Below are 56,299 nucleotides of genomic sequence, written 5' to 3'. Positions count from 1 at the left end.
TGAAAGCGTTGCCCTGGCGCTCAAGAGCGCCGGGCTGACGGTGGACGTTCTGCACGACGGCGTCGCGGCCGACCTGGCCTTGAGCAGCGAGGAATATGCAGTGGCCATCCTGGATGTTGGCCTGCCCCGCCTGGACGGCTTCGAGGTGCTGGCCCGCCTGCGCGGACGTGGCAAGAATGTGCCGGTCTTGATGCTAACGGCGCGCAGTGATGTCCGGGATCGGGTCCACGGGCTCAATCTGGGCGCCGATGACTACCTGGCCAAACCCTTCGAGCTGAGCGAACTCGAGGCGCGGGTCAAGGCGCTGCTGCGGCGCAGCGTGCTGGGCGGTGAGCGCCAGCAGCGCTGCGGCGTGCTCAGCTACGACCTGGATACCCGCCGTTTTACCCTGGGCGATGAGCTGCTGGCCCTGACCTCTCGCGAGCAGGCCGTGCTCGAAGCATTGATCGCCCGGCCAGGGCGAGTGATGAGCAAAGAGCAATTGGCAGCACAGGTTTTTGGCCTGGATGAAGAGGCCAGCCCGGATGCGATCGAGATCTACATCCATCGGCTGCGCAAGAAACTCGACGGCCATTTAGTGGCCATTGTCACCTTTCGCGGCCTTGGCTATCTGCTGGAAAGCCGCGATGCATAAGCCCAGCAGCCTGCGCTGGCGGTTGCTGTGGAACCTGGCGTTGCTGCTGGTGGTGCTGATGCTGGCCAGCGGTTTGAGCGCTTACTGGAACGGTCGCGAAGCCGCCGACACCGCCTATGACCGTACCCTGCTGGCCTCGGCACGAACCATTGCCGCCGGGCTCTCGCAGCGCGATGGAGGGTTGAGTGCCGATGTGCCCTACGTGGCACTCGATACCTTCGCCTATGACAGCGCCGGGCGGATCTACTACCAGGTCAACGATATCCACCAGCGTTTGATCTCTGGCTATGAAAACCTCCCCGGCCCGCCCCCTGGTACGCCGCGCACCGACGATTACCCGGCCCTGGCGCGGTTCTACAACGCCCAGTACCTGGGGCAGAACGTGCGCGTGGTCAGCCTGCTCAAGGCGGTCAGTGAGCCGAATATGAACGGCATGGCGGAGATCCGCGTGGCCGAGACCGACGAAGCGCGGGTCAGCATGGCCCGCAGCCTGATGGCCGATACGTTGTTGCGTCTGGGGATGCTGGCGATTGGCGCGTTGTTGCTGGTGTGGTTTGCGGTCAGTGCCGCCTTGCGGCCGCTCGAGCGCTTGCGTACGGCGGTGGAGGAGCGTCAGCCCGATGACCTGCGGCCTTTGCCCCTGGTGGAGGTGCAGCACGAGCTGGGGCCGCTGGTCCGGGCGCTGAATCACTTTACCGAGCGGTTGCGCGTGCAGTTCGAGCGCCAGGCGCAATTTATTGCCGATGCCGCCCACGAGCTGCGTACCCCGTTGGCGGCCCTCAAGGCGCGGCTTGAACTGGGGCTGCGCGCCTCGGACGCACAGGTCTGGCACGACACCCTGAACAGCGCGACCCAGGAAACGGATCGCCTGACCCATCTGGCCAACCAACTGCTATCGCTGGCGCGGGTCGAGAACGGGGCGCGAGCGATTGCCGAAGGCGGTGCGCAGCGTCTCGATCTGAGCCAACTGGCCCGCGAGTTGGGGATGGCGATGGCGCCATTGGCCCATGCCCGCGGCGTCGCGCTGGCGCTGGAAGCCGAGCAGCCGGTGTGGCTGCGTGGCGAGCCGACCCTGCTCAACGAACTGCTGAGCAATCTGGTGGATAACGCCCTTGCTCATACGCCCGCAGGCGGTAATGTGATTTTGCGAGTCAGTGCGCCGGCGGTCCTGGAGGTCGAGGATGATGGCCCGGGAATTCCGCCCGAAGAGCGCGAGCGGGTGTTCGAGCGCTTCTATCGGCGCCATCAGCAAGGCGCAGGTTCAGGGCTGGGGTTGGCAATTGTCGGGGAGATCTGTCGTGCTCATCTGGCGCACATCAGCCTGCACGACGGCGAAAAGAGGGGGTTGAAGGTGCGGGTGAGTTTTATCGCCGGCTGAGGCGCCGACTCAGATAAACATCCCGCGAGCCTCTTCCATTTCGATCAGCCATCGCTCGTTGAGCGGGTCGATGCCCAGGCGCCTGACCGCCGACAAACTGCTCAGGGGGATTTGCCCAAGCGGGTGATCGGTGCCCTGATAGCAATGCAGGGTGGCAATCTGTACCAGGTCGACATAGTCGACCTTTTCGGACTGGCGGCTGAAGTCCAGGTACTGGCCAGGCAGTTTTGCCAACTGTTCGGGGAACTCCCAGACCGCGAGCAGCTTTTCGCCGATCAGCGGGTGGATGCTCTCGATCACATGGTCGAGGCACAGTGGATCGGACAGCAGCTCGTAGTGATCCTCGGCATAGGTGAGAATCGGCAGGACGCCAATTTGATGCACCAACCCACCCAGTGCGGCCTGGTCGGCTTTCAGGTAGTGGTGATGGCGGCACAGGGCGTAGCAGATTCCGGCTATTTCCTGGCTTTTACGCCAGACTTCGCGCATTTTTCGCTCGACCACCTCGGAGCGTGCGTGAAAAATCTGCTCCATCACCAGGCCGATTGCCAGGTTGCTGCTGTAGTTGATCCCCAGGCGCGTGATGGCCGTGTGCAGCTCGTTGACTTCCTGGGCGGCACGCAGCAACGGACTGTTGACCACTTTGATCAGGCGTGCCGAGAGCGCGGTGTCGCCACCGATCACTTTGCTTAGGGTGCCGACGCTTATCTCCGGGTTTTCAGCGGCCTGGCGAATCTTCAGGGCAACCTCGGGGAGCGTTGGCAGGACCAGGTCATCGTGCTCGATGGCCTTCAGCAAATCCTGTTGGACCTTTTCCGCCAGCTTGTTCATGTCATTTCTCTAGGGTGTTGCACTTAACGCTGGATTTCGCGATCACGGTCCAGTGGGTACGGCAGGTCCAGCAGCGTCAGCGCCGGGCCCGATAGCTCCCCAAGGTGGAGACGGCCATCTTCGGCGGCCTCGGCCTGGAGTACCGCCAGCAGCTCGACGCCTTGTTCGGCGTGCGCGGCGAGCACGACTTCACCGATGGCACTGGCATGCGTGGGGGAGAACAGCGGGGTGCCCGGTTCCGGCAACGTGAGGGTGTCCAGGGCCAGGCGATAGAGGCGGCGCTTGAGCTTGCCCAGGTACTGCATGCGCGCGACGATTTCCTGGCCGGTATAGCAGCCCTTCTTGAAGCTCACGCCACCTACGGCCTGGAGGTTGAGCATTTGCGGAATGAACAGCTCGCGGGTCTGGGCCATGACCTGGCCGATCCCGGCGCGGACCTGGCCGAGCAGCCACGCATTGAGATCACTCTCCCGGGCCAGGCTCGCCAGTTGGCTGCGCAGGCGCTCGGTTTCACTGGCCGGGGCCCAGAGTTCGGCCCGCTGGGCCGAGACGCGAATGGCGATTAGCGAGTCGGCACGGACCACACTGTCGACCGCTTCGGGCAGCTCGAGGCCAAGGCTGGTCAGTGCGGCGTCGGCATGGCCAAGGCCGAAGCGGACCCAGGCGGCGCTTTCGTCGGTGAGCTTGGATTTGGAGAACACGGCATATTTTTTCAGGTCGGCCAACTGCGGTTCCAGCAGTTCGCGGGCCATGGCCAAGAGGCAGCCGTCGCCTTCAAGCAGGATCCGGAAGCTCGACTGCATCCGGCCTTTTTGCGTGCAGCGGGCACCGAGGCTGGCCTGGGTGTCACTGAGGTAATTGAGGTTGCAGGTCAATTGGCCCTGAAGGAACTTGCTCGCGTCAGAGCCACGTACGGCCAGAATGCCCTCGTGGGACAAGATGCAAAAGAAAGCGGAATCGGCCATGGGTCATCGCAGGTAATAAGGACTGGGGCACATCATAGTGGGGCGCCCCGCAAATGGGTAGTTCGCCGAGGATCGGGAGGGCCCGACCAAAGCCGACTGTTCTGTGCCGAAACGGGCTGTATACTTGCACTCTATTTGAGGAGCGCTCCATGGTCGAAGATGTTGAACTGAACCGCCTCTACTGGCACAGCCGCCGTGGCATGCTTGAGCTAGACGTGTTGCTGGTGCCATTTGTCAAAGAGGTCTATCCGCATTTGAATGCCCAGGACCGTGAAGGCTACCGCAAGCTGCTCGAGTGCGAAGATCAGGACATGTTTGGCTGGTTTATGGAGCGCAGCGAGTCGCCGGATCCCGAGCTGCAACGCATGGTTCGCATGATCTTGGACCGTGTCCAGCCCAAGTAAGGTTTTCGAATGCCGCTGGCACGCCTCGCGGCTATTGCTGGCGGCTTACCTTGGTGCCCAGTCATGCGCGCTGATTGCCCTCTGCTTTATCGATGTATCCCCTTGGTTCAGCCTGGCGGGCATGTTGCTGTGCCTGGGGCATGGCGCCTGGGTATTGCCGCGCCAGATTTGCCTCAGCCATCCTACGGCCATCACCGGTCTGCGCCGCAATGACGAGGGCTGGCAATTGTGGAGCGCGGCCCGTGGCTGGCAGGTCGCGCAGTTGTATCGCGACAGCCTGGCCTTGCCACTGATCGTGGTCCTGCGGTTTCGCTTGAGCGGTGAGCGCCGCATACGGGGTATCTGCGTACCCCGTGATGCGATGGAGCAAGACCAGCACCGCTGCTTGCGCGTGCGCCTGAAATTCAGTCGGCGTAGGTGGGCGGTACCAGGATAGTGTCGCGGGCCTCGGGCAACTGCTCGGGGTAGTCGAGGGTGTAGTGCAGCCCGCGGCTTTCCTTGCGTTGCATGGCCGAGAGAATCATCAGTTCGGCGACCTGGGCCAGGTTGCGCAGCTCCAGCAGATCGCGGCTGACCTTGTAATTACTGTAGAACTCATCGATCTCGTCGAGCAGCAGGCGCACGCGGTGCTGGGCCCGTTGCAGGCGTTTGTTGGTGCGCACAATGCCGACGTAGTCCCACATGAAGCGCCGCAGTTCGTCCCAGTTGTGCGCGATGATCACATCTTCATCCGAGTCGGTGACCTGGCTGGCGTCCCAGCTTGGCAGGGCATCGGGAATGGCGATCTGGGGCAGTTGCTCAAGAATGTCGCTGGCCGCTGAGCGGGCGTAGACAAAACACTCCAGCAGCGAGTTGCTGGCCATGCGATTGGCGCCGTGCAGGCCGGTGAAGCTGGTCTCGCCAATGGCATACAGCCCCGGGACATCGGTGCGCCCATGTTGGTCGACCATCACGCCGCCGCAAGTGTAATGCGCGGCGGGCACCACCGGGATCGGCTGGCGGGTGATATCGATCGAAAACTCCAGGCAACGTTCGTAGACCGTTGGGAAATGGCTTTTGATAAACGCTTCGGGCTTGTGGCTGATATCCAGGTAGACGCAGTCAATCCCCAGGCGCTTCATCTCGTGGTCGATGGCGCGGGCCACGATATCGCGTGGCGCCAGCTCGCCCCGTGGATCGAAGCGCTGCATGAAGCGCTCGCCGTTGGGCAGCTTGAGATGGGCACCTTCACCGCGCAGGGCTTCGGTCACCAGGAAGCTCTTGGCTTGCGGGTGGTACAGGCAGGTGGGATGGAACTGGTTGAACTCCAGGTTCGCCACCCGACAGCCCGAGCGCCAGGCCATGGCGATACCGTCACCGCAAGCGCCGTCGGGATTGCTGGTATAGAGGTAGACCTTGGCTGCACCGCCCGAGGCGAGGATTGTGAAGCGGGCACCGAAGGTGTCGACTTCGCCACTGCCGCGATTGAGGACGTAGGCGCCCAGGCAGCGGTCGCCGTCCAGCCCGAGGCGGCGTTCGGTTATCAGGTCGACGGCAACGCGCTGTTCCAGCAACTCGATGTTGGGTCGCAGCTTGGCCTGGGCCAGCAGGGTCTTGAAGATCGCAGCCCCGGTAGCGTCGGCCGCGTGGATGATGCGCCGGTGGCTGTGGCCGCCTTCACGCGTCAGGTGGAACTCGAAACCGTTGTCTTCAGTGCCCGTGTGATCGTCGCGGGTGAAGGGGACGCCCTGGTCGATCAGCCACTGGATGGCTTCGCGGCTGTGCTCGACGGTGAAGCGCACGGCGTCTTCGTGGCACAGGCCGCCGCCGGCGTTGAGGGTGTCTTCGACATGGGACTGGACGGTGTCGGTGTCGTCGAGGACCGCGGCGACGCCGCCCTGGGCCCAGAATGTCGAGCCATTGGCGAGGTCGCCCTTGCTCAGGACTGCGATGCGCAGATGGCTGGGCAGGGTCAACGCAAGGCTCAAGCCTGCGGCACCACTGCCAATCACTAGCACATCGTGTTGAAAATGTTGGCTCATCTCAGAAGTCCGCATAAAAGCGCCCTCTAGTATATAGAGGGGGGGATCGGCACAATAGCCGGGCCTTCGTGGCATTGTGAAACTACAGCGGCCTGGGAGTTTGCCCCAGTCTTGAGTGGTGTGCATGTCGATTTTCAGCCGCAAGTGCTGATTTTTTCGATTGTATTGACGTCCTGGCTATCTTCTCTGGTGCAGGATGCGCAATGTCAGGCGCTCGAAGCTGGAGCTTGGGAACTTTTCATCAAGCCTCAGGTTCCATAGTGGGCTGCCTCTACGAAGGGGAACAGCGTTGGCTCTACAGGGGCTTTTTGCTTTGGCCCCGGTGGTGGACTCAACGACAAGATTATTCACGCAGCCGACGATGTTCGAGCTGCGTTTTTCGTGCGTGCTGGATCAGAGGCCGCAGGAAACTTGCTTGGAGGGGGAGAACTTTTGCACAAGGCCCGAGTCTATGTTTGCAAGCCTGATCGAGCAGTACCGCAAACCTCCTCCAGGTTCAACGAGGAGTGTTCATGCTAACCCAGGAAGAGGATCAGCAGCTGGTCGAGCGCGTACAGCGCGGTGACAAGCGAGCGTTTGATCTGCTGGTGCTGAAGTATCAGCACAAAATTCTCGGGTTGATCGTGCGTTTCGTGCACGACACCCATGAAGCCCAGGATGTTGCACAAGAGGCTTTTATCAAGGCCTACCGTGCACTTGGCAATTTTCGCGGCGACAGTGCGTTTTATACGTGGCTGTACCGTATCGCCATTAATACGGCGAAAAACTATCTGGTGTCTCGCGGACGGCGGCCACCGGATAGCGATGTAAGTTCTGAAGATGCTGAGTTCTACGATGGCGATCATGGCCTCAAGGATCTTGAGTCGCCGGAGCGTGCATTGCTCCGGGATGAGATCGAAGGCACTGTCCATCGAACTATCCAGCAATTGCCTGAAGATTTGCGTACCGCTTTAACTTTACGTGAGTTCGATGGTCTGAGTTACGAAGACATTGCGAGCGTCATGCAATGTCCGGTAGGCACCGTGCGCTCCCGGATTTTCCGCGCTCGGGAGGCCATTGATAAAGCCCTGCAACCGTTGTTGCAGGACACTTGAGACAGCGGCGACAGCCAAGAGAGGAACGCCATGAGTCGTGAAGCCCTGCAGGAATCGCTGTCCGCGGTGATGGATAACGAAGCGGACGAACTTGAATTGCGTCGAGTGCTCAATGCATTCGACGATGTTGAAACCCGAGACACCTGGGCGCGCTACCAGATCGCTCGTGCGGCCATGCACAAGGATTTGCTGCTCCCGCGTCTGGATATTGCTTCTGCGGTATCCGCAGCGCTGGCCGAAGAAGCCGTTCCGGCCAAGGTCAGCCGTGGTCCTTGGCGCAGCCTCGGCCGTCTGGCAGTGGCCGCTTCGGTGACCGTGGCCGTGCTGGCGGGTGTGCGTCTGTACAACCAGGATGAAATTGCGGGTGTCGAGTTGGCACAGCAAACGCCTCAGCCTGCCCTTGCAGCGCCACTGGCCAAAGGCCCAGCGGTGTTGGCCGGTTACAACGAGAGTTCCGATGCCGCAGCGCCCATGAGCAATGGCGTGCTGCAGGGTCAAGCCGGTTGGTCTGATCAGCGTCTGCCAGGCTACCTGCGCCAGCATGCGCAACAAGCTGCACTTAAAGGAGGCGAAAGCGCTCTGCCTTACGCTCGTGCGGCCAGCCTGGAAATCGCTAAGTAAGGAGGATCATGCGCGCTCTACCTCTTCTGTCGTTGCTGCTCGGTGGCTGGATCATGCTTCCAGCCCATGCCGACGAGGCTCAAGACTGGCTTGATCGTCTAGCCCAGGCAGAGCAGCAGCAAAGCTATCAAGGCACCTTCGTTTACGAGCGCAGTGGCAGCTTCTCTACTCACCGTATCTGGCATCGGGTTGATGGTCAGCGTGTGAGTGAGCGGCTGCTTCAACTTGATGGCTCCGCGCAGGAAGTGGTGCGTGTTGATGGGCAGACCCAGTGCGTCAGTGGCAAATTGGCTTCCGGGGTAGGCAGCGGGCAAGGGGCCAATGCGCGTCTTCTGGACGCCAAAAAACTCGGGGCCCTCTATGAGATCTCCGTCGTGGGCCAATCCCGGGTGGCGGACCGTCCGGCGGTGGTCCTGGCGCTGAGCCCGCGAGATCAATATCGCTACGGCTTTGAAATGCACCTCGACAAAGACACCGGGCTCCCGCTCAAGTCGCTTCTGCTCAATGAAAAAGGGCAATTGCTCGAGCGTTTTCAGTTCACTCAAATCGATACCCGTGATGTGCCGACGGACGCGCAGTTGCAGCCCAGTGCCCAATGCAATGCCGTTGCGCAGCAAGTCGTGCCCGACCAGCAGGCAACCCAGAATTGGCGTTCCGAGTGGTTGCCGCCCGGATTCGAGTTGATCAGCAGTACGGTTCATGAAGACGCTGAATCCAACACCCAGGTCCGCAGCTTGATGTATGGCGATGGCCTGGCGCGTTTCTCGGTTTTTCTTGAGCCGCTCAAGGCTCCTGCGGCTGCAGATACTCGCATCCAATTGGGGCCAACCGTGGCCGTCTCCAGGCGTTTGAGTACACCGGAAGGCGAAGTCATGGTCACGGTGGTCGGTGAAATCCCGATGGGGACGGCCGAGCGGATTGCCCTGTCTTTTCGGGCTAATACGACTCAGGCCAAGCAGTGACTCAAGCGGGCTATGCTGGCGGGGCTGGGCGATGTGCGCCGAGCATAATGGCTCTTATGCCTGGCCCAGAGATGCTGCAATGACGCCTGTGCATTTCACCCTGGATCACCCCCTTGTTTCTTCCTTAGGCTACAGTCGACCGACTGTGGCTTTATTTGTTGTTCCCGGACCAAAGATACTGGCCTGTAATCACACATGCCTGTTGGCCCTCATCGATTAACTTTGCTTGTTGTGACGGGAGTCGTAATCGTATGTCGATACCACGTTTAAAGTCTTATCTGTCCATTGTTGCCGCGGTGGTGATGCTGGGCCAGGTCGCGGCCCTTCAGGCTGCGGAACTGCCTGACTTCACTGGCCTGGTCGAGCAAGCCTCGCCTGCGGTGGTGAATATCAGTACGACCCAGAAACTACCGGATCGCAAAGTTTCCAGCCTTGGGCAAATGCCCGACCTGGACGGCTTGCCGCCAGGCCTGCGTGAATTCTTCGAGCGCAGCATTCCGCAGCCGACCCCGCGTGGTGGTCGCCAGCGCGAGGCCCAGTCCCTGGGGTCGGGCTTTATCATTTCGGCGGACGGCTATGTGCTGACCAACAACCATGTGATCGCCGATGCCGATGAGATCATGGTCCGTCTGGCCGACCGCAGTGAAATGAAAGCCACGCTGGTCGGTACCGATCCGCGTTCCGACGTGGCGTTGCTGAAAATCGATGGCAAGAACCTGCCGACCCTCAAGCTTGGCAAGTCCCAGGACCTGAAAGCCGGCCAATGGGTGGTCGCCATCGGTTCTCCCTTCGGTTTCGACCATACCGTGACCCAGGGTATTGTCAGCGCCATTGGCCGCAGCTTGCCTAACGAGAACTATGTGCCTTTTATCCAGACCGACGTGCCGATTAATCCGGGTAACTCCGGTGGCCCGCTGTTCAACCTGGCCGGTGAAGTGGTCGGGATCAACTCACAGATCTACACCCGTTCCGGCGGCTTTATGGGGGTGTCCTTCGCGATTCCGATCGACGTGGCCATGGACGTTTCCAACCAGTTGAAAGCCGGTGGCAAGGTTAGCCGTGGCTGGTTGGGCGTGGTTATCCAAGAGGTCAACAAGGACCTGGCCGAGTCTTTCGGTCTGGACAAACCGGCCGGCGCACTGGTCGCACAGGTTCTGGAAAACGGTCCAGCGGCCAAGGGTGGTTTGCAGGTCGGTGATGTAATCCTGAGCATGAACGGCCAACCGATCGTGATGTCGGCTGACTTGCCGCATTTGGTCGGGGCTCTTAAGGCTGGGGCCAAGGCTGAGCTGGAAGTGGTTCGTGAAGGCAAGCGCAAAACCCTGCAACTGACCGTTGGCGCCATTCCTGAAGAGGGTAAGGAACTTGAGATCGCCAATGGTGCAGGCGCCGAGCGCAGCAGCAACCGTTTGGGCGTTGCCGTAGCCGAGCTGACCGCTGAGCAGAAGAAGAGCCTGGAGCTCGACGGTGGCGTGGTTATCAAGGAAGTCCAGGACGGCCCTGCTGCCCTGATCGGCCTGCAACCTGGTGATGTGATTACGCATCTGAACAACCAGGCAATCACGACGGCCAAGAACTTTACCGAGATCGCCAAGGCACTGCCAAAAAATCGCTCGGTTTCGATGCGTGTTCTGCGCCAGGGGCGCGCCAGCTTCATCACCTTCAAGCTGGCTGAGTAACATTTCGGCGAGTACAGGTGAAAAAAATGCCCGTATTGAAAAATACGGGCTTTTTTTTGGGGCCGATTTACTTGCTCTTTTTCGGGATTCGGACCAATTGCGTGTTGGAGTAAAGGTCGTGCCAGCCGCGCTTTTGCTTATCAATCAGGCACCAGATAAAACCGAGTCCTAGGCAGAGCCAGGATGCGATGGACACCACAAAGCGCAATAGCGCCTGCCACAGGCTGATCGCGCTTCCGTCGGCATTCTGTACGCGCACTCCCCACACCTGCATGCCCAGGGTCTGGCCCGAGTAGGTCCAGAATTTGGCGAAGAAACCGAACAACACAAACAGCATCAGGGTCGAGAACAGTGGGTCGCCGTCCAGAGCGCCGGCATCGGTAAGGGTGCGCATTCGGGCTTCGCCGAGTATCCACAATTGCACCATTTTGTAGATCCCGCCCGTGACGATAAGCAGGGCTGTGCAGAGCAGGAAGTCATAAAACATCGCTGCGAGGCGACGGCCCAGGCCGGCGGGAGGAAACTCGCCTTGGGGGCTCAACAGGTGTTTTGACATGGGAGACTGGCTCTCGGATTAAAAAGAAAGCCATTTTACGGAATTGCGCGCACAAAAAAGCCCCTGATATCAGTATCAGGGGCTTTTTCGTTGCTGGAAGGCTTAGCCTTCAGCTTGTACTTCGTCAGCCTGCATGCCTTTTTGGCCCTGCACGGCGATGAAGGTCACTTTCTGGCCTTCTTTCAGGCTCTTGAAGCCATTGCCCTGAATCGCGCGGAAGTGCACGAACAGATCCGGACCGCTTTCTGGAGTGATAAAACCAAAACCTTTCTCGTCGTTAAACCACTTGACGGTACCGCTCTGACGATCAGCCATTTTCTTATTTCCTTGACGCTAAAAATTAATGACAGTTTCTTTCACATGAAAGAGTACTGGGCTGGGCTGCAGGAAAGTAAGAGACGTCGAACGGGTTGTAGCTAAACTTATGGCTACTGCCCAGGTCACGATTCCAGCGACCCATGCAAACACAGTGACCAAACTCTACGCCAACTACGAGAGAAAAAACAAGCCCCGCGAAACACCGATCTCCCCGGGCAAATGGCCGCAGCCCCGGAAAATGCTGCGCGCCTTATAACACGGGGCTGTTTCGTTGTTTTCGACTGTTATAAGCAAAGTTCGTTTGCGAAAAAATGCACTGTTTTATGGCGGTTGCGTTACAAATAAGTGCACGCTAACGCAACCGCGTTACTTATAGAAACATCCAATCAACCACGATAGTAGCGTTGTGGAACAAAAGGCATTTTGCTTACAAGCATATGCACCTTTTTCCCGCGCACTATTGCCCAGACAGAAGTACCCAATGCTATGTAAGCGTTATCCAGATAGCCCATCGCCAGAGGCCCACCGAGGGACGGTCCAAAGCCACCGCTGCAAACAGTACCGATGACCTGGCCTTGCTCATCGACAATTTCGGCGCCCTCGCGCACGGGGGTTCGTTCTTGCGGCAGCAGCCCCACGCGTTTGCGGCTGACCCCATCGCGTTGCTGGGTAAATATCCTGTCGGCGCCGGGGAAGCCACCTGCACGCGCGCCTTCGAGCCGGCGAGGTTTGGAGATGGCCCAGAGCAATCCGGCTTCGATGGGGGTGGTCTGCTCGTTCATGTCATGGCCATAAAGGCACAGGCCGGCCTCAAGGCGCAGCGAGTCCCTGGCACCCAGGCCAATGGCCTGGACCGAAGGATGGGCCAGCAGCCGACGGGCCAGGGCCTCGGCTTCGTGAGCGGGCACGGAAATTTCAAAGCCATCTTCGCCGGTGTAGCCCGAGCGGCTGACATAGCAGTCGACCCCCAACAGCGGCACGCGGGCGAATTGCATGAAGGTCATGTCCGCCACCTGTGGTGCCAGTTCGCTTAGCACCGTGACCGCCGCCGGCCCCTGCAGAGCGAGCAAGGCGCGCTCAGCGAACAGCGGCTGCACCTCGCACCGGCCGTCCAGGTGTTGGCGCAGGTGTGCCAGGTCCTGTTCCTTGCAAGCGGCGTTGACCACCAGAAACAACTCGTCACCGCCCAGGTTGGCGACCATCAGGTCATCCAGGATGCCGCCTTGTTCGTTGGTGAACATCGCATAGCGTTGCATGCCTGCGGGCAGGTCGATGATGTCCACTGGCACCAAGGCTTCCAGGGCTTGGGCGGCGTCTTTGCCGCGCAGGACAATCTGGCCCATGTGCGAGACATCGAAGAGCCCGGCGTGCTCGCGGGTGTGCAGGTGTTCCTTCAGCACGCCCAGCGGGTACTGCACCGGCATGTCATAGCCGGCAAAGGGCACCATGCGAGCACCCAGTTCCAGGTGCAGGGCGTGCAGCGGGGTGTGCAGCAAGTGTTCGGTGGACATGTTCAGCTCCTGAAAAATAACGTCTGGCGAGCACTGCAGGGTCTCAGCACTCGATAATGTTGACGGCCAAACCGCCCCGGGCGGTTTCCTTGTATTTGCTTTTCATGTCGGCGCCGGTCTGGCGCATGGTGCGGATCACCTTGTCGAGCGAGACAAAGTGCTGGCCGTCGCCGCGCAGGGCCATGCGCACGGCATTGATGGCCTTGACCGAGCCCATGGCGTTGCGTTCGATGCACGGCACCTGAACCAGCCCGCCAATGGGGTCGCAGGTCAGGCCGAGGTTGTGTTCCATACCGATTTCGGCGGCGTTCTCCACCTGCTGGACGGTGCCGCCCAGCACTTCGCACAAGGCGCCGGCGGCCATGGAGCAGGCCACGCCGACCTCACCCTGGCAACCGACCTCGGCACCGGAAATCGAGGCGTTTTCCTTGTAGAGGATGCCAATGGCGGCAGCGGTCAGCAGAAAACGCACCACGCCGTCCTCGCTGGCACCGGGGATAAAGCGCATGTAGTAATGCAGCACCGCCGGGATAATCCCCGCCGCGCCATTGGTGGGGGCCGTGACGACGCGCCCGCCATTGGCGTTTTCTTCGTTGACGGCCAGGGCATACAGATTGACCCAGTCGAGTACCGATAAGGCATCGCGCAGCGCGGCTTCCGGGTGCTGGCACAGCTGGCGGTGCAGGGCGGCCGCGCGGCGTTTGACCTTGAGTCCGCCCGGCAGGATGCCTTCATTGCGGCAGCCCGCCGCCACGCAGTCCTGCATCACCTGCCAGATCTTCAGCAAGCCGCTGCGGGTTTCGGCTTCCGGGCGCCAGGCGCTCTCGTTAGTCAACATGACCTGGCTGATCGACAGGCCATAGGTGCTGCAATGCCCCAGCAGGGCCTTGGCGGTGGTGAAGGGGAAGGTCAGCGCGGTGCTGTCCTCGACAATCCGGTCGGCGCCGGCGGCATCCTGGTCGACGACAAACCCACCGCCCACCGAGTAGTACTCGCGGCTGCGAACCTGCAGGCCGGCGGCGTCGAATGCACGAAAGATCATGCCGTTGGGATGATAGGCCAGCGGTTTACGGATCATTGCCAGGTGCAGTTTTTCATCGAAGGCAATGGGATGCTCGCCCAGCAGGTTCAACTGGCCGCTGCTGCGGATCTGTTGGAGACGGGCACCGACGGTTTCGGTGTCGACGCTGTCCGGTTGTTCGCCCTCGAGACCGAGCAGCACCGCCTTGTCGCTGCCGTGGCCTTTACCGGTGGCGCCCAGTGAACCGTACAGCTCGACCTTGACGCAGCTCGTCGCCGCCAGCAGCTGCTCGCGACGCAGGCCTTCGACAAAGCGTGCCGCGGCGCGCATGGGCCCGACGGTATGTGAACTGGAGGGGCCGATACCGATCTTGAACAGGTCGAACACGCTGAGTGCCATGCTGGTTCTCCGGTTTCTTGTTCTATTGAGTGGCACACGCTTGGGGCGCAGTGCCGTTCGCCCGCTCCATTTGGCGGCGAGCGAACGGCCGGAGCTCGTCAGGCGTCCTGATAACTCTCTATCGACGGGCAGGCACACACCAGGTTGCGGTCGCCGAAGACATTGTCGACCCGACCGACAGGCGGCCAGTACTTGCCCTCGATCAGTGACGCGACCGGGTAGACCGCCTGTTCGCGGCTATAGGGGTGGGTCCATTCGCCCACCAGTTCCGCAGCGGTGTGCGGGGCGTTTTTCAGTGGGTTGTCCTCCTTGTCCAGGCCGCCGTTCTCCACTGCACGGATTTCCTCGCGGATACGGATCATGGCGTCGCAGAAGCGGTCGAGTTCCTGCTTGGACTCGCTTTCGGTCGGCTCGATCATTAGGGTGCCGGCCACCGGGAAGGACATGGTCGGGGCGTGGAAGCCGAAGTCGATCAGGCGCTTGGCGACGTCATCGACGCTGATACCACTGCTGTCCTTGAGCGGGCGCAGGTCGAGAATGCATTCATGCGCCACCAGGCCATTGCTGCCGCTGTACAGCACCGGGTAGTGATTTTCGAGACGGCGGGCGATGTAGTTGGCATTGAGAATGGCCAGCTGCGAGGCACGCTTGAGGCCTTCGCCACCCATCATGCGAATGTACATCCAGGTAATGGGCAGGATGCTCGCGCTGCCGAACGGCGCTGCGCAGACCGCGCCTTCCTTGCGCTCCATGGCCGCGTGGCCGGGCAGGAACGGCGCCAGGTGGGCTTTGACGCCAATCGGGCCAACCCCCGGGCCACCGCCGCCGTGGGGAATGCAGAAGGTCTTGTGCAGGTTGAGGTGCGAAACGTCGCCGCCGAATTTGCCCGGCGCACAAAGGCCGACCATGGCATTCATGTTGGCGCCGTCGATATACACCTGGCCGCCGTGGTCGTGGATGATCGCGCAGATTTCGCGAATGCCTTCCTCGAACACGCCGTGGGTGGAGGGGTAGGTGATCATCAGTGCGGCAAGATGTTCGCGATGTTCGATGGCTTTCGCCCGCAAGTCTTCGATATCGACGTTGCCACGGGCGTCGCAGGCCGTTACCACGACGCGCATGCCGGCCATGTTGGCGGTGGCCGGGTTGGTGCCGTGGGCCGACGAGGGGATGAGGCAGATATCGCGGCGATCTTCGCCACGGCTCTGGTGATAGGCGCGAATGGCCAGCAGGCCGGCGTATTCGCCCTGGGAGCCGGCGTTGGGTTGCAGGGACACCGCGTCGTAACCGGTGGCCGCGCAGAGCATGGCCTCCAGCTCATGGGTCAATTGCTGGTAGCCGGCGCTTTGTTCGGCGGGGGCGAAAGGGTGCAGTGCGCCGAATTCGGCCCAGGTCACCGGAATCATTTCGCTGGCGGCATTGAGCTTCATGGTGCACGAGCCCAGCGGAATCATGGTGCGATCCAGTGCCAGGTCCTTGTCGGCCAGGCGGCGCAGATAGCGCATCAGCTCGGTTTCCGAGTGGTAGCGATTGAACACCGGGTGGGCCAGGATCGCCGACTGGCGTTGCAGCGCTACGGGGATCCGGCTCTCGACCTGGTTGGTCAGGGCGGCGAAATCCGGTTGCGCCTGACCGTTGCCGAGCAGTTGCCAGAGGGTTTCGATATCCGCCTGGCCGGTGGTTTCGTCCAGGGACAGGCCCAGGCGTTCGCCGTCGATCACCCGCAGATTGATATGACGAGCGCGCGCCTGTTCATGGCGAGCGGCGGTTTGACTGCCGGTGTTGATGGTCAGGGTGTCGAAGAAGCTGGTTTGCTCGATTTGCACTCCCAGCTCGCCGAGGCCGGCTGCCAGGATGGCGGTCAGCTGATGGATACGCTGGGCAATCTGGGCCAGGCCTTTGGGGCCGTGGTACACGGCATACATGCTGGCGATGTTGGCCAGCAGGACCTGGGCGGTGCAGATATTGCTCGTGGCTTTTTCGCGGCGGATATGTTGCTCGCGGGTTTGCATGGCCAGACGCAGCGCGGGCTTGCCGTGGCGATCCACGGAGACGCCGACCAGGCGTCCGGGCATATCGCGCTTGAAGGCGTCGCGCGTCGAAAAGTAGGCCGCATGCGGGCCGCCAAAACCCAGCGGGACGCCGAAGCGCTGGGCGCTGCCGATGGCCACGTCGGCGCCGAACTCGCCCGGCGGGGTCAGCAGGGTCAGTGCCAGCAGGTCGGCGGCTACCGCCACCAGGGCATTGGCGGCATGGAAACGCTCGACCAGTGCGCGATAGTCGAACACGTCGCCATTGCTGGCCGGGTATTGCAGCAGCGCGCCGAAGAAGGGGCTGACATCGCCCAGCTCCTGCTCGTCCCCGACCACGACTTCGATGCCCAGTGGTTCGGCACGGGTGCGCAGCACGTCGAGGGTCTGCGGATGGCAGTGACGGGAAGCAAAGAAGGCCTGGCTGGACTTGTTCTTGCTCAGGCGTTTGCAGAACGTCATGGCTTCGGCAGCGGCGGTGGCTTCGTCCAGCAGCGAGGCGTTGGCGATCGGCAAGCCGCTGAGGTCGCTGATCAGGGTCTGGAAGTTGAGCAGCGCTTCGAGGCGGCCCTGGGAAATCTCGGGTTGATACGGGGTGTAGGCGGTGTACCAGGCCGGGTTCTCCAGCAGGTTGCGCAGGATCGGTGCCGGCGTGTGGCAGGGGTAATAGCCCTGGCCGATATAGGTCTTGAAGAGCTGGTTCTTGGCCGCGATGGCCTTGATCGAGGCCAGGGCATCGGCCTCGCTTTGTCCGGCGGGCAGCTCGAGGACGCTGGTGCCCTTGATGCTGTCGGGGATCACGCTGGCGCTCAGGGCCTGCAGGGAGTCGAGGCCAAGGCTGGCGAGCATGGCGCGCTCATCTTCCTGGCGCGGGCCGATATGGCGAGCGATAAACTCGTTGGCAGTGCTCAGATGACGGGTCATGGCGCCTCCTCAGGCTTGGGCGTTGGCTTTGATCAGGCGGTCGTAGGCGTCCTGATCGAGCAACGAGTCGAGCGCGCTGGCGTCGGCGGGCATAAAACGGAAGAACCAGCCTTCGGTCAGTGGTGCCTCGTTGACCTGTTCGGGGTGCTCTTCGAGTGCGGTGTTGGTCTCGAGCACTTCCCCGTCCAGGGGCATATAGACGCCGCTGGCCGCCTTGACCGACTCCACGGTCGCCGCTTCGCTACCCTTGGCGTAGTGCTGCAGTTCCGGCAGTTGCACATAAACCACATCGCCCAGGGCATTCTGGGCGAACGCGGTGATGCCGACGGTGACGCTGCCATCGGCTTCGGCACGCAGCCATTCGTGGTCTTCGGTAAAACGCAACTCGCTCATGGAAACTCCTGGGGCCAGACTCGTCTGGTGGACGCGATGAAATGCTCATGCAAGGCAGAGCGTGATGGAGGAAGTCCTTAGCAAATACACGGCCAATATTGTTAAGTCGTTTAAAATCATGGAGTTATATGATTTCTGTGAAAGGCGGAGTGCTGGGGCTGTAGCGAAATCGATACAGCTGTGCGCCAGGAACAAAAGCCTTGATGTTTCAACGCGTTGCGCAGGGCGGTCTGGCGCCGACTGTAGCGATATCGTTCCGCTGTAGCGGTTTCAGTACAGCTGGATGTCGTATTCAGACCTATCAGTGTAGGAGCTGTGATGTGCTTGTCGAAAACGCGCGGCACGCTGGGCGCGCTCGGTGCTGTTTCCTGCCCAACGGGCGAGCAAGCTCACGGCTACCAGGGCTGGTTACTTGGCGGGGATGCCGTACTTGCGCAGGCGATGGGCAATGGCGGTATGGGAGGTCTGCAGGCGGCTGGCCAGTTGGCGAGTCGAGGGATAATTGCCGTAGAGTTTTTCCAGCAGGCCTTTCTCGAAGCTTTCCACGGCCTGTTCCAGGCTATTGATTTCGCTGTCGCTCTGGCGGGCCACGGAGGTGCCGGCGATATCCAGGTCACCGATATCCACCAGGCTGCTCTCGCAGATTGCGGCGGCGCGAAAGATCACGTTCTGCAGTTGGCGGACATTGCCCGGCCAGCCATTACCCAGCAGTGCCGGGTAGGTCCCAGGGGCCAGCCGGCAGACCGGGCGCTGGATCTGCGCGCAGGCCTGCTGCATAAAATGGCGGGCGAGCAGCAGGATGTCCTGGCCACGCTCGCGCAGTGGCGGTACTTCGACGTTGAGGACATTGAGGCGGTAGAACAGGTCTTCGCGAAAACTGCCTTCGCCGACCATCTTTTCCAGATCGCGATGGGTCGCGCTGAGGATGCGCACATTGACCTTGATTTCGCGATCACCGCCGACTCGGCGAAAACTGCCGTCATTGAGAAAACGCAGCAGTTTGGCTTGCAGGTAGGGCGACATTTCGCCGATTTCATCGAGAAACACTGTGCCCTGGTTCGCCAGCTCCATCAGCCCTGGCTTGCCGCCGCGTTGGGCGCCGGTAAAGGCGCCGGGTGCGTAGCCGAACAGTTCGCTTTCGGCGAGGTTCTCCGGCAGGGCGGCACAGTTCAGGGCCAGGAACGGTGCGCCATGGCGTGTACTGATCGCGTGGCAGGCGCGGGCCACCAACTCTTTACCCGTACCGGTCTCGCCCTGGATCAGCAGCGGCGCATCGAGGGCCGCGACGCGCAGGGCGCGGGCCTTGAGCGTGCGGATTGCCGGGGAGTCACCCAGCAGCGCATCGAAGCCTTCGGCGTGATCGTGGTGCAGGGCCGACAGGCGTTCGCCGATGCGGTTGGCAGGGTAGAGCGTCAGCAAGGCGCCGGCATCGGTGATGGGCGTGGCATCGAGCATCAGGGGTTGGCCGTTGAGCATGATCTCGCGCAAGGGCAGGCGAAAACCGTGCTCCAGCAAGGCCTCGAGCAATCCGGAATCGGCGAACAACTGGGCAATGCTTTCACCCGTGGGATCACGGCCGGACAGCGCGACCAGCGCTGGGTTGGCCAGCAGGACATTGCCCGCGCTGTCGAGGGCCAGGACCGGGTCGGTCATCGCGGCAAGCAGGGCGTCCAACTGCAGGTGGCGACGCTGGCCGGGCAGGATGTCGACCACGGTGACGGCCTGCACGCCGCGTACGCTGAACAGCGCTTCGCGCAGTTCTTCAAGCACCTGCGGGCTCAGGGTCGGCGCGTCGATATAGACATTGGGCGGCACCATTTCCACCGCATCCAGGTTGAGATTGCGTCCGCCGAGCAGTGCCAGGACTTCCTGGGTGATTCCAACGCGGTCGATAAAGCTGACATGGATACGCATGGGGCGGCTTGGGCGTTCGGGCTGCGGGGTGGCCAGTATGCCTTGGCGCGGGGGATTTGGTGAAATCCGTCGCGGCCCGCAGGCAGGCCGCGCGCGTCATGATTCCTGCGGGGGGGGGGATTAATCCAGGTGTTCGGGTTTGACGGGATCGCCGGGCTTGGCATTCAGCTGGGTGCGGATATCTTCGAACATACGATCGTAGAGGCCGTGGAGCGAGCGAATATCGGCGTTTTTCGGCAGGCCGTGCTTTTGTAGGGCATGGAAGGCGCTACTGGCAAAGTTAAAGGCGGTGTCCTTGGGCAGGCTGAACTCCTCCTTGAATGCCTTGGCGTTGATTTCGCCAAACAGGGTGAACAGCATGGATGTGCCATCCCTGGGGTCCTGAACGACCTTGTATTCGATTGTGATTTCGTAACCAAAGTCGCCGGGTTGCAGCGGGGCCCGCCGGATCTGCAGGTGACCGGGTTCGAATATGGCCATTGACGTTTCTCCTTACACAAGGCTCAGGTAGGGCAGGCCATGGGCCTGCCCCGGGGGTCTTATTGGTAGTCGATGCCAGGTCGCTCCGTGCTGACTCGGGTGCCGGCCTTGCCCTGAACAATCGCTTCGATATCGGAGAGTGAACCGATCACCGCGACTTTTCCAGTATTGCGCGCGAACTCGCACGCGGCCTGTACCTTGGGCCCCATGGAACCGGCGGCGAAGCCGAGTTCTTCCAAGGCGTCCGGATGGGCCCGGGCAATGCCTTTCTGCGTCGGTTTACCCCAGTCGATAAAGGCGGCGCTGACATCGGTGGCAATGACCAATAGGTCACTGCTCAGTTGTTCGGCCAGCAGTGCCGAGCAGAGATCCTTGTCGATCACCGCTTCGATGCCCTGCAATTTGCCGTCGCTACCGTACATGGTTGGAATGCCGCCACCACCGGCACAGATCACGATACTGCCTTTTTCCAGCAGCCATTTGATCGGGCGGATTTCGAAGATGCGCTTGGGTTTCGGGCTGGCAACCACGCGGCGGAACTTGTCGCCGTCGGGGGCGATGCTCCAGCCTTTTTCCGCCGCCAGGCTCTCGGCCTCGGCCTTGGAGTACACCGGGCCAATGGGTTTGGTCGGATTTTGGAACGCTGGGTCCTTGGGGTCGACCTCGACCTGGGTCAGCAGCGTCGCGAACGGAACATCGGCATGCAGCAGGTTGCCCAGTTCCTGTTCGATCATGTAGCCGATCATGCCCTCGGTCTCGGCCCCCAGCACATCCAGCGGGTAAGGGCTTACGGAGGTGTAGGCGGCGGCTTGCAGGGAGAGCAGGCCGACCTGGGGGCCATTGCCGTGGGCGACCACCAGTTCGTTACCGCTGGTGATCTTGGCAATCTGCTCGGCGGCGATACGGATATTGGCGCGTTGGTTTTCCGCGGTCATGGGTTCGCCACGACGCAGGAGGGCGTTACCGCCCAGTGCAACGACGATACGCATAATGCATTCCTTCTAACGGCGGTTGGCGCGGCCGGGCAGGGCCCGGCGCGCGCCAACGGAGGGTGGGAGCGATCAGAGATCAGCGAGCGTGGAGACCAGGATCGCCTTGATGGTGTGCATGCGGTTCTCCGCTTGCTCAAAGGCGATGCAGGCTGGCGATTCGAACACGTCGTCCGTCACTTCGATGCCGTTGCTCAGGAACGGATACTGCTCGGCGATCTGTTTGCCGACCTTGGTGTCGCAGTTGTGGAACGCCGGCAGGCAGTGCATGAACTTGGTCCGTGGGTTGCCGGTGGCTTTCATCAACTCGGCATTGACCTGGTACGGCAGCAGTTGCTGGATACGCTCGGCCCAGGCTTCGACAGGCTCGCCCATGGAGACCCAGACGTCGGTGTGGATAAAGTCCACGCCCTTGACCGCCGCTTTCGGGTCTTCGGTCAGGGTGATGCGCGCGCCGCTTTCCTCGGCATATTTACGGCAGCGTGCGACCAGGTCTTCATGGGGCCACAGTGCCTTGGGCGCGGCGATACGCACGTCCATGCCCAGCTTGGAGCCGACCAGCAGCAGCGAGTTGCCCATATTGTTGCGAGCATCGCCCAGATAGGCGTAGCTGATATCGTGGATCGGCTTGTCGGCGTGCTCGCGCATGGTCAGCACGTCGGCGATCATTTGCGTAGGGTGATATTCATCGGTCAGGCCGTTGAACACGGGTACCCCGGCGAACTTGGCCAGTTCCTCGACCACTTCCTGTTTGAAACCGCGATACTCGATGGCGTCATACATGCGCCCCAGCACGCGGGCGGTGTCTTTCATGCTTTCCTTGTGACCGATCTGCGAGGAGTTCGGGTCGATGTAGGTCACGTTCGCGCCCTGGTCGTAGGCGGCGACTTCAAAGGCGCAGCGGGTGCGCGTCGAGGTTTTCTCGAAGATCAGCGCAATGTTGTTGCCTTTGAGGTGCTGCTGCTCGGTACCGGTGTACTTGGCGCGCTTGAGGTCGCGGGACAGGTCCAGCAGGTAGCGCAGCTCGCGTGGCGTGTGGTGTTCCAGGCTCAGCAGGCTGCGGTTGTGAATATTGAACGCCATGATGGATCTCCTTGGATGTCGGTGGTCCACTTGCCGAGGCCCTTTGTGGGGGCAACGGCAAGCTGGTTGTGAACGTTAGTAGTCGATGGGGTCGCGGATAATCGGGCAGGTCATGCAGTGACCGCCGCCACGGCCGCGGCCCAGTTCGCCGGCGCTGATGGTGATGACTTCGATACCGGCCTTGCGCAGCAGCGTGTTGGTGTAGGTGTTGCGGTCGTAGCCGATGACCACGCCAGGCTCCAGGGCCACCACGTTGTTGCCGTCGTCCCACTGCTCGCGTTCGGCGGCGAACGCGTTGCCGCCGGTTTCCACGACTCGCAGCGCCTTGAGGCCCAGGGCCTTGGCGACGGTATCGATAAAGCTGGTTTCCTCACGGCGTACATCGATGCCACCGGGTTTGCTTTCATCCGGACGCAGGCTGAAGGCAACGATCTGGTTCACCACTTCGGGGAAGATCGTGACCAGGTCGCGGTCGCAGAAGCTGAACACGGTGTCCAGGTGCATTGCGGCCCGGGACTTGGGCAGGCCGGCGACGATCACACGCTCTGCGGCCTTGTTCTTGAACAGGTTCAGGGCCAGTTGGCCGATGGCCTGGCGCGAGGTGCGCTCGCCCATGCCGATCAGGACCACGCCTTTGCCGATTGGCATGACGTCGCCGCCTTCAAGGGTGGCGTTGCCATGGTTGAGGTCTGGATCGCCGTACCAGATCTGGAAATCGGCGTTGGTGAATTCCGGGTGGAATTTATAGATGGCAGTGGTCAGCAGGGTTTCCTGGCGACGGGCTGGCCAGTACATCGGGTTCAGCGTGACACCGCCGTAGATCCAGCAGGTGGTGTCCCGGGTGAACTGGGTGTTGGGCAGCGGTGGCAGGATAAAGCTCGAGTGGCCGAGGAAATCGCGGAACATCTCGATGGTCTTGCCGCCGAAGCTGCTGGGCAGGTCGTCAGCAGAGACGCCGCCAATCAGGAATTCGGCAATCTTGCGTGGCTCCAGGCTGCGCAGCCAGGCATTGACCTCATTGACCAGGCCGAGGCCAACCTGGTTGGCGGTAACCTTGCGCTCCAGGATCCAGTCCAGCGCTTCGGGCTGGGCTACGATATCGGTCAGCAGGTTGTGCATTTCCAGTACGTCGATGCCACGCTCGCGCATCTTGGTCACGAAATCAAAGTGATCGCGCTTGGCCTGGTTGACCCACAGCACGTCATCGAAAAGCAGTTCGTCGCAGTTGTTCGGGGTCAGCCGCTGGTGGGCCAGGCCGGGGGAACAAACCATGACTTTGCGCAGTTTGCCGGCTTCGGAATGTACGCCGTACTTAACTTTTTCCGTGGTCATTACAGTGATCCTCCAGATAAACAGAACAAACAGGTGTTACAGAGTCAGGAAGCCGTCGTAGAGGCCGTAGGCTGCCACCAGGGCTCCCACGACGACCGCAGCGAAAATCAGCTTCTCGACGTTGGTGAAAATCGGTTTGCCCAGTTCACGCTTGGCCTTGGCGAACAGGATCGCGCCAGGGGCGTAGAGCAGAGCGGAAAGCAGCAGGTACTTGATGCCGCCGGCGTACAGCAGCCAGATCGCGTAGATCAGTGCGATGCCGCCGATGATCAGGTCTTTCTTGCGTTCGGCCAGGGCTTGCTCGTAGGTCTCGCCACGTACCGCCAGCAGGACGGCATAGGCAGCCGACCACAGGTAAGGCACCAGGATCATCGAGGTGGCCAGGTAGATCAGCGACAGATAAGTACTGGCCGAGAACAGGGTGATGACCAGGAACAACTGGACCATGGCGTTGGTCAGCCATAGGGCGTTGACCGGTACATGGTTGGCGTTTTCCTTGCGCAGGAACTCCGGCATGGTGTGGTCTTTGGCGGCGGCGAACATGATCTCCGCACACAGCAGTACCCACGACAGCAGGGCGCCGAGCAGGGAGATGATCAAGCCGACGCTGATCAGCACCGCCCCCCAGTGGCCGACCACATGCTCAAGCACCGCGGCCATGGATGGGTTCTGCAGCTTGGCCAGTTCGGGCTGCGTCATGATGCCCAGCGACAGGACGTTCACCAGCACGAGGAACAGCAGCACGGTGATAAAGCCGATCACGGTGGCTTTACCCACGTCCGAGCGTTTCTCTGCGCGGGCAGAGAAGATGCTTGCGCCTTCGATACCGATGAACACCCAGACGGTAACCAGCATCATGTTGCGCACCTGGTTCATCACACTGCCCAGATCAGGGTTTTTCACGCCCCAGATATCGGCGGTGAAGATGTCCAGTTTGAAAGCGAACAAGGCGATCAGCACGAACAGCAGCAGGGGTACGACCTTGGCGACGGTGGTCACCAGGTTGATAAAGGCGGCTTCCTTGATGCCGCGCAGGACCAGGAAATGCACGGCCCAGAGCAGGACCGAAGCGCCGATCACGGCGGCCGGGGTATTGCCTTCACCGAAGATCGGGAAGAAATAGCCCAGGGTACTGAACAGCAGGACGAAGTAGCCGACGTTGCCCAGCCAGGCACTGATCCAGTAGCCCCAGGCTGACGAAAAGCCCATGTAGTCGCCGAATCCGGCCTTGGCGTAGGCGTACACGCCGCCGTCAATATCGGGCTTGCGATTGGCCAGGGTCTGGAAGACGAATGCCAGGGTCAGCATGCCCACGGCGGTGATCGCCCAACCAATAAGCACTGCGCCAACATCTGCACTAGCGGCCATGTTTTGCGGCAGGGAAAAGATTCCTCCGCCAATCATCGAACCGACTACCAGAGCGACCAGCGCACCTAAGCGTAGTTTTCCGGGAGATTCAGACATCGCATGACTCCAGTCAGGTGAATGTAGAACTAAAGATTAGGACTGCACGGGTTTCAAACAACTGACTTAGATCATGTCATTGATACATTCCATTGTTAATTAATGACTTGGGAGTGTTGCTGGAACATGACGCTACCTTCACGAAAAGCCTTTTCTAGAGGTGTGCGAAGGGATTTCAGCAACTTTTTTTAGTGCCGTGGGGATTGAAGCTAGTTGGTTTTGCAGAATCCGCAAATTTTCTTTTAGTGAACGCCGATATTGCCGTTGTTGCGAGAATGCGACATAAATAATCAACTAGTCGTCGCTTCTTAGGGCAGATTGTTATGAGTAAGACATTTTTATTTCCGATATGAACTAAACGTTCCTAAGCTGTTGAAATTTAGTTGGGTTGTCTGAACTAATAGTAGATGGCGTATCGCCATCTTTTTTGAGGGGACGAGATGTCGCAACCGGCGCAGAAACTTCGACTCGGTGCTCTGATTGCCCTAGTGGTGGGGTCGATGATTGGTGGCGGGATCTTTTCCCTGCCGCAAAACATGGCGGCGCGTGCGGATGCTGGCGCGGTGCTAATTGGTTGGGCGATCACCGCCGTGGGCATGCTGACCCTGGCATTCGTCTTCCAGACCCTGGCCAACCGCAAACCGCACCTGGACTCGGGGGTCTATGCCTATGCCAAGGCTGGATTTGGCGACTACATGGGCTTTTCGGCGGCCTGGGGCTACTGGATCAGTGCCTGGCTGGGCAACGTCGGCTACTTCGTCTTGCTGTTCAGCACGCTCGGCTACTTTTTTCCGGTGTTCGGCCAGGGGAATACCCCGGTAGCCATTGGCTGCGCCTCGGTCCTGCTGTGGTGCGTGCATTTCCTGGTCCTGCGCGGCATCAAGGAAGCGGCCTTTATCAACCTGATCACCACCGTTGCCAAGATCGTGCCTCTGGTGATGTTTATCGTAATCGCGGCCCTGGCCTTCGAGGCCGATATTTTCACCCGGGATATCTGGGGCCGCAGCGACCCGAATTTCGGCGGCGTGATGGACCAGGTACGCAACATGATGCTGGTGACGGTGTTCGTATTTATCGGTATCGAGGGCGCCAGCGTCTATTCGGGGCGGGCCGAGAAGCGTTCGGATGTGGGCAAGGCCACCGTGATTGGCTTTCTCGGGGTGCTGGCGCTGCTGGTGCTGGTCAATGTGTTGTCGCTGGGGATCATGACTCGCCCGGAGCTTGCCGAGCTGCAGAACCCCTCGCTGGCGGCCGTGCTGGAGCATATCGTCGGGCCCTGGGGCGCGCTGCTGATCAGCGTCGGCCTGGCGATTTCCCTGCTCGGTGCCTTGCTGTCCTGGGCCTTGCTCTGTGCCGAAATTCTTTACGCCACGGCCCGGGACAAGACCATGCCGGCGTTCCTGAAAAAGGAAAATGCCAACCATGTGCCGGTCAACGCCCTGTGGCTGACCAACGCGATGATCCAGCTGTTCCTGCTGATTACCCTGTTCTCCGCCGGAACCTACACCAGCCTGATCTACCTGGCGTCGTCGATGATTCTGGTGCCGTACCTGTGGTCGGCCGCTTATGCCGTGCTGCTGAGCGGGCGCGGCGAGACCTACGAAAGCGCACCCCGTGAGCGTCGCAAGGATTTGCTGATCGGCGGTATCGCACTGATTTATGCGGTCTGGCTGCTGTATGCCGGCGGCTTGAAGTACCTGCTGCTGTCAGCGCTGCTGTATGCGCCAGGGGTCATCCTGTTCGCCCAGGCCAAGCGAGAGTTGGGCCATCCGCTCTTTACGTCCATGGAGAAGGGTATTTTTGCCTGTGTGTTGGCCGGGGCCGGTCTGGCAGCCTATGGCCTGTACAGCGGCCTGCTGACGCTGTGAGGGGGCCGTCGCTGTTACCAGCGCGGCGGGCTGGAGCCCAGTTCTCCTGCCGGATACGGCCACTGCAGGGGCGCGCCGGCAATCTGCAAGGGGGCCTGCAGGCGCCGAGCCGGTCCCCAGGCGGTCATCTCCAGTGTGCTTGCTTCATCGGCGGGCGTTGGCGGTGCAAGTGGCAACGACGGATCGCTGGTGCCCTCCATCAGCCATTTTGCCGTGCGCGCCAGTGACAGGCGCGCCGAACCACCGATACCGTGCTGCAGGCGCGTACTGAGGGCCCGCACCGCCGCCGCGGCGATCAGGTAGCCGGTGGCATGGTCGAGTGCCTGGACCGGTAGGGGGGTCGGGACGCTGGTGCCTTTCCAGTGCATGCCGGCCTCGGCGATCCCGCTGCTCATCTGCACCAGGCTGTCGAAGCCCCGGCGGTTGCGCCATGGGCCACTCCAGCCATAGGCATTGAGGCCGACATCGATCAGCCCGGGAGCCAGGCGCTGGCGGTTGGCCGGGTCATAGCCGAGGCGTTCCAGGGCATCGGCGCGGTAGCCGTGGAGCAGGATATCGGCCTCGCCGAGCAGACGCTCGAAGGTTTCGCGGTCGGCTTTCACATGCAGGTCCAGATGGGCGCAGCGCTTGCCCAGGGTGACCTCCGGGACGACGCCGGGCTCGCTCCAAGTCGGCGGATCGATACGCAGCACCTGGGCCCCTAGCCCGGCCAGCAGTCGGCTGGCGACCGGTCCGGCGAGCACACGGGTCAGGTCCAGCACCTTGACCCCGGCCAGCGGCCGCTGCGCTGTGCCCAGCCAGTGGAGCGGGGTGGGGCTGTCGTTGTCGCTGCGCATAATCAACGGCTCGGCATTGACCGCCTGCCCCTGGGGATGGACCTGCCAGGCCGCCTGCGAACGCATCTGCGCGGCGCAGCCGCCCGCTGCGACCACGGCCTGTTCGAGGTCGCCCTTGCGCCATTGCGTGACCCGCGTCGCCAGAGTCGCACGGTCGGTGCAGTGGCCCAGGACCCGTTCGACACTGGCGCGGTGCTGCGGTGCGTTGGTGTGCAGGCGGATCCAGCCATCGCGGCAGGCATAGTCGCCGGCGATCGGGTCCCACAGCGGCGCTATGGTCCAGCCGATAGGCCGTAACGACGTGGCGAACCAGAACGAGGCCAGGCGCCGGTCGACGCTGACCTCGGGCCGCTGGCCGGTCTGCTCCAGCAACAACTGGGCAACCGCCTGTCCGGCGGCTGCGACGCTGGCGCAGGCCATTGCGGTCACGGCAAAGGCCGAGGGCAGGGCGCCGCGACCCTGTTCGTGGACCGGCTCTGCCGGCAGACCAAGGGCGAGCTGTGCGCTAGCGAGAAAATCAGTCATCGGGCCTCCGGAAAAAACGCATGGCCGCTCGAACCGTGAAGGCGTTCGAGGCCGCTGCGACGCAGCCTAGACTCAGACCCGGAACTGATCCATCAATTGCATTTGCTGGGTGGCCAGCGCATTCAACTGGCTGCTGATCTGCGCCGACTCGCTGGCCTGTTCGGTCAGCGTTTCGGTGACGCTGCGGATCGCCGAGACATTGCGGTTGACCTCTTCGGCCACCGCGCTCTGTTGTTCGGCGGCACTGGCGATCTGCAGGTTCATGTCGCTGATCACCGTGACCGCATCGCTGATTTTGCTCAGGGCCTCCACGGCATGGTGGATCTGCCCGGCATTGTTCTGCGCCTGCTGCTGGCTGATGTGCATGGTGGCCACGACATCGCGGGTGCCGGTTTGCAGGCGCTCGATCACCAGGCGAATTTCCTCCACCGAGTCCTGGGTGCGTCGGGCCAGGTTGCGCACTTCATCGGCGACCACCGCAAAGCCACGCCCGCTTTCACCGGCGCGCGCTGCTTCAATCGCCGCGTTGAGCGCCAGCAGGTTGGTCTGTTCGGCAATGCTGCGGATCACTTCGAGCACCGAACCGATCTGTTCGCTGTTGACGGCCAGGGCCTCGACTTCGACCACCGCCTGGCTGACGGCCCCGGACAACTGCTGGATATCGTGGGTGCTGCGTTCGATGATCGCCATTCCTTCGCGGGCCGACTGATCGGCCCCCTTGGCGGCGTTGGCCGCATTGGCCGCGCTATTGGCGACATCGTGGGCTGTGGCGCTCATTTCGTTGGACGCAGTGGCGACCTGGTCGATTTCACGGAACTGGGTCTGCATGCCCTCGCTCGTCTGGCGCGCGATGGCCGAGGACTGGTCGGCGGTGTTACGCGCGTCGCTGATGCTGTGTTTGATCTGTGCGATGGTGGGTTGCAGCTTGTCGAGGAAACGGTTGAACCAACCGACCAGTTCACCTAGCTCATCCTTGCGCTGATAATCCAGGCGTTGGGTCAGGTCGCCGTCGCCGCTGGCGATGGCCTTGAGCATCTGCGCCACCCGATTGAGCGGGCGGGTCACGCCGGACGCGGTCAGCCAGATCAGCAACAGGCCGGCCAGGCCGGCGACTATCGCCACCAGCAGGGTGGTCAGGGTGCCACGCGACTGGGCTTCATCGAGCAGTGTCTGCAGCTTGGCCGCGTCGGCGAGCAGAACGTCCCGCGGCAGGTCGATGACCACGGCCCAGGGCTTGGCATCGGCGATTGGCGCGACCGGGTAGATGGCGCGGATCACCTCACCTTGTTCGATAATCGTCGGCTTGCCGCCCAGGCGTTGCAAGACGTCCTTGCCCACGCTGCTGCCCAGCGCGGTATCGATGCTTTTGCCGACTTTGCCAGCGTCTTCGCTATAAGCGGCGAGGGCGCCGCTGGTGGACACGATCAGCAGGTGACCGGCACCGCCGAATAGGTTGCGCTGGGCCTCTACGGCCGCCGCTTGCAGGACGTCGAGGGCGATATCCACGCCGACCACGCCGAGCACCTTGCCGTCGACGATCAGCGGCATGGAAATGCTGGTCATCAGCAAGACTTTTTCGCCAACGGTGTCCGCATAGGGTTCCAGCAGGCAAGTATGGCGAGTGTCACGCGGGCAGGTGTACCAACTGTTATAGGGGATGCCGGTGAGGTTGAGGTCAGTCTTGGTCAGGTCTTGCTCGACCATCACGCTGTTCTCTTCCTGGCCCTCGGCGCGGCTCCAGTAACTGGCGAAGCGCCCGGCTTCGTTGGCACTGCGCTGTGGATCGTTGATGAATTCCCGGTCCTTGCCGTCCAGCCCGTCGGGCTCGAAGGCCAGCCAGACGCCGAGCAGTTGGGCGTTGCGCCTGAAGGTGGTCTTCAGGCTCTGGTTGAGGTCTTCGCGCAGCGCGCCGGCCGGCAGTTCGTGCCGGGCCGCCTGGACGCGCATGTCGAGGATCTGGTCGGTCAGGGCGGTAATGATCCGATGAGTCTCGCCAAAGGTCTTTTGCACCCTGGCGGCTTGTTCCGCAGCCTGGGCCTGGAGCAGGCTTTCGACGTTGGTGGTGAGCATCTGCGTGCTTGAAGCGCTGACCAGCGCGTTGTTCTCCCGAGTCTGGTAGAGATTCAGGCCGACGATCAGGACGACCACCGCCAGTAGGCACAAACCGGACAACAGGACGATTTTCAGGCGGATGGATAGGCTGTTCAGCATGGGGCGCACTCGCGAAGGGAACGATGGGCAGCAATCTGGGCCGGAATCGGCTGGGGCGCCTGAACGCTGGGGCGCTGTGCTAGAAACATCGGCTTACACTGAGGGAGCATAAGGTAAAGCCGACGAACGGTCATCGGCTTGGCGCTGCGGGTTTTTGTCGCGCGGATTCAGGAGGGTTGGAGCACGCGCTCCGGACGGGACCAGATCCACAGGTTGCCCAGGCTCATACCGGCAATGGCCAGGTAGATCGGCCAGCCGTGGTCGAGCAGGGTCAGCATCAGGCCGGCGCAGAACAGCATGCTGATCGTGGCGCTGACCTTGGCGCGGCGGGCAATGATCCGGCCATTGCGCCAGTTGTTCAGGATGGGCCCGAACAGGCGGTGGTTTTCCAGCCAGGCACTCAGGCGTGGCGAGCTCTTGGTCGCGGCCCAGGCGGCCAGCAGGATGAATTCGGTGGTCGGCAGGCCGGGCACGACGATGGCGACAAGACCAATGCCCAGGCTGACGTAGGCCAGCAGTCCGAACAGGACACGGGCGATTTTCGAGCGGGATGGGAGAGGTTCGGTCATGGCCTGGAGTATGTGAGATGAATGCCGACCGCGCGAGGCGGTCGGACAGTTTCGGGCAGGTTGGGTCAGACTCAGGCCGGTTGGGCGGCTTCGGCACGCTGGCCGACGGTGCGCAGCAGCACTTCGAGGCGAGCGAAGGCATCTCGCGAGGCCTGGTCGACTTCGGCTTCTTCCTGGGCGCTCATCGGCAAGCCGTCGAAGATGACGTTGAAGGCTTTCCAGCCGCGTGCGCGACCGCCTTCAGGCTCGGCAAGGTGGCGGGCACCGTGGGTTTCGCTCAGGCCCAGGGCCAGAGCCTGTTTGAGCAGAATGGCGGCGCCGAGTTTCGAGCCTTCGGAAACCCGGACCCAGGCGATCGCTTGCGCACGGGTAGGGTTTTGCACGGCGCCGGGCACCGGTTCCGGCCGGGCGACGCCCAGGTCGGCCAGGTCCTGTTCGGCGGCCTTGACGCGGCAGCGCTCGGGCAGATCGGGGAACAGGGCCAGCAGTTCCGGGTCGCGGTAGAACGCCTGGATTTCCGACTGGAACAGGTACTGCATCTGGGCAAAACGCAGGAAGCCCGGCAGGGTATCGGTCGGCGCCCACTGGCCGACGGTGTCTTCCAGGCTCTTGTGCAGGTCATGAGTCAGTTCGCGAACCCGTTGGGAGCGCGGGATCTGGGTGGTTTCTGGCTGGGCAACGGGAGCGTTCATAAGAGTTTTTCCTGGTGACAACGAAATGTTCAAAAGGGAATGAGTATTAACAAGACGAACTAGAAGACGCGGCACAGTAAAAAATCCTCAGTGAACGGCTGAAAAAACCGTTCACCGAGGACCACGGGTCAGATATCCCAGATCAGGTTGATGGAGAAATTGCGGCCCGGCTGGGTCAGGCGATCCAGATTGGCCGGTGCGGTCTGTCCGGCTTCGCCGACGCTGTCGTAGCCGCGTACGTCATCCCAGTTCCAGTATTTCTTGTCGGTCAGGTTGTAGAGGCCGGCATTCACAGTCAGGTCGTCGGTGACCTTGTAGAAGCCGCTCAGGTCGAGGATGCCGAAGCCCGGCGTGCGGAACTGGCTGCTGCTGGTCATGCCGTCAGGGGCCTTGAACTGCGTATCGTCGACCCGATCCTTGCGTTTGGTCAGGGTCCAGCTCAGCAGCGCGCCGTAGTTGTCCTGATCGTAACCAAGGCCAAAGACGCCTTTGAGTGGGTTGACGCTGTTGAGCGGTTGGCCGGTGTCGTCGTTGCGCCCGCGGGCATAGGCGATCTGGCCCAGGCTGTAGAGACCCTGAGGAGCTCCGTAGGCGTCGAGGTTCAGGCGCCCCTTGAGCTCGATACCCTTGATGGTGGCGTGGCCAATGTTGTTGGCCTGGAAGTCGAGGCTTTTCGCGCCGGGTTTGAGGCCATCTTCGTTGATGAAGTCGCGGTACTTGTTATAGAACACGGCGACGTCGAAGGAGCCGCTGTCGAAGTTGCCGCGCAGGCCCGTCTCGTAGCTCTTGCTGGTTTCCGGCTTGAGATCGGGGTTGGGTTCGATCACATAGCCCTGGCTGATGTTTTCGAAACGCCCGAAGAGTGCCTTGGCCGAAGGCGTACGGAAGCCCTCGGAGTACTGGCCGTAGGCGGTGTACTGTTCGTTGAAGGCATAGGTCAGGCCAAACTTGGGCGAAACGCGGTGCCAGGTTTTGTCCGGGCTGTTGGTATCGAACGGGACGCCTGGGTTGGTCTGCTTGAGGCTGTTGAGGAAGGCTTCGGTCATACGCGGCTTGAGCTCTATGTAGTCATAGCGCAGGCCAGGCATGAAGGTCCACTGGTTCCAGCTGATCTGATCCTGGGCGAACAGGCTGTAGCTGTTGATGGTCGGGTCGGGGAAGTCGCTGGACTTGGCCAGCGAGTCCGCAGCGATCGGGCTGGGTGCGCCAATGGCCAGGCAGCCGGCGCCTACGGCCAGGCAGGTGCCGGTCCCGATCCGCGACCCAGTGACCTTCTGTTGCTTGAGCGTGGTGCCGTAGGTCAGTTGATGCTCGGTCTCGCCGAGGGCGAAGGCCTTGTCCAGTTGGGCATCGAAGACCCATTGCTTTTCCTGGTACAGGGTGTCGCGGGTACGCAACACACGGCGCCCGTTCTGGAAGATTTCCTGGGTGCTCTGGTCGGTCTTGGCGGTCTGGTAGTTCAGGCTCCACTTCAGGTTGTCGGCCAGCAGGCGGTCGATGGCAAAGCGGTTTTCCAGGCCGAAGCGCTCGCGGGTGATGGTGTCGTTCCCGGCCCGCGCCTTATACCAGTTGAACGGTTGGCCATTGAGGAACATGCCGCCAATCACGCTTTTCTGATTGGTGTCGCGGTCATCCTTGTACTTTTCATAGGTCAGGCCCAGGCGGGCATTCTCGGCGTAGTCCCAGCCCAGTTTCGCCAGCACGTTGGTGGTGCGGATATCTTCCGGGTTGGCGGCAGTGCGCTCCAGGCCGATGCCATTGTTTGTGCCATAGGACTCGGTTTCATGGCCGTTACGCTGGCTCAGGTGCAGCATGGCGTCGAAGTCGTCCAGGCGTCCGGCGAGGGTGCCGGAGGTCAGCCAGCTTTCGTCGGCCGAGCTGTAGCCGGTCTTGAGACGGGCACCGACATCCCGGCCGGGCTTGATGATGTCGCTGGCGTCGAGGGTGTAGTAGCTGACGGCGCCGCCGATGGCACTGCTGCCGTACAGGACCGACGCCGGGCCGCGCAAGATTTCCACGCGCTTGACGATCTCCGGATCGACATAGTTGCGGTGGGTATTGGCGAAGGGGCCGTAGAAATAGTTGTCCGGTACTTCAACGCCGTCGACCTGGGTCAGGATGCGGTCGCCGTCGATGCCACGGATGTTGTAGCCGGTAATCCCCGAACGCTGGCCGGCGCCACCCACCGAGACGCCGGGCTCGTAGCGCACCAGGTCCTTGATGGTATTGACGTTCTGGCGGTCGAGTTCTTCACGGGTGTGCACGCTGACGGTGTTGGGAACCTGGGAGATATCCTGCTCCAGGCGAGTGGCGCTGATGGTCACCTGTTGCAGGTTCAGGGTGCCGCTGGTGCCGCCGCGTTTTTCCAGCACAATCGAGTTGCCGCTCAGCTTGCGGTAGCCCAGGTTGGTCCCGGCCAGCAGTCGCTCCAGTGCTTTCTCTGGTGGGAGCGAGCCCTGCACGCCTGGCGAGGAAATGCCTTCAGCCAGTTCGGCGGGCAAGCCGACCTGCCAGCCGGTGACGGTGGTGAAGGCATTGAGCGCCGACACCAGGGGTTGCTGGCCGATAGTGAAGTGGTAGTCGCCCATCTTGTGGGTCGGCTGCGCGTTGGCGCTGGCAGCCAGTACCGGCATGGTCGGGACAGCGCCGAGCAGAATGGCCGCGGTCAGCAGGGACAGGGTAGGGCGGGACTTGGCGGTGAAGCGAGTGGACATCGAGAGCGCTCCCAGGAGTACGAATTCTTATCGTTGCGAAACTGACTAAAAATGCGAATCAGTTGCATTGGCTAAGACTAGACGTACCGCCCTGGGCAATCGCGTAAAAATAGTTTCGATTAGTTGAGAATCACCAGGGCCGGGTACTCCATGACCTTGGCCGAAGTGATCTGCGCCAGTGCGCGTACCACGTCCAGCGGTTGGTCGAGGCGGTAGTTGCCGGTGACGGCGATATCGCCCAGGTGCCGGTTGGTGTTGACGATCCAGCCCGGGTAGTAGCGCCGCAGTTCATCGAGCACCTGGCTCATCGGGCAGTTTTCAAAGACCAGGCGTCCCTGGACCCAGGCCAGGTCCTTCAGGGGGTCGAGTTTTTCCGGCCGGGCGAAGCCGTTCGGGCCGATGCGTACGCTGTCGCCGGCGGACAGGCGCAGGCGGACATCGTTGTCCCGCGCCCGCAGGTCGACGTCGCCACGCTGGACTCTGACCAGGGTCTCGCCGTCCAGGTAACGCACGGCGAACGCGGTGTCACGCACGCTGGCGCGCAGGAGCCCCGCTTCGATCTCCAGGTTGGGGCCGCGACTGGCCGGTACTTCGAAAAACGCTTCGCCCTGATAGAGGCGAGCGACCTTGTGGGTGTCGCTGATCTGGCTGGAGAACGCCGAGTTGGTGTTGAGCAGCACCCGGGAGCCGTCCTCCAGCTGCAGGCGCTGGCGCTCGCCGACCACGGTCATGTGGTCGGCCTGCAGCCGTACCGGCAGGTTGCTGAAGCTGCCCAGGCCCAGCAGCAGTACCGCCGCGGTGGCCAGGGGTTTCCAGTGCGGGCGCAGGCGTTGCAGCAGGCCGCGTGCCGGCGGTGGCGCTTGCAGGGCCTGGGCGGCGGCCTGCACCGGGGCACCGTTCCACAGGGCTTCGGCCCGGGCAAAGGCCTGGGCGTGAGCCGGGTCGGCCGCAAGCCAGGCGGCAAACGCATGGCGTTGCTCCGGGCTTGGGCTGTCCAGGACGATAAGCCAGTCCAGGGCCTGGTCCATGGCGCTGTTTTGCAGCGCCTCATGGGCGTGTTGTTCGGGGTCCATCACGGTGATTCCTCGGCAGCCTGGGTCTGCGCTGCTCGCGTTTGCGAAGATACGCTGAAAGAGTGGTGAGCCCGTTCAGGGAGTCGAAGCTTAAGGGCGATCGAGACGATCGGCCACCCCGATACAGATCGCCATGATCAATTTCAGCTCCTTTTGCACGGTACTCAGGGACACCGCAAGCTGTTCGGCAATTTCCTGGTAGCTGCAACCGTGCAGGCGGCTAAGGATAAAGATCTGCTGCTGGCGTGCGCTTAACTGGCCGAGGCTGCTGCTCAGGTGCTCAAGCAGTTGGCTGGCATGGATGGCCTCTTCGGGCGTACCGAGCGGGGCGGCGATATTGTGCAGCAGGGCTTCGGGTACATCTTCGAGCAGAGTACGGGCCTGGACCCGGCGCGCGCGCAGGTGATCAAGCGCCAGGTTGCGGGCGGTCTGGAAGACAAAAGGTTCGAGATGATCGATGGGGCGGTCGCGCAGGGCCCGGGTGACGCGCAGGTAGGTTTCCTGCAGCAGGTCTTCGGCGGTGCTGGGGTTATTGACCATGCGTTGCAGCGTGCGCAGTAGGGTCACGCGCTGGGCGAGAAAGACATGGTCGAACTGTGACTGACTCACGAAGGCATCCGGACAGCGATAAACGAATGATAATGCTTATCATCTGCTCTGTTGGTCAAGTGCTATCGACATGGAAGTAAAAAAGGGACTCATCGAAGATGAATCCCTTTTTGTCGGCCGCTTTGGAAGGCGCCGGGTGTTACAGCAGTGTGCAGTCTTTGGACATTGGGGTTTTGGCGATATCGCCTTTGCCTACGCAGATCAGTGTGACTTTGGCGCCTTTCTTGACAGTGGCCAGCTGTGCACTGGCGTTTTTGTCAAAGGCGAATTGCGGTTCCATAAACTGGTTTACGCCACCGCGCAGGGTCAGGTAGGGCTCGCCCATGAAGTTGGTGTTGATATCGGTCACGGTGCCGGTGACCTTGAACTTCTTGCCTTTGAACTGCTGGTCGGCGGCAATGGTGTTCTCGTTGTAGGCCTTGGCAATGTCAGCAGCAGTGATGACTGGCATGGCCGCAGCTTCCTGCTGTACTTGGGCTTGTTGTTGTGCAGCCTGTTGAGCATTTTTTTGCTCGCGTGCAGCGGCAGCGGCCGCTTTTTCTTCCGGCGATGTCAGTGCATCGGCAATGAGACCAATCACGATCAGGCCGCCGATGATGATCGCGACCCACTTCAACAATTTCTTCACACCTTTACTCCCTACCGGTCGATGAGTTCCTTGATAGCTGGCAGCCATAGGCCGCAGCCGCAGGGATTCTCGCGAATCGTCCGGAGTGAAGCAAGGCAAAGTGCTACTAGTTAGTGTCATGCAGAGGGAGAAAGGTTTCAGCGTCGCCCCAGCAGATAAGCCTGATAATCCGGAACCCGATAATCGTGCGTCTGCGCCATCAATGGGCTGCTGAGCAGGTAGTCGGCGCTGGATTCATTGCACGCTACCGGTATGTTCCACACCGCTGCAACGCGTAGCAGGGCCTTGATATCCGGGTCGTGAGGTTGGGGTTCGAACGGGTCCCAGAAAAATACAAGCATATCGATGGTCTGCTCGGCGATGCGTGCACCGAGCTGTTGGTCGCCGCCCAGCGGGCCACTGATCATGCTTTCTACCGGTACCGCCAGGCGTCGTTCCAGCAGCAGCCCGGTAGTGCCGGTGGCCAGCAGATGGTGCTGGGCCAGCCGGTCTTTCTGGCGTTCGGCCCAGTCGAGCAGAAATGCTTTGCAGTGGTCATGGGCCACTAGGGCGATGCGCTTGCGTGCCGGGAGAGTGGCCTGGGTAAAGCTGATTCCGATCACGCTCAAGCGCTCCGCAACGGGCATGGGTTATTGGGCATTGCACAGCGCCAGGCAGTTATCCAGCATGCGGTTGGAGAAGCCCCATTCATTGTCGTACCAGGCCAGGACCTTGAGCAGCTTGCCGCTGGACTTGGTGTGGTTGGCATCGAAGATCGACGACAGTGGGTTGTGGTTGAAGTCGCTGGAGACCAGCGGCAGGCTGTTGTAGCCCAGTACCCTGGAGCCCTGGCTCGCCGCTTTGAACAGCGCGTTGACCGCTTCGGCGCTGGCTTCGCGCTTGAGGTGTACGGTCAGGTCAACCAGCGATACGTTGATCACCGGCACGCGCACGGCCATGCCGGTCAGCTTGCCTGCCAGTTCCGGTAGCACCAGGCCGACGGCTTCGGCTGCGCCGGTCTTGCTCGGGATCATATTCTGGGTCGCGGAGCGGGCGCGGTAGGGGTCGCTGTGGTAAACGTCGGTCAGGTTCTGGTCATTGGTGTAGGCGTGGATGGTGGTCATCAGGCCGCTTTCGATGCCCAACTCGCGGTGCAGCACCTGGGCGACCGGTGCCAGGCAGTTGGTGGTGCACGAAGCGCTGGAAATAATGTGATGGTTTTGACGCAGGATCTCGTGGTTGACCCCGTAGACGATGGTCGCGTCGGCGCCCTTGGCCGGGGCCGAAATAATCACTTTGCGGGCGCCGGCGCTCAGGTGGGCGGCGGCCTTGGCGCGATCGGTGAATAGGCCGGTGCATTCGAAGACCACGTCGATGCTTTCGGCCGCCCAGGGCAGGTCGGCAGGGTTGCGAATGGCACTGACCGCGATGCGGTCGCCGTTGACGGTCAGGCTTTCCTCATCGTGTTCGACGCTGGCCTCGAAAGGGCCGTGGACGGTGTCGTACTTGAGCAGATGGGCATTGATGGCACTGTCGCCGAGGTCATTGATGGCGACGATCTGCAGGTCCTGGCGGTAACCTTGGGTATAGAGTGCGCGTAGGACGTTGCGTCCGATGCGGCCAAATCCGTTGATTGCGATTCGTAAAGTCATAAGTGAAAACGCCGTCGTGGTTTTGTTGTTGGAATTACAAGATTATTCCCGTTGAAATAGAAAACAAGCCTTTTTAATGGCAATATTTTGTCTTATCTACTACGAGCGACCTGGATCAACAGCTCGAAGCGTTCAAGAGAAGTTGTGATCCGGCCCCCGTGCAAGCGTAACCTTGCCCGGGGGCGAGACCGTCCTGGTTAGCATAGACAATCAGGTCGCCTTACCCGTTAGCCTGGAGTTCGACACATGCATCCCCGTGTTCTTGAGGTCACTGAGCGGCTTATTGCCCGCAGCCGCGCTACGCGTGAGTCCTATCTGGCGCTGATCCGCGGCGCGGCCAGCGACGGGCCGGTGCGCGGCAAGCTGCAGTGCGCCAACTTCGCCCATGCCGTGGCCGGCTGCGGCACTGCGGACAAGCAGAGCCTGCGGATGATGAATGCCGCCAACGTGGCGATTGTTTCGTCATATAACGACATGCTCTCGGCGCATCAGCCCTACGAGCATTACCCGGACCAGATCAAGCAGGCCTTGCGTGAGATCGGCTCGGTCGGCCAATTCGCCGGCGGGGTGCCGGCCATGTGCGATGGCGTGACCCAGGGTGAGCCGGGTATGGAGCTGGGGCTGGCGAGCCGTGAGGTGATCGCCCTGTCCACGGCGGTGGCCCTGTCCCACAACATGTTCGATGCTGCGCTGTTGCTGGGGATTTGCGACAAGATCGTGCCCGGCCTGTTGATGGGGGCGCTGCGCTTTGGCCATCTGCCGACCCTGTTCGTGCCGGGCGGGCCCATGCCTTCGGGGATTTCCAACAAGGAAAAGGCCGACGTCCGTCAGCGCTATGCCGAAGGCAAGGCCAGCCGCGAGGAGCTGCTGGAGTCGGAGATGAAGTCCTACCACAGCCCTGGCACCTGCACCTTCTATGGCACGGCCAATACCAACCAACTGCTGATGGAAGTGATGGGCCTGCATTTGCCCGGCGCGTCCTTCGTCAATCCGAATACGCCTCTGCGCGATGCGCTGACCCGCGAGGCGGCGCAACAGGTCACGCGCCTGACCGCCCAGAGTGGCCAGTTCATGCCTTTGGGCGAGATCGTCGATGAGCGCTCGCTGGTCAACTCCATCGTCGCGCTGCATGCCACGGGCGGGTCGACCAACCACACCCTGCATATGCCGGCCATCGCCCAGGCCGCGGGCATTCAACTGACCTGGCAGGACATGGCCGACCTGTCTGAAGTGGTGCCGACCCTGTGCCACGTCTATCCAAACGGCAAGGCCGATATCAACCATTTCCAGGCCGCGGGAGGGATGTCCTTCCTGATTCGCGAGTTGCTGGAAGCCGGGCTGCTTCACGAGAACGTCAACACCGTGGCGGGTTTCGGCTTGAGCCGCTATACCCACGAACCGTTCCTGGTCGATGGCGAGCTGGTCTGGCGCGATGGCCCGATCGAAAGCCTCGACGAGAGCATCCTGCGGCCGGTGGCCCGGGCCTTCTCGCCTGAAGGCGGCTTGCGCGTGATGGAGGGCAACCTGGGGCGCGGGGTGATGAAAGTCTCGGCTGTGGCCCGCGAACATCAGATCGTCGAAGCGCCGGCCATGGTCTTCGAGGACCAGCAGGACCTGGCTGATGCCTTCAAGGCTGGCCTGCTGGAAAAGGATTTTGTCGCCGTGATGCGCTTCCAGGGGCCGCGCTCCAATGGCATGCCCGAGTTGCACAAGATGACGCCGTTTCTGGGCGTGTTGCAGGACCGTGGTTTCAAGGTCGCCCTGGTGACCGATGGGCGCATGTCCGGCGCCTCGGGGAAAATCCCGGCGGCAATCCATGTCAGTCCTGAAGCCCACGTCGGTGGGCCCTTGGCGCGGGTGCGCGAGGGTGATCTGCTTCGTGTCGACGGGGTCAAGGGCACCTTGCAGATGCTGGGCGATGCCGCCGAGTTTGCGGCGCGTGAGCCGGCCGTGGGGCAACTGAGCAATGCCGTGGGCTGTGGTCGCGAGTTGTTCGGTTTCATGCGCATGGCCCTAAGCTCCGCCGAGCAGGGCGCCAGCGCCTTTACCGCGACCCTGGAAACGCTCAAGTGAAACGCGCCCTGGTTGGCGATATCGGTGGCACCAATGCCCGCTTTGCCTTGTGGCAGGACAACGGCCTGCAAGCGGTGCGGGTATTGGCTACGGCGGATTACCCAACACCGCAGGCGGCGGTTGGCGCCTACCTCGCGCAGTTGGGGCTGACATCTGCCGAGATCGGTGAGGTCTGCCTGGCGGTGGCTGGGCCGGTGGAGGGTGAGGTTTTTCGTTTTACCAACAATCAATGGCAGTTAAGTCGCCAGGCGTTTTGCCAGGCCCTGCAGATTGACGGGTTGCTGCTGATCAACGATTTTTCGGCGATGGCGCTGGGCATGACGCGCCTGGCCCCCGAGGACTGCCTGACGGTCTGCCCCGGCACCCGGCAACCCTTGCGCCCGGCCGTGGTGATCGGCCCTGGCACCGGGTTGGGGGTCGGTACCCTGCTGGATCTGGGGGGCGGGCGATGGGGCGCCGTACCGGGCGAGGGCGGGCATGTCGACCTGCCGTTGGGCAATGCGCGCGAGGCTCGGCTCTGGCGGCATATCCAGATCGACGTCGGCCATGTCAGTGCCGAAACCGTTTTGAGCGGCGGCGGCTTGCTGCGCTTGTATCGGGCGATCTGCGTCGAAGACCAGCAGGTCCCCGACCTGGCGACGCCCGAGGCGATTACGGCCGCGGCCCTGGTAGGCGATCCGATGGCGGAGCAGGTGCTGGAGCAGTTCTGCTGCTGGTTGGGGCGGGTCGCGGGCAACAACGTGTTGACCCTGGGCGCGCGCGGCGGGGTGTACATCGTCGGCGGGATCGTGCCGCGCTTCGCCGATTTCCTGCTCAAGAGCGGCTTTGCCCGCAGCTTTGCCGATAAGGGCTGTATGAGCACTTACTTCAACGCGATCCCTGTCTGGTTGGTGACGGCGCCGTATCCGGGTCTGGTCGGCGCAGGCGTGGCCTTGCAGCAGGCCGGACGTATCGCCTAGTTGAACTCGTCGCCGACCGGGTAGCGGCTGGCATTGAGGCTTTCCTTGATCTTGCGCAGGTGCGGCTGGAAGTCCACGCCGCGGCGCAGGGTCATACCGGTGGCCAGGACATCGAGGACGGTCAACTGGATGATCCGCGATGTCATCGGCATGTAGATATCGGTGTCTTCGGGCAGCGGGATATTCAGGCTCAGGGTGCTGGCCTTGGCCAATGGCGAGTCGGCGGCGGTCAGGCCCAGCACCGAGGCGCCGTTGGCCCGGGCGATACGTGCCACTTCCACCAGTTCGCGGGTGCGCCCGGTGTAGGAAATGATCACAAACAGCTCGCCGGTATGGGCCACCGAGGCGATCATTCGCTGCATCAGCACATCGGCATGGGCGGTCACGGCCAGGTTGAAGCGAAAGAACTTGTGTTGTGCATCCAATGCCACCGGGGCCGAGGCGCCGAGGCCGAAGAAATGGATCTGGCGGGCCTGGATCAGCAGATCGACGGCGCGGCTGATCAGATTCGGGTCCAGCGCCTGGCAGGCGCTGTCCAGGGAGGCGATGGCGCTGCCGAAAATCTTCTGCGTATAGGCCTCGGGATTGTCGTCGGCTTCTACCGCGCGGCTGACATAGGCCGCGCCGCTGGCCAGGCTCTGGGCCAGTTGCAGCTTGAGTTCCGGGTAGCCACTGACGCCGAACGAGCGGCAGAAACGGTTGACCGTCGGCTCGCTGACCGAGGCGGCCTGGGCGAGGGCGGCGATGCTGAAGCGGGTGGCCTGCTGTGGGTTGAGCAGGATGACTTCGGCCACTTTACGCTCGGCCTTGTTCAGGTCTTCGAGGCGGTTCTGGATCTGTTCCAGGAGATTGCGCACGCGGTCCATTCTGGTATTCCTTAGGTCGGCCAGGCGAAGCAGCACGCGGGGCGCCGGCACTTGGCGGTGGCCTATCGTACTGATGGTGTTTGTCGTCGACTACCGGGATTATAGTTTTCGAAATAATGTTGTGGTTATTACTACATTCGTCCTTGAGTCATGCCTTGAAAAAAGGTATTTCTAGTTTAACTTGATAAAAGAACCAACATCATGCCTTCGATTACGGTTGAACCTTGCACCTTCGCCTTGTTTGGCGCCCTGGGCGACCTGGCATTGCGCAAGTTGTTTCCGGCCCTGTACCAGCTCGATGGCGCCGGCCTGTTGCACGCCGACACCCGGGTCCTGGCATTGGCTCGCGAGGCTGGCGATTCGGGGACGCACCTGGCCTATATCGAAAAGGAATTGCGGGCCTTTGTCGGCGAGCAGGGTATCGACGAAGCGGTGCTCGCGCGCTTTCTGAGCCGCCTTACGTACCTGCATGTGGATTTTCTCAAGGTCGAGGACTACCGCGTGCTGGCCGAGCATGTCAGTCGCAGCCAGCGCCTGATCGCCTATTTTGCGACGCCGGCTTCGGTCTACGGGGCGATCTGCGAGCACCTTTGCGCGGTCGAACTGATCGAGCACACCCGCGTGGTGCTGGAGAAGCCCATCGGCTCGGACCTCGATTCGTCACGCAAGGTCAATGACGCCGTGGCGCGTTTCTTCCCGGAAAACCGTATTTATCGCATCGACCACTACCTGGGCAAGGAGACGGTGCAGAACCTCATTGCCCTGCGCTTTGCCAACAGCCTGTTCGAAACCCAGTGGAACCAGAACACCATCTCCCATGTGGAAATCACCGTGGCGGAGAAGGTCGGTATCGAAGGCCGCTGGGGCTATTTCGACAAGGCCGGGCAACTGCGCGACATGATCCAGAACCACCTGTTGCAGCTGCTTTGCCTGATCGCCATGGACCCGCCGGCGGACCTCTCGGCCGACAGTATTCGTGACGAGAAGGTCAAGGTGCTCAAGGCCCTGGCCCCCATCACCGCCGAGGGCCTGAGTACCCAGGTGGTTCGGGGCCAGTACATTGCCGGGCACAGTGAGGGCCAGTCGGTGCCCGGTTACCTGGAGGAAGAAAACTCCAATACCCAGAGCGATACCGAGACCTTTGTGGCCCTGCGGGCCGATATTCGCAACTGGCGTTGGGCCGGGGTGCCGTTCTATCTGCGCACCGGCAAGCGCATGCCGCAGAAACTCTCGCAGATCGTTATCCACTTCAAAGAGCCCTCGCACTACATCTTCGCCCCGGAGCAGCGCCTGCAGATCAGCAACAAGCTGATCATCCGCCTGCAACCCGACGAGGGTATTTCCCTGCGTGTGATGACCAAGGAGCAGGGCCTGGACAAGGGCATGCAACTGCGCAGCGGTCCGCTACAACTGAATTTTTCCGACACCTACTGCAGTGAGCGCATTCCTGATGCCTACGAGCGGTTGTTGCTGGAAGTGATGCGTGGCAACCAGAACCTGTTTGTGCGCAAGGATGAAATCGAAGCCGCGTGGAAGTGGTGCGACCAGTTGATTGCCGGTTGGAAGAAGTCCGGCGAAGCGCCCAAGCCCTATGCGGCTGGGTCCTGGGGCCCCATGAGTTCCATTGCACTGATTACGCGAGACGGGAGGTCGTGGTATGGCGATATCTGATGTGAAATTGCCCGAGGGCGTTCACGCCTTGGCATTCGATAACCCGATCCGCCTGGCCGAGGCCCAGGCGCTGGCCGTGGCCGAGCGTTTGCGTGCGGCTATCGAGCAACGGGGCGTCGCGGTCCTGGTGGTGTCCGGTGGCCGCAGCCCGGTGGCGTTCTTCCAGCAACTGGGCAAACAGGCGCTGGACTGGTCGCGCGTGGTCATCAGCCTGGCCGACGAGCGCTGGGTTCCGGTCGAACACGCCGACAGCAATGCTGGCCTGCTGCATCGCCATCTGCTCCAGGGACCGGTGGCCAAGGCCCGCTTTATCGGGCTCTACAGCCCGGCGGCCAATATCGAGGAAGCCGCGCGCCTGGCCGACACGGCCCTGGCCGAGCTGCCGCCGATCGATGTGCTGGTCCTGGGGATGGGGGATGACGGGCATACCGCCTCGTTGTTTCCGCACAGCCCGCATCTGGCCGACGCCTTGCAGGTGGATGGCCGTCGCCGGGTCTGGCCCATGCTGGCACCGACCGTGCCCCATCAGCGCCTGAGCATGAGCCGGGCCTTGTTGGCCTCGGCCCGCAGTTGGCTGCTGGCGATTGCCGGTCCGGAGAAACTGAACACGCTGAACAGCGCATTGGCGGGTGACGATGTCGCTGCTTTGCCCATCAGAGCCTTTCTGCAACCTCCACTCGAGATTTACTGGTGCCCATGAGCCAAGGATCAGCCGCTATGACCAACCTCGCCTCGAGCGTCTCCATGGCGCAAAAAAATGCGCAGATCGAAGCCCTGTGCATCCGCGCGCGGATCCTGCCGGTGATCACCATCGCCCGCGAACAGGACATCCTGCCGCTGGCCGATGCCCTGGCGGCTGGTGGTCTGACGACCCTGGAAGTGACGTTGCGTTCGGAGCACGGCCTCAAGGCCATTGAGCGGTTGCGTGAGCAACGCCCGGAGTTGGTGACCGGCGCCGGTACCGTACTCGACCCGCAGATGCTCGCCGCGGCCGAGGCGGCCGGTGCGCAATTTATCGTGACCCCCGGGGTGACCCGCGAACTGCTGCAGGCCAGCGTGCCCAGTGCCATACCGCTGTTGCCGGGGATCAGTAATGCTTCCGGGATCATGGAAGGCTACGCCCTGGGTTATCGCCGTTTCAAATTGTTCCCGGCAGAAGTCAGTGGAGGCGTCGCCGCCATCAAGGCCCTGGGCGGTCCTTTTGCCGAAGTACGCTTTTGCCCTACCGGCGGAGTCACGCCGGCCAATCTCAAAAGCTACATGGCGTTGAAGAATGTGATGTGCGTCGGCGGTAGCTGGATGCTCGACAGTGAGTGGATCCGCAACGGTGACTGGGCGCGTATCCAGGAATGCACCGCCGAGGCGCTGGCCTTGCTGGACTGACCAGGTGCAATGATTCGTTGTGTTGTTCTACGGTTTTACGGTGCGCTTGGTCGGCGCACCGTTTTTTTTGCCTGGTTTTTAGCGTTCAGGCGGCCTTGTCTTCGCGTCCGCGCAGCAGGCGGTTGGGCATCGCCAATGCGGCGGCCAGCCCCAGCAGAGCAATGGCGGCACTGATCAGCAGCAAGTGGCGAAAGGTGCCAAACAGCTCGGCGCGCAAGGCGTTCTGCGCTGCTCCCTGCGTGGAATTCAAGGCATCGAGCAGCACATTGCCCGAGTGCCCTTCACCCAGATGGACCGAGCCGGCCAGATGGCTGAAGGCCGAGTCCTGCAGCAGGGCCAGGAGCAACGCCGACATCAGAGCCACGCCGACGGCACCGCCCAGGGCGCGAAACAGGTTGGTGGTACTGGTCGCGACGCCGATATCGTGCTGCTGGACCGCGTTCTGCGTGCCCACCAACGAAGTCGGAAACTGCATCCCCGAGGCGATCCCGGCCAGCAACATACACAGGCTGCTGAGGAGCAGTGCCTGGGGCGGGCTGTAGGCCATGCCGACAATGGCCAGGGGCATCAGCACGGCGCCCGCGAGGATCAAGGGCTGATAGCGTCCGGTCACGGACGTCATGCGCCCGGCGAAGTACGCCCCCAACGGCATGCCCATGGCCAGCGGCAACAGATGCAGCGCCGCGCTGTCTGCACCATGGCCGGTCACGCTTTGAAAGCGCAGTGGCATCAGCACCACCAGGGAGATGGCTTGGAAGCTGGTGAAGAATATCGTGCACCAGCACAGCAGCGCGTCGCGGTTGGCGAACAGGTGCATGGGCAGGAGTGGCTCGCGGGTCCGATGTTCGTGCCAGATAAACACCAGCAGGGTCAGCAAGGCCGCGCCCAGCAGGCTAAGTACCGAGGGATCATGCCAGGCAAGGCCCTGGCCGATTTGCGTGATGCTGAGCAGCAGGGCGCTCAGCCCGATGATCAGCAGGACCGTGCCCAGGTAGTCGATGATCGGCTTGCCCTGGGGCGTTGGCAGGCCAACCAGGCTGCGCCGGGCAATCCACCAGGAGATCAGGCCCAGGGGCAGGTTGATCAAAAACACCCAGCGCCAGGACAGGTATTCGGTCATCAACCCGCCAAGTACCGGCCCGGCGACGCTTGCCAGGGCGTACATCCCGCTGAAATAGCCCTGGTAGCGGCCACGTTCGCGCGGCGGCACCACATCGCCAATGATCGCCTGGCTGACCGAAATCATGCCGCCGGCACCGATGCCCTGGATGATCCGTGCCAGTACCAGTTGTTCCATGCTCTGGGCCAGGCCGCAGAACAGCGAGGCCAGGGTAAACAGCCCCATGCCGAACAGCATCAGCGGGCGCCGACCGTAGAGGTCGCCCAGCTTGCCGTAGATCGGTACGGCTACGGTCATGGCCACCATGTAGCCGGAGATCACCCACGCTAGCAGGCTGACATCCTTGAACTGGGCGGAAATCGCCGGCATGGACACGGCAACGATGGTCTGGTCCAGGGCACCGAGGAAGATCGCCAGCATCAGGGCGATCAGGATGGTGCGGATGGCGGGCGTTGTCTGGCTGAGCGGTTCGGAGCGGGACACGGAAGAAAACCTACAGGCAGTGGCGGGAACGCCGCCGCTCCAGGAATGCCAGCGCCTGGCTTCCCTGGAGGGGAGGCGTAGGCACCTGGAGAGCGGGGTGAATGCCTGTCAGTGTACTGGATAGGTGCCTATTCGATAGCTTCGTAAGGAAGTCCGACGTAGTTTTCCGCAATCGTTTTTCGCCCGGCTTCGGAATCGACGAAATACTCCAGCTCGCTGTGGCTGATCCGCTGGCTGAAACCGTCGCTGTCGGGGAACTGGTGCAGCAGCGAAGTCAGCCACCAGGAGAACCGCTCGGCTTTCCAGACCCGTCGCAGGCAGATCGCCGAGTACTTTTGGAGCAAGTCGGTGCGCCCCTCGCGATAGACCTTGAGCAGGATATTGAACAGTGTGCTGACGTCGCTGGCCGCCAGGTTCAGGCCCTTGGCGCCGGTTGGCGGGACAATATGGGCGGCATCGCCGACCAGGAACATCCGGCCATATTGCATGGGTTCGACCACAAAACTGCGCAGCGGCGCGATGCTTTTCTCGATGGACGGGCCGGTGACCAAGCGTTCGGCCAGTTCGGCGGGCAAGCGGTTTTTCAGTTCGTTCCAGAAGCGCTCGTCGGACCAGTCCTCGACCTTTTCCCCGGCGGCCACTTGCACGTAGTAACGGGTGCGGGTCGGCGAGCGCATGCTGCACAGGGCGAAGCCGTCGGGGTGGCGGGCATAGACCAGCTCTTCGTTGACCGGTGGCGTATCGGCCAGCACGCCGAGCCAGCCAAAGGGATAAACCCGTTCGAAGGTCTTCAGCGAATCTTCGGGAATCGACTGGCGCGCGACGCCATGGAAACCGTCGCAGCCGGCGATGTAGTCGCAGTCCAGGCGGTGGGTCTGGCCGTCTTTCTCGTAGGTCAGGTAGGGCGAATCGGTTTTCATGTCATGGGGCTGGACATTGTTCGCCCCGTAGATGATTGGCGCGCCGGCCTCGGTTCGGGCCTGCATCAGGTCACGGGTGACCTCGGTCTGGCCGTAGATCATGACGCTTTTGCCATCGGTCAGTTGCTGGAGGTCGATCTTGACCTGGCGACCGTCGAAGGCCAGTTCGAAGCCGTGGTGTACCAGGCCCTCGGCATCCATGCGCGCGCCGACGCCGGCCTGGCGCATCAGGTCGACCATGCCTTGTTCGAGTACGCCGGCGCGGATGCGGCCGAGGATATAGTCCGGGGTCTGGCGCTCGATGATGACGTTGTCGATGCCGGCCTTGTGCAGCAATTGACCGAGCAGCAGGCCGGATGGGCCGGCCCCGATAATGGCGATCTGGGTTTTCATTATTATGGTCTCTGCAGGCTTCAGTGCTGATGGGGTACTGAGCGGGTTTGTCGTTGTGCCTGCATTTTTCGCTTGTACGATGGCTATTTGAAGGTGATAAAGGCGGCTTATCAGGTACTTTTCGCCAATTTGTGCGATTACCGCCCAGCAGGGAAGTTATCGATGAGCAAGTCTGTGGCCTCTCCGGTTCCGGTGTTCAAGCTCTATGGCGAAAGCCTGGAGTGGCCGACGCCGGACCTGTTGCACTGTGAGACGATCCCCAAACGCAGCCGCCTGCACCACTGGGAAATCCAGCCGCACCGCCATGCCGATCTGTGCCAGTTGCTGTACCTGCACAAGGGTGAGGCCGAGGTGGAAATTGAAGGTCAGCGGCATTGCTTGCGTGAGTCGGCGATCCAGGTTGTACCGCCGCTGTGTGTGCATGGCTTTCGCTTTTCCGAAAATGTCGAAGGTTATGTCACGACCCTGGCAGCCCCCCTGGTGGCGCATTTGCAGAGGCAACTGGGTGGTTCGCTCAATGCCCTGGAGACGGTTGCCAGCTATCCGGCAGGCAAGGATCGGGCTTATCTCAATAGCCTGTTTTCGGCGGTGCAGAGTGAATATGCAGCCAGCCGCCCGGCCCGCGACATGCTGCTGAGTTCGTTGGCCAGCGTGCTGCTGGTGTGGGTTGGGCGCCAGGTACTGCAACGCCGGGCGGCCAGCCAGGTGCCGGAGCGTGGGCGCGAATACCTGGGGCGGTTCAATGCGCTGGTAGAGGCACATTTTCGCGAGCATCCCAGCGTCGAGCGCCTGGCTCACCGTGTCGGGATCTCGGTGGCGCATTTGAACAGCATCTGCCGCGAGTTGGCGGGGCAGTCGGCCTTGCAGATGATCCATCAGCGGCTGATGCTCGAAGCCAAGCGCAATCTGATCTACACGCAAATGAGCGTGACCCAGTTGGCCGACAGCCTGGGGTTTGCGGACCCGGCGTATTTCTCGCGGTTTTTTCGGCGCTTGGAAGGGATATCGCCCAAGGCATTCCGGGGCGCGCATAACGGCGAGCGTCAGTAGCTACGCCCGCCAATTGCGCAGAGCGCCGGCGTAAACCGGGGCGCCCGAGGTGTTTCCGGGTAACCGCGTAGGTCGGTTCTACCGCCGCTGCGCACGCGTTGCACGGCATTCAAGCGTTAGCGCAGGGCGCTCAGGCTGGCGGTGTGGGGGATGCAGTGATCGACGCGGCAGGCATCGGCGAAGCGTGGCTCCAGCCGGGCCTGTTCGGCACGCCAGGCGGCGGTCGCGTAGAGGGCGACAGCGGCGAAGATGATCAGGATGGCGGAGCATTTTCTGGTTCGGGCGGTCATGGCGCTTACCTCGGGTCGATCTGCATCAGTCCGGTCAAGGGCACTGATTTGAGAATAGACCACCCACCACAACCTGCCGGGCCGGATCTGCCGTTACGCGTGCGTGGGATTGAGCCCCTGGTCCCACTGCGGTTCCTCGGGAAAGCGCTCCACCAGAAAGTCCAGCAGGCTGCGCAGCGCCGACGGCATATGTTTGCGCGAGGCGTACACGGCATACATATTCAAGGTGCGCGGCTCGGCTGTGGGCAGCAGGCGGACCAACTCACCGCTACGGATAGAGCGGCCCGCCTGGTAGGTCGGCAGCATGGCGATACCGGCCCCGGCGATGGCCGCCTGCATCAGAGTACTGGCTTCGTTGGCGCTGATATTGCCCTGCACGGGCACCGAAAGCTGTTCGCCGTTCTGTTCGAAATGCCAGAGGCTTTTGCCGAAGTAGGAATGGGTCAGGCAATTGTGCCGGGCCAGTTCTTCCACTTGCTGCGGGGCCGGATAGCGACGCAGGTAGGCCGGGGAGGCGCAAATCACCGAGCGACAGACGGTCAGCCGGCGGGCGATCAGATTCGGGTCCAGGTCGTTGCTGGTACGGATCGCCAGGTCAATCCGCTCGTCCACCAGGTTCACCGTGCGGTCGAGCATTTGCAGGTCGACGCTGACACCCGGATAGCGCGCGACGTACTCGGTGATAGCGCTCGCCAGTTGCGCCTGGCCGAACGAGGTGCTGACGCTGATGCGCAACAGCCCGCGCGGAGCATCTTCGGGCACGGTGCCGGCGGCCTGCAGATCATCGGACAGCTCGAGCATCTGCCGGCAGCGCGGCAGGGTTTCGCTCCCGGCGGTGGTCAGGCTGAGCTTGCGCGTGGTGCGGTGGAGCAGGCGGGCGCCCACCCAGTCCTCGAGTTCGGCCAGATAGCGCGAGACCACCGGGCGCGAAAGGTCCAGGTGGTCGGCCGCCGCCGATTGGCTGCCCAGGTCGACGACCGTGACGAAGACGCGTATTGCCGTGAGACGGTCCATGATTTGCTCGCTTTATGAAACAAACTATGTCCGAGCATCGCATTTTTTGCTGCGTCCCAGACAACTAAGCTCTGCCTATTGCTGAGTCGGGCCAATCTTTGGGGCTGTATAAAGTCGTCTTTTCTTCCTTGCGCCGCGTGTTGCTCGCCGCGGTGGTCGGTGTTGTCGCCGGCCAGGCTGCTGCCACGCCTGCGCCTCTTGTGCCAGAGGTCTACAGCCCGAACGCTGCGGTGATTTTTCCACTCATCTCGGTGCTGGTCACAGGCGCCAATGGCCAGCAGATGGTGGCTATCTGTATCAGCCATGGTGATCCGGACGACTACTTTGGCCTGGACACGTCGACCACGGCCCTTCCCGCGGCCAAGGTCCTGGCGCCGGCGCCGACTGTGGTCCATATTAAAGCGCTCGGCGGCGGTGTGGGGGTTGCGCATTACATCTCGGTCTGTGATACCGAAGCGCTCAAGGCGGGTTCCGTCGCCGAGCTGATCGGCGCCATGCACAAGCGTTACCCGGACCTGGGCGAAGTGTCCTCCCTGGAGTTCTGCGCTAAATTCGCTACGGGCGAAATGAAAGGGTGAGTCTGTACAACGTTCAAATCACTGTCCCACTGTCTGGAGAATGTCATGAGCAAGATCGCAATTATTGGTGCCACCGGTCGTGTCGGTAGCCAACTGCTGGAAGAAGCTCTGCGTCGTGGTCACAGCGTCACCGCCATTGCCCGCCATGCGTCCAAGCTTGGCCAGCGCGCTGGCGTGCGGCCCCTGGATGTGGACGTCAATAACGCTGCGGCGCTGGAGCAGGCCCTGGCCGGCCATGATGTGGTACTCAGCGCGGTGCAGTTCGCATCGATCGACGCCGAGGCGGTGCTTGGGCCGGTCAAGCGGGCGGGCGTCAAGCGTCTGCTGGTGGTGGGCGGTGCGGGGAGCCTGTTGTTGCCGGATGGCAGCCGGGTGATCGACAGTCCCGGTTTCCCGGCCGAGTACAAGGCTGAAGCGAGCGCCGGGGCGACCTGGTTGGAGACGTTGCGCCAGGAAAAAGCGCTGGACTGGAGTTTCCTGTCGCCCTCGGCGGAGTTCGTCGAAGGTCCGCGTACCGGGACGTTCCGCCTGGGCAAGGATGAACTGCTGGTCAGTGCACAGGGCCGGAGCTGGATCAGCTTTGCCGACTTCGCCATTGCCATGCTCGATGAAGTGGAAAAACCCGCGCATTCGCGCCAGCGCTTTACCGTCGGCTACTGATCCCGAAGGCTTGGCGTCGACCCCGCCGCTGGCGCTTTTTTAGGCATTGGAGCGCAAGCGCGCCAGATCACGCAGTGGCGGGGCACCGAACAGCCGGCTGTACTCGCGGCTGAACTGGGACGGGCTTTCATAGCCGACCCGGTAGCCCGCTGCACAGGCGTCGAGCCCTTCGGCCAGCATCAGCCGTCGGGCTTCCTGCAGGCGCAATTGTTTCTGGTACTGCAACGGGCTCATGGCGGTCATGGCCTTGAAGCGATGGTGCAGGGTCGACACGCTCAGATTAACCTCGCGCGCCAGTTCATCAATGCGCAAGGGCTGTTCGAAATGGCGGTTGAGCCATTTGATCGCCTGGTTGACCCGATGCGGCTGGCTGTTGGCTACGGCAATTTCATAGAGCCGATGGCCCTGGGGGCTGCGCAACAGGCGGTAGAGAATCTCCCGGCGGATCAGCGGCGCGAGCATGGCGATGTCGCGCGGTGTGTCGAGTAGGCGCACCAGGCGCAGCACCGCGTCGAGCAGCACATGGTCGATGCGCTCCACATACAGGCCACGGCCGCTGGTTCGATTGGGCACGCTCATGGGCCCGGCTTCAGCGATCAGTGCGGCAATCTCGTTGGGGTCGATATCCAGGCGTACGGCCAGGTTGGGCTGCTGCGCAGAGGCTTCCATGATGCAGCCGCTCAGGGGCATCGAGACCGACACCACCAGATAGGTCAGTGGGTCGTAGGCAAAGAACTGGTCGGCCAGGCGTACCTGCTTGCTGCCCTGGGCCAGGATGCACAGGGCGGGGTTGGCTAGCACCGGGGCGAAGTCGCGTTGGCTTTCATGACGACTAAGAAACAGCGGCGCGATGGCTGTGGCAAAGGAGCCATCGCCACTGGTGTGGCGGGCGATCAGGTCGGCCAGTTCGACGCGCTGGGGTTCCAGGGCGCAGTCAGGGGGATCTTGCAGGCTATCGAGCGACGGCATGGGCGGTCCCTTTGCTGGCGGCCGTGAGAGTGGGCATAGCTTAGGTTTGGGCAAGCCGGCGCGCCAGCTCAATCCTGCGTAAAGCTTGCCTGATCCTGCCGCCATGGGCTGAAAAGGCCGCATCAGCGGCACTTGGCAGGCCAGTTGAGATCACCGGGCCACAGGCACGGAGGCGGAGCAGGGCCGCTGCCTGGCAGGATCGGGCAAGAAGCCCGGAGAAATCGACTAACCGCTGCTGGGCGCAATGCCTAATCTGTGTTGCTGTCGCAGTCAGTCCTGTTACTGCCTGGACCCGTCGTCTATCTCTACGGGAGTGCCGAACATGTCCGTACCCGTTCCTTTCAGCCATATGGCTTTTATTCGTGCCCGCGCAGGCTGCTCCGAGGCATTGGGCGTGCGGCTGAGCGAGCTGCTTGAACCCTCGCGCCAGGCTCCGGGTTGCCTGCAGTTTTCCCTGCAGCATTCCCAGGGCGATCCCGCGCTGTGGCTGGTCTGTGGTTTCTGGAGCGACCAGGCGGCAATGACCGCTTACTTCAACACGCCGGCCATGTCGGTATTTGCCGAGTTGGTGCAGCAGTTGCTCGTCGATAGCCTGGACTTCCACACTTTTCGCGAAGTTGCCCAGTCGGGCACTAGGGCGCAATGCCCGGTGGCGATGCAGCGACGGGCGAGCTGACGGGGTAGAATGCCCGCCGATTATTTGGCCGGGAGCCGTGGAAAATGGCACGTAAAGAGTTTGCACACTACGAAGCAGTTTCAGCCGTGATACCGGGCACCGGGGGCTACAGCGCCGCCATTGCCGTCAAGGCCCTGGGCGCCGGGGGCGCGCCACGCTTCGAGCGGGTACTCGATGACCAGACCTTCAAGACTGCCGATGACGCCGATCAGGCTGCGGCACAAAAGCTCGAGCAACTGATCGACGTGGATGCAGAAGGCCAATTGCACTGGCAGGTTATTTAGCCACCTGTGGACGGTGCATCTTGAACAGCGCTTCGGGGCCCAGTTGGAAATAATCCGCTGGCCCGCCGCCGCGCAGGATGGGTTCGGCAGCGGCGGTATCGTAGATCCCGTCCTTGAGCAGCCACTGGGCGATATGCACCGCTACCACCTCACCGAGTATGAGCCAGCTCGGCACCAGTGTTTGGTCGGCGCGCTGCAACTGGATGATCTGCGTGACCTTGCATTCGAAGGACACCGGGCTCTCGGCCACACGTGGCACCTGGATGAGCCGCGAAGCGGCGGGCGTCAGGCCGGCCAGCTGGAACTCATCGACTTCTGGCGCCACGGCGGCACAGCTCTGGTTCATGGCTTCGGCCAGGGGCCGGGTGGCCAGGTTCCAGGCGAATTCGCCGGTCTGTTCGATGTTGTTCAGGCTGTCTTTGCGGCCGACGCTGGAGAAGCCGATGATCGGCGGAATGTAGTTGAACGCGTTGAAGAAGCTGTAGGGCGCCAGGTTCAGGCGGCCTTGCGCATCCTGGGACGAAATCCAGCCAATCGGCCGGGGGCCGACGATGGCATTGAACGGGTCATGGGGCAGGCCGTGGCCTTTGCTGGGTTCGTAGAAATGGATAGCGTCGGACATGAACAATTCCACAGAAAAAATCAAAAATGACGGCGGCTATTCTGCGTGTCCGTTCGTTCAATTGCGACCCCACCTCGATCGCTCACCGTAGGCGCACGCTGGCTGGCGAAGGCTGACCTGCGCGCCAGGCAAAAATAAACCCGGCCGAAGCCGGGTTGCGCGTGTGGCGAGGGTGTTAGCCAAGGTGGCTGGCCCCCGTGCGATCGGAACCGTCTGCGGCAAAGGTTGCAGACTGGGTGCGATCAGAACCGTCTTCAGCGAAGGTCGCGGAGTGGGTGCGGTCGGAGCCGTCTTCAGCGAAGGTCGCGGAGTGGGTGCGGTCGGAGCCGTCTTCAGCGAAGGTTGCGGACTGGGTACGGCTGGCGCCGTCTTCGGCGAAGGCGGCGGAACCGGTGCGGTCCGAACCGTTCTCGGCAAAGCTTGCGGAACGGGTGCGTTCGAAGCCATCGGCGGCAAAGGTATTGGCAGCCAGTACGGAAAGGGTCAGGGCAAGAATCAGACGGGTTTTCATGGTGAGGCTCCTGGTGCGTAGTGGGTTGTGCAGTGGGTATGGAGTGAACTCTACGCCGATAAATTTGATAAAAAAGCGCAAATAAATGCTTATGAATATCAAATATATCGATGTATTAGGCGTGCAAAGTGCTTATTTCTGAAGTCGGGCTGGTTGTTGTAGGCGCCGAACGCTGCACGGTTGCAGGTAGAGTCGGCCATTGCCCAAACCGCTCTTGCCTACCTTGTTGTATTAAAGGGCGCCGGGGTTAAGCAGCCATTAATACCGCTAATGGTTTGGCGATAAGAGTGATACGCATTTTTCATATGTGCCTCACCGATTTTTCACCCATCGGCCCGCAATCTCCCGGCGGCCAGGCGTATGACCTGGCAATCAGCCAATGCCAAGCCTGGAGTCTTGCACGCGATGAACAAACTTCCCTCGATCACCCTGGCGTTCTGGATCATGAAGATCTGCGCCACCACCCTGGGTGAAACCGCCGGCGATCTGCTGTCGATGACCCTGAATGTCGGCTACGCCATCAGCTCGCTGATCCTGCTCGCCGTGTTTGTCTTTACCCTGGTATTGCAGCTGTTTTCCAAGGGCTATAACCCAGTGCTCTACTGGATCGTGATCCTGTCGACCAGCACTGCGGGCACCACCCTGTCGGACTTTATGGACCGTACCCTGGGCCTGGGCTATGCCACCGGTTCGTTGGTGCTGATTGCGATTCTGCTGGCGATCTTTGCCGCCTGGCGCTGGAGTGGCGAGACATTGAACGTCACCCGGATCCGCGGTTTTCGTGGGGAGATGTTCTATTGGATGGCGATCCTGATTTCCAACACTCTGGGTACGGCACTGGGCGACTACCTGGCCGATGATTCCGGGCTGGGTTTTGCCGGCGGTGCATTGCTGATCGGTTCGACCATCGCGGTCGTGGCCCTGGCGCGTTACTTCACGCGCATTCCGGGAGTGCTGCTGTTCTGGCTGGCCTTTGTGCTGACGCGGCCGTTCGGCGCAACCCTGGGTGACTTCCTGACCAAGCCCCTGGAAAAGGGTGGGCTGGATTTCGGCACCATTGGCTCGTCGGCGGTATTGGCGGGGGTTTTGCTGGCAATGATCGCCGGGGCGGCGTATTACAAGGGCCGCAATGCGCGGCAGATGGCTGGACAGCTTTCCTAAGGCGACATGGACAGGCGGCGCCTGTCCATGATCCTGCATGCAGAGTACGCACCGTGACGTTGCCGTCCGGTGCGTTTTTGTATCGCTTAGTCGGTCTCGATACGCGAGTGCTTGCGGGTGTCCTTCATGGTCACGTAGACCAGTAGCGAACAGGCAATACACGCCGTGACATACCAGTAGTAGCCGGTTTCCAGGCCCACGCTCTTGAACCACAGCGCGACGTATTCGGCCGTGCCGCCAAAGATCGAGACGGTCAG

At 61.8% G+C, this 56,299-nt stretch carries 54 protein-coding genes (2 of these 54 running past the window's edge); 20 read left to right on the top strand and 34 right to left on the bottom strand.

Going from position 1 to position 56,299, the window contains the following annotated elements; genetic code table 11:
* Positions 1-634, top strand: partial view of a response regulator gene (locus NPS46_RS03200; protein WP_274104939.1) — the 3' portion only. The gene continues 38 nt to the left of window position 1, outside the view; 634 of the gene's 672 nt are visible here — the last part of the coding sequence; the start codon falls outside the window, past its left edge; its stop codon occupies positions 632-634.
* Positions 627-2,012: a sensor histidine kinase gene (locus NPS46_RS03195; RefSeq protein WP_274104938.1), complete on the top strand. Its 1,386-nt coding sequence runs from the start codon at positions 627-629 to the stop codon at positions 2,010-2,012. The genes NPS46_RS03200 and NPS46_RS03195 overlap by 8 nt, the downstream gene beginning before the upstream one ends.
* A gap of 9 nt (positions 2,013-2,021) precedes the next feature.
* Here the strand turns inward: NPS46_RS03195 and NPS46_RS03190 are convergent, their stop codons facing one another.
* Both NPS46_RS03190 and NPS46_RS03185 read right to left on the bottom strand, forming a co-directional pair.
* Entirely contained in the window at positions 2,022-2,843 is an 822-nt protein-coding gene (locus NPS46_RS03190; RefSeq protein WP_274104937.1) for an HDOD domain-containing protein, read from the bottom strand.
* Between the two features lie 23 nt (positions 2,844-2,866).
* Positions 2,867-3,808, bottom strand: coding sequence for a YgfZ/GcvT domain-containing protein (locus NPS46_RS03185; RefSeq protein ID WP_274104936.1), 942 nt, complete (start codon positions 3,806-3,808; stop codon positions 2,867-2,869).
* A 149-nt stretch (positions 3,809-3,957) separates the two neighbouring features.
* Here NPS46_RS03185 and NPS46_RS03180 point away from each other — a divergent pair, with 149 nt between their 5' ends.
* On the top strand, positions 3,958-4,212 hold the full coding sequence (locus NPS46_RS03180; protein ID WP_274104935.1) for a succinate dehydrogenase assembly factor 2: 255 nt from the start codon (positions 3,958-3,960) through the stop codon (positions 4,210-4,212).
* Positions 4,196-4,648, top strand: coding sequence for a protein YgfX (locus NPS46_RS03175; RefSeq protein ID WP_274104934.1), 453 nt, complete (start codon positions 4,196-4,198; stop codon positions 4,646-4,648). Before NPS46_RS03180 ends, NPS46_RS03175 begins: the two co-directional genes overlap by 17 nt.
* Here the strand turns inward: NPS46_RS03175 and nadB are convergent.
* Entirely contained in the window at positions 4,617-6,233 is a 1,617-nt protein-coding gene (gene nadB, locus NPS46_RS03170) for an L-aspartate oxidase (protein WP_274104933.1), read from the bottom strand. The two genes, NPS46_RS03175 and nadB, sit on opposite strands and share 32 nt — an antisense overlap.
* Before the next feature lie 512 nt (positions 6,234-6,745).
* Here nadB and rpoE point away from each other — a divergent pair.
* The 4 genes from rpoE (at position 6,746) to NPS46_RS03150 (ending at position 10,589) form a co-directional block, all read left to right on the top strand.
* Entirely contained in the window at positions 6,746-7,327 is a 582-nt protein-coding gene (gene rpoE, locus NPS46_RS03165; protein WP_274104932.1) for an RNA polymerase sigma factor RpoE, read from the top strand.
* A gap of 30 nt (positions 7,328-7,357) precedes the next feature.
* The gene (locus NPS46_RS03160; RefSeq protein WP_274104931.1) at positions 7,358-7,948 is read left to right on the top strand and encodes a sigma-E factor negative regulatory protein; all 591 of its coding nucleotides are present in this window, start codon (positions 7,358-7,360) and stop codon (positions 7,946-7,948) included.
* An 8-nt stretch (positions 7,949-7,956) separates the two neighbouring features.
* Positions 7,957-8,910: a MucB/RseB C-terminal domain-containing protein gene (locus NPS46_RS03155; protein WP_274104930.1), complete on the top strand. Its 954-nt coding sequence runs from the start codon at positions 7,957-7,959 to the stop codon at positions 8,908-8,910.
* Between the two features lie 302 nt (positions 8,911-9,212).
* Positions 9,213-10,589, top strand: a complete 1,377-nt coding sequence (locus tag NPS46_RS03150; protein ID WP_425312693.1) for a DegQ family serine endoprotease — start codon at positions 9,213-9,215, stop codon at positions 10,587-10,589.
* Positions 10,590-10,656: 67 nt separating this feature from the next.
* Here NPS46_RS03150 and NPS46_RS03145 read toward each other — a convergent pair whose 3' ends face one another.
* The 12 genes from NPS46_RS03145 to arcD (NPS46_RS03090) form a co-directional block, all read right to left on the bottom strand.
* Positions 10,657-11,145: an RDD family protein gene (locus NPS46_RS03145; protein WP_274104928.1), complete on the bottom strand. Its 489-nt coding sequence runs from the start codon at positions 11,143-11,145 to the stop codon at positions 10,657-10,659.
* 102 nt (positions 11,146-11,247) lie between these two features.
* A complete protein-coding gene (locus NPS46_RS03140) occupies positions 11,248-11,460 on the bottom strand; it encodes a cold-shock protein (RefSeq protein WP_003220045.1) in 213 nt (70 codons plus the stop codon).
* A gap of 389 nt (positions 11,461-11,849) precedes the next feature.
* Positions 11,850-12,974 (bottom strand): glycine cleavage system aminomethyltransferase GcvT, encoded by a 1,125-nt coding sequence (gene gcvT, locus NPS46_RS03135; RefSeq protein ID WP_274104927.1) that lies wholly within the window; start codon positions 12,972-12,974, stop codon positions 11,850-11,852.
* 43 nt (positions 12,975-13,017) lie between these two features.
* Positions 13,018-14,394 (bottom strand): L-serine ammonia-lyase, encoded by a 1,377-nt coding sequence (locus tag NPS46_RS03130; protein WP_274104926.1) that lies wholly within the window; start codon positions 14,392-14,394, stop codon positions 13,018-13,020.
* Positions 14,395-14,492: 98 nt separating this feature from the next.
* Positions 14,493-17,348, bottom strand: a complete 2,856-nt coding sequence (gene gcvP, locus NPS46_RS03125; RefSeq protein WP_274104925.1) for an aminomethyl-transferring glycine dehydrogenase — start codon at positions 17,346-17,348, stop codon at positions 14,493-14,495.
* Between the two features lie 9 nt (positions 17,349-17,357).
* A complete protein-coding gene (gene gcvH / locus NPS46_RS03120) occupies positions 17,358-17,741 on the bottom strand; it encodes a glycine cleavage system protein GcvH (protein WP_274104924.1) in 384 nt (127 codons plus the stop codon).
* 408 nt (positions 17,742-18,149) lie between these two features.
* The gene (locus tag NPS46_RS03115; RefSeq protein ID WP_274104923.1) at positions 18,150-19,655 is read right to left on the bottom strand and encodes a sigma-54-dependent transcriptional regulator; all 1,506 of its coding nucleotides are present in this window, start codon (positions 19,653-19,655) and stop codon (positions 18,150-18,152) included.
* Positions 19,656-19,775: 120 nt separating this feature from the next.
* Positions 19,776-20,135, bottom strand: coding sequence for a DUF5064 family protein (locus NPS46_RS03110; protein ID WP_274104922.1), 360 nt, complete (start codon positions 20,133-20,135; stop codon positions 19,776-19,778).
* A gap of 59 nt (positions 20,136-20,194) precedes the next feature.
* Entirely contained in the window at positions 20,195-21,124 is a 930-nt protein-coding gene (gene arcC / locus NPS46_RS03105; RefSeq protein WP_274104921.1) for a carbamate kinase, read from the bottom strand.
* A gap of 72 nt (positions 21,125-21,196) precedes the next feature.
* Positions 21,197-22,207 carry an ornithine carbamoyltransferase gene (locus tag NPS46_RS03100; protein ID WP_274104920.1) on the bottom strand — a complete coding sequence of 337 codons (1,011 nt, stop codon included), beginning with the start codon at positions 22,205-22,207 and terminating at the stop codon, positions 21,197-21,199.
* 75 nt (positions 22,208-22,282) lie between these two features.
* A complete protein-coding gene (gene arcA / locus NPS46_RS03095) occupies positions 22,283-23,539 on the bottom strand; it encodes an arginine deiminase (RefSeq protein WP_274104919.1) in 1,257 nt (418 codons plus the stop codon).
* A gap of 36 nt (positions 23,540-23,575) precedes the next feature.
* Entirely contained in the window at positions 23,576-25,003 is a 1,428-nt protein-coding gene (gene arcD, locus NPS46_RS03090) for an arginine-ornithine antiporter (protein ID WP_274104918.1), read from the bottom strand.
* Positions 25,004-25,443: 440 nt separating this feature from the next.
* Here arcD (NPS46_RS03090) and arcD (NPS46_RS03085) point away from each other — a divergent pair, with 440 nt between their 5' ends.
* The gene (arcD, locus tag NPS46_RS03085) at positions 25,444-26,871 is read left to right on the top strand and encodes an arginine-ornithine antiporter (RefSeq protein WP_274104917.1); all 1,428 of its coding nucleotides are present in this window, start codon (positions 25,444-25,446) and stop codon (positions 26,869-26,871) included.
* Between the two features lie 14 nt (positions 26,872-26,885).
* Here the strand turns inward: arcD (NPS46_RS03085) and NPS46_RS03080 are convergent, their stop codons facing one another.
* The 10 genes from NPS46_RS03080 to gap form a co-directional block, all read right to left on the bottom strand.
* Positions 26,886-28,232, bottom strand: coding sequence for a CoA transferase (locus NPS46_RS03080; RefSeq protein ID WP_274104916.1), 1,347 nt, complete (start codon positions 28,230-28,232; stop codon positions 26,886-26,888).
* Positions 28,233-28,304: 72 nt separating this feature from the next.
* Complete coding sequence (locus tag NPS46_RS03075) at positions 28,305-30,443, bottom strand: methyl-accepting chemotaxis protein (protein WP_274104915.1); 2,139 nt, start codon at positions 30,441-30,443, stop codon at positions 28,305-28,307.
* A gap of 167 nt (positions 30,444-30,610) precedes the next feature.
* A complete protein-coding gene (locus tag NPS46_RS03070) occupies positions 30,611-31,012 on the bottom strand; it encodes a YbaN family protein (protein ID WP_274104914.1) in 402 nt (133 codons plus the stop codon).
* A 71-nt stretch (positions 31,013-31,083) separates the two neighbouring features.
* A complete protein-coding gene (locus NPS46_RS03065) occupies positions 31,084-31,704 on the bottom strand; it encodes a biliverdin-producing heme oxygenase (RefSeq protein WP_274104913.1) in 621 nt (206 codons plus the stop codon).
* A 128-nt stretch (positions 31,705-31,832) separates the two neighbouring features.
* Entirely contained in the window at positions 31,833-34,418 is a 2,586-nt protein-coding gene (locus NPS46_RS03060; protein ID WP_274104912.1) for a TonB-dependent receptor, read from the bottom strand.
* A 119-nt stretch (positions 34,419-34,537) separates the two neighbouring features.
* The gene (locus tag NPS46_RS03055) at positions 34,538-35,491 is read right to left on the bottom strand and encodes a FecR family protein (protein ID WP_274104911.1); all 954 of its coding nucleotides are present in this window, start codon (positions 35,489-35,491) and stop codon (positions 34,538-34,540) included.
* Positions 35,492-35,581: 90 nt separating this feature from the next.
* Positions 35,582-36,100, bottom strand: a complete 519-nt coding sequence (locus NPS46_RS03050; protein WP_274104910.1) for an RNA polymerase sigma factor — start codon at positions 36,098-36,100, stop codon at positions 35,582-35,584.
* 139 nt (positions 36,101-36,239) lie between these two features.
* Positions 36,240-36,776 (bottom strand): OB-fold protein, encoded by a 537-nt coding sequence (locus NPS46_RS03045; RefSeq protein WP_274104909.1) that lies wholly within the window; start codon positions 36,774-36,776, stop codon positions 36,240-36,242.
* An 89-nt stretch (positions 36,777-36,865) separates the two neighbouring features.
* Positions 36,866-37,330: a methylglyoxal synthase gene (locus NPS46_RS03040; RefSeq protein WP_274104908.1), complete on the bottom strand. Its 465-nt coding sequence runs from the start codon at positions 37,328-37,330 to the stop codon at positions 36,866-36,868.
* A 27-nt stretch (positions 37,331-37,357) separates the two neighbouring features.
* Entirely contained in the window at positions 37,358-38,359 is a 1,002-nt protein-coding gene (gap, locus tag NPS46_RS03035) for a type I glyceraldehyde-3-phosphate dehydrogenase (protein WP_274104907.1), read from the bottom strand.
* Positions 38,360-38,605: 246 nt separating this feature from the next.
* Here gap and edd point away from each other — a divergent pair, with 246 nt between their 5' ends.
* The gene (gene edd / locus NPS46_RS03030; RefSeq protein WP_274104906.1) at positions 38,606-40,432 is read left to right on the top strand and encodes a phosphogluconate dehydratase; all 1,827 of its coding nucleotides are present in this window, start codon (positions 38,606-38,608) and stop codon (positions 40,430-40,432) included.
* Positions 40,429-41,391: a glucokinase gene (locus tag NPS46_RS03025; protein WP_274104905.1), complete on the top strand. Its 963-nt coding sequence runs from the start codon at positions 40,429-40,431 to the stop codon at positions 41,389-41,391. The genes edd and NPS46_RS03025 overlap by 4 nt, the downstream gene beginning before the upstream one ends.
* Here NPS46_RS03025 and NPS46_RS03020 read toward each other — a convergent pair.
* A complete protein-coding gene (locus NPS46_RS03020; RefSeq protein WP_274105383.1) occupies positions 41,388-42,248 on the bottom strand; it encodes a MurR/RpiR family transcriptional regulator in 861 nt (286 codons plus the stop codon). The two genes, NPS46_RS03025 and NPS46_RS03020, sit on opposite strands and share 4 nt — an antisense overlap.
* 210 nt (positions 42,249-42,458) lie before the next feature.
* Here NPS46_RS03020 and zwf point away from each other — a divergent pair, with 210 nt between their 5' ends.
* From zwf to NPS46_RS03005, 3 genes are read left to right on the top strand one after another with little or no spacing between them, the layout of a single operon-like run.
* The gene (zwf, locus tag NPS46_RS03015; RefSeq protein WP_274104904.1) at positions 42,459-43,928 is read left to right on the top strand and encodes a glucose-6-phosphate dehydrogenase; all 1,470 of its coding nucleotides are present in this window, start codon (positions 42,459-42,461) and stop codon (positions 43,926-43,928) included.
* Positions 43,915-44,628, top strand: coding sequence for a 6-phosphogluconolactonase (gene pgl / locus NPS46_RS03010; protein ID WP_274104903.1), 714 nt, complete (start codon positions 43,915-43,917; stop codon positions 44,626-44,628). Before zwf ends, pgl begins: the two co-directional genes overlap by 14 nt.
* Positions 44,629-44,645: 17 nt before the next feature.
* A complete protein-coding gene (locus NPS46_RS03005) occupies positions 44,646-45,311 on the top strand; it encodes a bifunctional 4-hydroxy-2-oxoglutarate aldolase/2-dehydro-3-deoxy-phosphogluconate aldolase (RefSeq protein WP_274104902.1) in 666 nt (221 codons plus the stop codon).
* 85 nt (positions 45,312-45,396) lie between these two features.
* Here the strand turns inward: NPS46_RS03005 and NPS46_RS03000 are convergent, their stop codons facing one another.
* Complete coding sequence (locus NPS46_RS03000) at positions 45,397-46,851, bottom strand: MDR family MFS transporter (RefSeq protein ID WP_425312692.1); 1,455 nt, start codon at positions 46,849-46,851, stop codon at positions 45,397-45,399.
* Positions 46,852-47,042: 191 nt separating this feature from the next.
* Positions 47,043-48,227, bottom strand: a complete 1,185-nt coding sequence (pobA, locus tag NPS46_RS02995; protein ID WP_274104900.1) for a 4-hydroxybenzoate 3-monooxygenase — start codon at positions 48,225-48,227, stop codon at positions 47,043-47,045.
* A 162-nt stretch (positions 48,228-48,389) separates the two neighbouring features.
* Here pobA and NPS46_RS02990 point away from each other — a divergent pair, with 162 nt between their 5' ends.
* On the top strand, positions 48,390-49,277 hold the full coding sequence (locus tag NPS46_RS02990; RefSeq protein ID WP_274104899.1) for a helix-turn-helix domain-containing protein: 888 nt from the start codon (positions 48,390-48,392) through the stop codon (positions 49,275-49,277).
* 116 nt (positions 49,278-49,393) lie between these two features.
* Here the strand turns inward: NPS46_RS02990 and NPS46_RS02985 are convergent, their stop codons facing one another.
* Positions 49,394-49,567, bottom strand: coding sequence for a hypothetical protein (locus tag NPS46_RS02985; RefSeq protein WP_274104898.1), 174 nt, complete (start codon positions 49,565-49,567; stop codon positions 49,394-49,396).
* A gap of 93 nt (positions 49,568-49,660) precedes the next feature.
* Positions 49,661-50,581 carry a LysR family transcriptional regulator gene (locus tag NPS46_RS02980; protein WP_274104897.1) on the bottom strand — a complete coding sequence of 307 codons (921 nt, stop codon included), beginning with the start codon at positions 50,579-50,581 and terminating at the stop codon, positions 49,661-49,663.
* A gap of 104 nt (positions 50,582-50,685) precedes the next feature.
* Between NPS46_RS02980 and NPS46_RS02975 the strand changes: the two genes are divergently transcribed.
* Together NPS46_RS02975 and NPS46_RS02970 are read left to right on the top strand one after the other, a co-directional pair.
* A complete protein-coding gene (locus NPS46_RS02975) occupies positions 50,686-51,159 on the top strand; it encodes a hypothetical protein (RefSeq protein ID WP_274105382.1) in 474 nt (157 codons plus the stop codon).
* Between the two features lie 45 nt (positions 51,160-51,204).
* The gene (locus NPS46_RS02970) at positions 51,205-51,819 is read left to right on the top strand and encodes an NAD(P)-dependent oxidoreductase (protein WP_274104896.1); all 615 of its coding nucleotides are present in this window, start codon (positions 51,205-51,207) and stop codon (positions 51,817-51,819) included.
* A gap of 39 nt (positions 51,820-51,858) precedes the next feature.
* Here the strand turns inward: NPS46_RS02970 and NPS46_RS02965 are convergent, their stop codons facing one another.
* Complete coding sequence (locus tag NPS46_RS02965) at positions 51,859-52,788, bottom strand: AraC family transcriptional regulator (protein WP_274104895.1); 930 nt, start codon at positions 52,786-52,788, stop codon at positions 51,859-51,861.
* Positions 52,789-53,110: 322 nt separating this feature from the next.
* Here NPS46_RS02965 and NPS46_RS02960 point away from each other — a divergent pair, with 322 nt between their 5' ends.
* Both NPS46_RS02960 and NPS46_RS02955 read left to right on the top strand, forming a co-directional pair.
* The gene (locus NPS46_RS02960; protein ID WP_274104894.1) at positions 53,111-53,464 is read left to right on the top strand and encodes a putative quinol monooxygenase; all 354 of its coding nucleotides are present in this window, start codon (positions 53,111-53,113) and stop codon (positions 53,462-53,464) included.
* A 44-nt stretch (positions 53,465-53,508) separates the two neighbouring features.
* Positions 53,509-53,748, top strand: coding sequence for a hypothetical protein (locus tag NPS46_RS02955; RefSeq protein WP_274104893.1), 240 nt, complete (start codon positions 53,509-53,511; stop codon positions 53,746-53,748).
* On the opposite strand, the gene NPS46_RS02950 is transcribed toward NPS46_RS02955, so the two are convergent.
* The gene (locus NPS46_RS02950) at positions 53,741-54,370 is read right to left on the bottom strand and encodes a flavin reductase family protein (RefSeq protein WP_274104892.1); all 630 of its coding nucleotides are present in this window, start codon (positions 54,368-54,370) and stop codon (positions 53,741-53,743) included. The genes NPS46_RS02955 and NPS46_RS02950 overlap by 8 nt on opposite strands.
* 175 nt (positions 54,371-54,545) lie before the next feature.
* Positions 54,546-54,881 carry a hypothetical protein gene (locus NPS46_RS02945; RefSeq protein ID WP_274104891.1) on the bottom strand — a complete coding sequence of 112 codons (336 nt, stop codon included), beginning with the start codon at positions 54,879-54,881 and terminating at the stop codon, positions 54,546-54,548.
* Positions 54,882-55,286: 405 nt separating this feature from the next.
* Between NPS46_RS02945 and NPS46_RS02940 the strand changes: the two genes are divergently transcribed.
* On the top strand, positions 55,287-56,042 hold the full coding sequence (locus tag NPS46_RS02940; RefSeq protein WP_274104890.1) for a hypothetical protein: 756 nt from the start codon (positions 55,287-55,289) through the stop codon (positions 56,040-56,042).
* Positions 56,043-56,128: 86 nt separating this feature from the next.
* Here the strand turns inward: NPS46_RS02940 and NPS46_RS02935 are convergent, their stop codons facing one another.
* On the bottom strand, positions 56,129-56,299 hold the end of the coding sequence (locus NPS46_RS02935) for an MFS transporter (protein WP_425312676.1). It continues 1,152 nt past the right edge of the window; the window shows 171 of its 1,323 coding nt (coding positions 1,153-1,323); the start codon falls outside the window, past its right edge — the gene reads right to left on this strand; its stop codon occupies positions 56,129-56,131.

This window comes from Pseudomonas putida (assembly GCF_028682395.1).
GTDB lineage: Bacteria > Pseudomonadota > Gammaproteobacteria > Pseudomonadales > Pseudomonadaceae > Aquipseudomonas > Aquipseudomonas putida_AB.
The sequence above is the reverse complement of the archived record's forward strand: the minus strand, read 5'-3'. Positions and strand labels throughout refer to the sequence as shown.

Bases quoted from the DNA above. Each gene is read 5' to 3' on its own strand.
- NPS46_RS03195 (WP_274104938.1), top strand. From the start codon at position 627: ATGCATAAGCCCAGCAGCCTGCGCTGGCGGTTGCTGTGGAACCTGGCG.
- NPS46_RS03190 (WP_274104937.1), bottom strand. From the start codon at position 2,843: ATGAACAAGCTGGCGGAAAAGGTCCAACAGGATTTGCTGAAGGCCATC.
- NPS46_RS03185 (WP_274104936.1), bottom strand. From the start codon at position 3,808: ATGGCCGATTCCGCTTTCTTTTGCATCTTGTCCCACGAGGGCATTCTG.
- NPS46_RS03180 (WP_274104935.1), top strand. From the start codon at position 3,958: ATGGTCGAAGATGTTGAACTGAACCGCCTCTACTGGCACAGCCGCCGT.
- nadB (WP_274104933.1), bottom strand. From the start codon at position 6,233: ATGAGCCAACATTTTCAACACGATGTGCTAGTGATTGGCAGTGGTGCC.
- rpoE (WP_274104932.1), top strand. From the start codon at position 6,746: ATGCTAACCCAGGAAGAGGATCAGCAGCTGGTCGAGCGCGTACAGCGC.
- NPS46_RS03160 (WP_274104931.1), top strand. From the start codon at position 7,358: ATGAGTCGTGAAGCCCTGCAGGAATCGCTGTCCGCGGTGATGGATAAC.
- NPS46_RS03155 (WP_274104930.1), top strand. From the start codon at position 7,957: ATGCGCGCTCTACCTCTTCTGTCGTTGCTGCTCGGTGGCTGGATCATG.
- NPS46_RS03150 (WP_425312693.1), top strand. From the start codon at position 9,213: ATGCTGGGCCAGGTCGCGGCCCTTCAGGCTGCGGAACTGCCTGACTTC.
- NPS46_RS03145 (WP_274104928.1), bottom strand. From the start codon at position 11,145: ATGTCAAAACACCTGTTGAGCCCCCAAGGCGAGTTTCCTCCCGCCGGC.
- NPS46_RS03140 (WP_003220045.1), bottom strand. From the start codon at position 11,460: ATGGCTGATCGTCAGAGCGGTACCGTCAAGTGGTTTAACGACGAGAAA.
- gcvT (WP_274104927.1), bottom strand. From the start codon at position 12,974: ATGTCCACCGAACACTTGCTGCACACCCCGCTGCACGCCCTGCACCTG.
- NPS46_RS03130 (WP_274104926.1), bottom strand. From the start codon at position 14,394: ATGGCACTCAGCGTGTTCGACCTGTTCAAGATCGGTATCGGCCCCTCC.
- gcvP (WP_274104925.1), bottom strand. From the start codon at position 17,348: ATGACCCGTCATCTGAGCACTGCCAACGAGTTTATCGCTCGCCATATC.
- gcvH (WP_274104924.1), bottom strand. From the start codon at position 17,741: ATGAGCGAGTTGCGTTTTACCGAAGACCACGAATGGCTGCGTGCCGAA.
- NPS46_RS03115 (WP_274104923.1), bottom strand. From the start codon at position 19,655: ATGCGTATCCATGTCAGCTTTATCGACCGCGTTGGAATCACCCAGGAA.
- NPS46_RS03110 (WP_274104922.1), bottom strand. From the start codon at position 20,135: ATGGCCATATTCGAACCCGGTCACCTGCAGATCCGGCGGGCCCCGCTG.
- arcC (WP_274104921.1), bottom strand. From the start codon at position 21,124: ATGCGTATCGTCGTTGCACTGGGCGGTAACGCCCTCCTGCGTCGTGGC.
- NPS46_RS03100 (WP_274104920.1), bottom strand. From the start codon at position 22,207: ATGGCGTTCAATATTCACAACCGCAGCCTGCTGAGCCTGGAACACCAC.
- arcA (WP_274104919.1), bottom strand. From the start codon at position 23,539: ATGACCACGGAAAAAGTTAAGTACGGCGTACATTCCGAAGCCGGCAAA.
- arcD (WP_274104918.1), bottom strand. From the start codon at position 25,003: ATGTCTGAATCTCCCGGAAAACTACGCTTAGGTGCGCTGGTCGCTCTG.
- arcD (WP_274104917.1), top strand. From the start codon at position 25,444: ATGTCGCAACCGGCGCAGAAACTTCGACTCGGTGCTCTGATTGCCCTA.
- NPS46_RS03080 (WP_274104916.1), bottom strand. From the start codon at position 28,232: ATGACTGATTTTCTCGCTAGCGCACAGCTCGCCCTTGGTCTGCCGGCA.
- NPS46_RS03075 (WP_274104915.1), bottom strand. From the start codon at position 30,443: ATGCTGAACAGCCTATCCATCCGCCTGAAAATCGTCCTGTTGTCCGGT.
- NPS46_RS03070 (WP_274104914.1), bottom strand. From the start codon at position 31,012: ATGACCGAACCTCTCCCATCCCGCTCGAAAATCGCCCGTGTCCTGTTC.
- NPS46_RS03065 (WP_274104913.1), bottom strand. From the start codon at position 31,704: ATGAACGCTCCCGTTGCCCAGCCAGAAACCACCCAGATCCCGCGCTCC.
- NPS46_RS03060 (WP_274104912.1), bottom strand. From the start codon at position 34,418: ATGTCCACTCGCTTCACCGCCAAGTCCCGCCCTACCCTGTCCCTGCTG.
- NPS46_RS03055 (WP_274104911.1), bottom strand. From the start codon at position 35,491: ATGGACCCCGAACAACACGCCCATGAGGCGCTGCAAAACAGCGCCATG.
- NPS46_RS03045 (WP_274104909.1), bottom strand. From the start codon at position 36,776: ATGGCTGCCAGCTATCAAGGAACTCATCGACCGGTAGGGAGTAAAGGT.
- gap (WP_274104907.1), bottom strand. From the start codon at position 38,359: ATGACTTTACGAATCGCAATCAACGGATTTGGCCGCATCGGACGCAAC.
- edd (WP_274104906.1), top strand. From the start codon at position 38,606: ATGCATCCCCGTGTTCTTGAGGTCACTGAGCGGCTTATTGCCCGCAGC.
- zwf (WP_274104904.1), top strand. From the start codon at position 42,459: ATGCCTTCGATTACGGTTGAACCTTGCACCTTCGCCTTGTTTGGCGCC.
- pgl (WP_274104903.1), top strand. From the start codon at position 43,915: ATGGCGATATCTGATGTGAAATTGCCCGAGGGCGTTCACGCCTTGGCA.
- NPS46_RS03005 (WP_274104902.1), top strand. From the start codon at position 44,646: ATGACCAACCTCGCCTCGAGCGTCTCCATGGCGCAAAAAAATGCGCAG.
- NPS46_RS03000 (WP_425312692.1), bottom strand. From the start codon at position 46,851: ATGCTGGCGATCTTCCTCGGTGCCCTGGACCAGACCATCGTTGCCGTG.
- pobA (WP_274104900.1), bottom strand. From the start codon at position 48,227: ATGAAAACCCAGATCGCCATTATCGGGGCCGGCCCATCCGGCCTGCTG.
- NPS46_RS02990 (WP_274104899.1), top strand. From the start codon at position 48,390: ATGAGCAAGTCTGTGGCCTCTCCGGTTCCGGTGTTCAAGCTCTATGGC.
- NPS46_RS02985 (WP_274104898.1), bottom strand. From the start codon at position 49,567: ATGACCGCCCGAACCAGAAAATGCTCCGCCATCCTGATCATCTTCGCC.
- NPS46_RS02980 (WP_274104897.1), bottom strand. From the start codon at position 50,581: ATGGACCGTCTCACGGCAATACGCGTCTTCGTCACGGTCGTCGACCTG.
- NPS46_RS02970 (WP_274104896.1), top strand. From the start codon at position 51,205: ATGAGCAAGATCGCAATTATTGGTGCCACCGGTCGTGTCGGTAGCCAA.
- NPS46_RS02965 (WP_274104895.1), bottom strand. From the start codon at position 52,788: ATGCCGTCGCTCGATAGCCTGCAAGATCCCCCTGACTGCGCCCTGGAA.
- NPS46_RS02960 (WP_274104894.1), top strand. From the start codon at position 53,111: ATGTCCGTACCCGTTCCTTTCAGCCATATGGCTTTTATTCGTGCCCGC.
- NPS46_RS02955 (WP_274104893.1), top strand. From the start codon at position 53,509: ATGGCACGTAAAGAGTTTGCACACTACGAAGCAGTTTCAGCCGTGATA.
- NPS46_RS02950 (WP_274104892.1), bottom strand. From the start codon at position 54,370: ATGTCCGACGCTATCCATTTCTACGAACCCAGCAAAGGCCACGGCCTG.
- NPS46_RS02945 (WP_274104891.1), bottom strand. From the start codon at position 54,881: ATGAAAACCCGTCTGATTCTTGCCCTGACCCTTTCCGTACTGGCTGCC.
- NPS46_RS02940 (WP_274104890.1), top strand. From the start codon at position 55,287: ATGAACAAACTTCCCTCGATCACCCTGGCGTTCTGGATCATGAAGATC.